The following is a 57671-nucleotide window of genomic DNA, read 5'->3' on the forward strand; positions in this document are numbered from 1 at the left end:
ATTGCTACATTTGTTTATGAAATTATTGATACTAAAAATGCCAAGATTAGCGATATTCAAGGGGCAAGCCATAAATCACCATATGTCGATTTAACAGTAAATGATGTGGCGGGAATTGTAACATTCGTTTTAAATTCAACTAGCTTTATTATGCAAGAAAACGAGTCGTCATTTGATGGCGTAAAATCAACTGCTATCAAAGTAAATAAGACAGGACATAATGTAGCAGTAGGGGACGTTATTAACGTTTCAGGAAATGTAGTTGAGGCGGGTGGCAACTCTCGATTGACAGATACACAAATTGCAGCAACAAATATTACAAAAACAGGTATAGCAGGAACTCCAGAAGCCCTTGTGATAGGGGAGGATCTGTTGCCACCAAATAAAATTATCGATAATGATAGTTTTGCAATTTTTGACCCACAAGAAGATGGCATCGATTTTTGGGAATCTATCGAGTATATGCTGGTATCATTCCCGGATGCGAGAGTAATAGGACCGATTTATAATAATGATTCTCCAATTGTTGTACCGAGCACAACTAATAATACATTCAATGTGAATGGTGGTTTAAATATAGCGGCCGATGATTATAACCCAGAAAAAATTATGCTTGAAGGGGTAGCTGGTAAAAATTATGATTCAGGTGATCGTTTTAATGATGCCCTTATCGGATTTGTAGAGAATTTTACAGATGGCTATCGACTGAACACAAATAAAGTCTTCCCAGAAGTGACAAAAGCGAATCTTCAGCAAGAAGTGACGCATCTTGAACCAGTAGCGGACAAGTTAAATATCGCTTCCTATAATATCGAAAACTTTTCAAATAATCCTGCCAATACAACAAACGAAAAAGTAGCCAGAATTGCAGGGACATTTGTGAATAATATGAAATCACCAGATATTATTACATTAGTCGAAGTTCAAGATAATGATGGACAAACTGATTCAGGAAATGCGGATGCATCGGAAAGCTATATGCGATTAATTCATGCAATTAAAGCTGCGGGTGGTCCTGCGTATGATTGGATTGATGTCATGCCAATTAACAATACAGTAGGTGGTGCACCTGGCGGTAATATTCGTGTAGGTTACCTATATAATCCAGAACGTGTTTCATTAGTGTCAGGTATAAAAGGGATGGGTGACCAAACCAATACGTGGACAGCAGATGGAAGTCTCGCTTTAAATCCTGGCTTTGTTGATCCATCAAAATTTGTAGATACACGAAAACCAATTGCAGCCGAATTTGAATTCCAGAAAGAACGTGTAGTGATTATCGGAGCTCACCTAAACTCTAAAGGTGGAGATGGTTCACTTTGGGGACCAACTCAGCCACCAGTGCTAGAATCAGTAAAGAAACGTATTCAGCTTGCTCAAGCCATCAATGATTTTATCGATGAAGGACTTGCCATTAATCCAGATTTAAATATCATTGTAGCAGGGGACATGAATGACTTTGAATTCACACCAGCTCTTCAAACGTTAAAGGGTGATGTTTTAACGAATATGATAGATAAAGCCCCGGAGCAAGATCGTTTTACGTACTTCTTCCAAGGAAACAATCAAGTGTTGGATCATATTTTAGTTTCGAATAAGCTTGCTGACGTTACAGAAATTGACTTGATTCATATAAATGCGAACTTTACAGAAGCACAAGGCCGTGCATCAGATCATGACCCAGTATTAGTTCAAATTGATTTGAAAGCAGACAATGAGGAAATACCAACACCAATAACACCTGAAAATGTATACAATTTTGATAACTACAAAACAGGTAAACTGATCATGAATCGCCCAAGCATTTCGCTATCGTTAGGGAAAAATACGAATATTAAAAATGGAATTGCGGTATTTAGTGAATATGCTGAATTCCATGGGGAAGGATTTGCGGATAAAACAGTAACGATTAGTCCAAAAAAGGAAATGCGATTATTGACTTTAAAGGTACGAAAATTGGTGAAATTATTATCGAAGGAAAAAATGTAAAAGAAATACGAAATTTACCTGATGGAGCGACCATTACGTATACTAAAGGGGCTTCGGCAGAGGAAATTGAATTTAAGTAGTATCTAAAAAACAATCCAGCACTAGTCTATATTGATTTGGTGCTGGGTTGTTTGCTAATTAACCTATAACACTGAAAAGTTGTTCATTAATCAAAAAATAACCAAGTGTCCATATGATTACTTGGTTATTTTTTACTTTTTATAAAGCCCATATTAGGAAAAATAAATTTTAAACCGATAATTAAAGCAAAGAACCCTGAAATCCTTAATGTTACATTTGTAAATGTCTCTCCATTTTCAGTGATATTCATTAGTAAACTGCCAAAGGAAATAAAAATAAATCCAATCAAAGCAGAAATATATTTCAATCTATCATCCCCTTATTTAAATAAGCACTAATTTTTACTCCACTCCCAAAGCAGTTTCTTTTTATCAAAGATTAGCATCCAACCTTTCTTTCAATACAATTATTTCAGTTGGAGGTAAATGAGGGACGCATTGTATCTATAAGAGTAACTACTCATGCTTAATGCATAAAACTATTTATAAGTATACCCCACTTAAAAGGATTTATAGAAGTTTAGATGGTAGTGAATATATTAGAAAAATCACTATTTATCTTAACCATCAAGAAAAGGATCCCTCTTTTTTTCAACGTTCCAATTTCCTTAGATCAAAACTCGACCAAATCAATATTTTGTGCAGATGAAAGAATGAATGACTATGGGAAACGAAAAAAGCATTGCAACGAAGCAATGCTAAGTACGTGGAGTTTTTGACAACCTTACTACATTAAAAACAAAGCCTATAACTCCACAAATAAAGAAAATATAGGCTACTAGTATGGACATAACTTCTAAGTTGTTAGTGAATATCCTGTATCCTCCTAAAGTAAATAAAGCCAAACTGCCAACCGAACTAAGTAATATTTTATTTTTGTCAGTCAACACACACACCTCCAAATAATGGTATGTATAAAGGTTAACACAAATTTTGTTTTTAGTTAACCTATTCTATGTTTATTGGTGAGTGTCATAAAAACAAAGGAACTTTACTGTACACTTTGAGGAAAGTAACTAGTGTCACTGGGTTGGTAATGACCCTCCTAAAATGAGAGAGGCCGTGACGGTCAACTAGCGCCACTAAGTGTGTGCGATACACTCAATTATTAATTTGCAAATAAAAATACATAAAAAAAGCCGTAGTGTTTGCAGACGCTACAGCTCGAATTGGTTGATGCCTTTAAAGACAATCTAGTAAACGTAGTATATCGTAACTTAGGAGGAAGAAACTATGTAACAGGGCAAACAACAGTTACTAAAGATGGCTGAAACAATCGAATAAGCAAGGCAGCCAGTAACGAAAGCTGATAACAATAGCTAAATTGGAGTGATTGAATCAACATTACCAAAGGCATATGATGGTACAACCGTTGTATACAGGAAATTATCGAATTAAGGAAAAGGTGCAAAAGCAAATTTCGATAGTGCATGGGGATCGAGAGGTTGAAGTACTTCAGAGATTGCTTGATGGGATAGCATACGCGCTATTCGAAGCTCATGAAATTATCCAGTACGACAACAAAAGATGAAGTAGCCGAGAGACTACTTCTTATAAGTTATTTCTAAAAGTATTTTTAAGCGGAATTATTTTAGTATGAGATCTGGATAAACGATGTGCTTTCAAATAAGGTCATTCAGTCTAAAGCTCTTTATTTTTATGCCATTTCATTGTTTTTTTCAATATCCTCTACATTGATAAACTTTAAGACTACAAACAGGAGAATAAATCCTAATACACCTGCCGTAATATAGCTGGCATTGAGATAATTTTTCATGACGAGAGACATAATAGGAGGGCCTGCTGCAACGCCTATAAATCGTGCTGAGCTGTAAAAAGAGGATACGGTTCCTCTTAACTCTTTTCTAATATTGTCAGTAATAATTGTGTCAAGTGCGGGCAATAGTGCACCAATAGCAATCCCCACTATACTCGTAACGACTAATAAAAGAATCAGTTTTTTGCTTGTAAACCCAACGAAGACAATACTAACGGACATTGCAATCAAAGAGATAATGATTATTTTTTTTATCCTTCCCAGGTTTCCTTTAATTTTTCGACCAGATATAAATGAAGCTATACAAAGTAATAAAAGTGGGATGGCCAGGACAAACCCTTTTTTAATCCCTTTTATATCATGAACTTTTTCGAGGTTTTCTGATAAGAAAAATAGCATACTAAATATATGAGCATCACAAGGACCCCGTTAAGGAATACGGTATATAACCATTTTCCTTCCTCCTTGAAAACTTTTTTGTATTCCGTAAAAACTCTTTGAGCTTCAATGGTTCATCATCATCTTTAGGAGCTTTAACGAAAAAAAAAATAAGTAATCGAAATCAGACTAAGCGCTGAAATAGAAAAGAAGGGCAGGAACCATAAAAATGCAGCAAATATTGATCCTAAAATGGGACTTAACACTTTCCCAAACGTGTTAGACGTTTCAATTATCCCTAATGTAGAACTTATTTTTTCATCATCATCCTGGTATAGGTCACCTACAAGAGGCAATACGATCGGCATTGCACCAGCGGCCCCAATCCCCTGAATAATTCTTCCAGCGATAATCATTGCGTATGGGTCATCCATTTTCCAGGAAGCAAATCCAGCAATCAGACCACCGATTAAAGCTAAAATTAAGCTTGGTAATATGACCATTCTTCTGCCGAAGCGGTCCGATAAATAGCCAGCTACGGGGATCAGAAAAATAGCTGCGACTGAATAGCTTGTTATGATCATGCTCGATTGAAATGATGTGATCCCGACCTTATCCTCCAGTATAGGGAGCACGGGAATAAGCATTGAATTTCCAAGTGTCATGATGAGCGGAATAGAAGTCAAACTTACAATACACCAGACACTTACATTAACCTTCTCTTGGTCCATTACCACACCTCGACTAATATTCTTTTAAAGGTATGGTTTCCTTTCATGTTCATTTTATGCGCTGTCGGTGAGTTTATTGGAATAACACTTGGTAAGCCTGCATCCCAAAGTAGATCCCGAAACCAATCATTAATAAGGCTGAGATAAAAGAGACCGTTTTCAAAAGCTGTATAGATAATAATTTTCGAGCGACACTGGATAAAAGGCATAAATAAAATCTACAAAAATAATGCCCATCAAAATGGCGATACTCACCAAAATAATTTCATACCCTGTTGAGATACCAGCCGTTTTTGCGAGTATGGAGCCGTATATTCCCAGCCAGAAAAGGATGGTTAGCGGATTCAAAAAAGACATGAAAAATCCAGTCATGAGGGATTGTCTCAGTCGTGTCCTTTCCCTGTTTTCGAATCCATCTCAATTTTATGTAGCGACAGTAAATTTTCGATTCCGGTGTACAAAGAACAAAACAGCCGAAGGACCAAAGGATTGTTTTTAACCAGATGGAATTGATAAATTGGCCAATTCCAAAATATACGATAAACATATAGATAATGTCAGTCGCTATGGCACCAAGACTAAAAAACCATGCATGAAAAAAACCATTTTTTAAACCTGTATTCAATAGGACAGTCTTAACAGGTCCAATTGTTGCAGCCATTGATATGCCTAAAAAGATAAAAGTAAATATAGAATCCATAAAATAGCCTCCAATAATCAAATGTAATTGCATTTTATTCGAAGGCAATAACTTTTAGGACAATCTAAAAGGGCATAAAAAACATGCGGATTTAATATGTCCTTATCGCACGCTAAACTAATTATATATAGCATATTTATCAAAGAATATAGTTTCGTTTTTGTCTTTAAATTTATCCTTTAAAACAAATAATTCAATCAAATTCGTTCATAATAATGAAAAGGACGTGATGACTATTCTAAATGAGAAGAAGATATCAAAGCTAAAAAATATGTTAATTGAGCAAAAACACTCGCTCCAACGAAGAATGGATACAGATGATGAATATTTAGAACGAGGTAGTTTACGGGATTCTGTTGATGAGTTGTCCACAATCGATAATCATCCAGCAGATCTGGGTACCGAATTATACGAGCGTGAAAAAGATATGGCGTTAAAAGTCCATGACAATGATGAGTTAGCAAAAGTAAATACGGCCTTACAAAAGATTGAGGATGGTACCTATGGCGTATGTGAAGTTTGTCAACAAGATATCCCATATGATCGATTGGTGGCACTGCCTTATACCTCTTTTGTATTGAACATACTGCAAAAGACGTTCCAACAGATCGACCGGTTGAAGAGCAAGTGATGCTTCCTCCAGTTGACAATTCTTTTGCTGGCCGTGATGACAAGGATGATATTCATGATTATGAAGATATGTTTCAAGTTGTGGCAAAATATGGAACTTCTGAAACGCCTTCCGATTTTGAAGGAGATTTTGAAGATTATGATGAATTATATGAAGATCCTGAAGAAATTGCCGTTAATGACGAATGGGATTCATACCATATCTCTGAAACAGATGAATTAACACGCCAAGTTTCCATTCAGGAAGTAGAACACGCGAGAAAATTTGATTATTTAGAGGATTAAATGTGGGATTAAAAAGATAGGCGCAATTGTTATAAATGAATGCTTTAATAAAATGTTTTGAACAAATGCAAAACTTGCAGCATGTTTTGTAATAAGAAAAATAGGATGTAAACTCGGAGGTAGGTCATGTGGTATTTTCAATAACCTCAATATTAGGGAAAGACAGACCAACGATCGACCTGCACTCCATAAAATTCTGTTTGGAGCATGACATATAACGTGGTGTCGCTCTATCACGAGTTACAAGTGAGCTCTTGCCAAGAGGATTACTATAATATTTAAGCTTTCATCTTAGGATGGAGGCTTTTTCTTTTGCTTTGAAAACTGCGTCATACAGCCAAAACACTTCGAGTCGAGAGGTCAGAGTTTGGTGTGGTTTTGAGAGCAAATAATTACCAATGCTTAAAGTTGAAGCTAGTGCTCAGGGAACTTTACTTTCTTATTTGGAAATTCGACCAAATTTTTCTCCCCTTTGGTTCGTCGGTGTTCTATGAGCATAGATTATTATTATTGATTCACAACACTACGTCTAAATGTTATTAGATGAAAAGATTTACAAGATATTAATATCTAATTAAAAAACAAATGTTATTTTGTTTAAGTAAAAAAATTAATTACCTATAATGAGAGGAGAAGAAATAATGGAAAAAACATTGAAGTTTTAAGAACAGAAGGGGACATTAATTTAACAAAACTCGTACTTTATGGCAAGGAAAACACTTGAGCAAAGAATCATTTGAGCTTTTAAACGATGATTCCAAGTATTATTTACATCAATCTCTTTCTACTCCTTGTTTAAATATTATTGAAAAAAGCTATGGAATTTACATAGAGGATATAGATGGAAGAAAGTATATGGATTTTCATGGAAATAATGTTCATCAAATAGGTTATGGTAATGAATATGTTATTCAAGCAGTAAAAGAGCAGTTAGATATCCTTCCATTCTCACCAAGACGTTATACAAATAAAGTTGCGATCCAGCTGGCAAAAAATTAGTTGATATTGCACCAGAAAGTTTAAATAAAGTACTGTTGACTCCTGGGGGAACTTCAGCTGTTGGAATGGCTTTAAAACTTGTTAGAAAGGTAACAGGCAAATTTAAAACTATTTCTATGTGGGATTCATTTCACGGTGCTTCTTTAGACGCTATTTCAGTTGGAGGAGAAGCACTTTTCCGTAACGGTATGGGTCCTTTAATGCCAGGGAGTCTGCATATAGCTCCTTACAATTCATATCGTGGTTTGTTTGATGATGACAATGGTAGATTTAAATCTCTTGACTATCTTGAGTATATACTTGAAAGAGAAAATGAAATCGGTGCAATTATTTTAGAGCCTGTTCGTTGTACAGACGTGCATATCCCACCAAAAGAGTACTATCAACGTTTACGTAATATTTGTGATAGGAACAATATATTATTGATTTTTGATGAAATTCCAACAGCTTTAGGGCGAACAGGTAAAATGTTCACTTTTGAAAACTTTGGAGTTATTCCAGATATTGTATTATTGGGAAAAGGATTGGGTGGAGGCGTTTTTCCAATGGCAGCGATGCTGGTAAAAGGAGAACTTGATGTTGCCCAAGATATTGCACTTGGTCATTACACTCATGAAAAAAGTTCATTAGGTTGTGCAGCAGCATTGGCTACTCTTAATTATATCGAGGAGTTTAAATTAATTGATAAGGCTAATCAATTAGGAAATTATATGAGGATACGTCTTGAAAAGATGCAAGAACAGTATGAAATTATAGGTGATGTTCGAGGAATCGGTCTTTTATACGGAGTAGAATTAGTATTAAACCGAAATTCGAAAGAAAAAGCTATATCTGAAGCAGAGCAAGTAATGTATAAATGTATGGAAAAGGGATTAAGCTTTAAAGTATCCCAAGGAAATGTGCTTACTCTCACTCCACCACTTATCATTAAGGAACATGAATTAGAACTGGCTATGGATATTTTAGAACAATCTATCCAGGAGATTTTAGGACAGTAATATAGATTTATGAAGAATTTATACAATTTACTAGACTGAAGCAACTAAACATCTCATATGAGGTGTTTTTATATATAAAGAAACTTGATGTAAACATTCCAAAACAAACAAATGACGATGGAGGTGGGGTGTTCAAGGCTGTTCTTGCAGTTATAAGTGAAAATAGTGTATTATAGCTTTCATGTTGTAAACAAAAAGGACGGATGTAATGAAATATAATAAGACAGTTATGCTAAAGCTTATAAATGAACATCGAACATTGCATGATGAATTAAAAAAGCTAAAATCTGAAATGGGTTTAGAGAAAAATTTCGCAGTAAAGGCATTGTATCATTCATTTGTTGCAGAAGATGGTCCTTATATGAAAGAATATCAGGATTTAGAGCGATTACAATAATGTAGTGCCACTAACAAAATTGTTGGCAAGATAAGTAATAATTTTTAGTCCGAGAATTTAATACTAAGTTTGTGATTGAGCCATTCATTTTGAGTGGCTTTTTATTCTGTTTTTTTACTGGCAGACGCTATAAAGAACGATAGGAAATACACGTTTGAACAGTTTAGGGATTCTTACAGATCACTAAATTGGGCAAGCAGGAAAATACAAAAGAATAAATACTTGAAATGTATGAAAATGAAAAGGGTAACCGCCTGAAAGTTGAAAGGGAATTGGAAACCTTAAAACAATGATTGGCTATGCGAAAACGCAGATGCAAGGAGCATTGAACTCAATTGGTTAATCGATTACTAGAAAGATATTGTTCAGTAACTTGAGTGGATATAGAAGGAAAGCAGAAAGACAATAATCAGATACAAGGAACACAAAATAAAGCACATAATACTACCCTGTTTTCCTACAGGTTAGTAAAAACACCAACTAAAAGAGATTAGTCAGTGTTTCGTGTTTTCTTTATATAAGAAACTCTAGTTTATTTTCTACAAGAGTCTGAAATCTATCCATAAATAGAGCTGCATGGTAACCATCGCAGACAGAATGATGAACCTGCAAGGATAAAGGTAAATAAATATTACTAGTTTTATTGATAAACCTACCTGCAGTGATTATCGGCAAACAATAATTTGGGCTATTATTCACGTTTAAGTTAAAACCAGTAAAAGAAGTCCATGGAATCATAGAAATATTGACGACATTTTCAGGTATCGGTGTTTTAGGAAACAGTTTTCCTGTACCATTGTACTTCTCTGTATCGGAAATATAGTTCTCATAAAACTTTTTAAAACCTTCATCTGTATTTGTATAAATGGCTGAAAATAACTCTGATGTCTTATCAAAGATAGTATACATTGGGACTACCTTATCCCAGTAGCCAAACTCTCCAGCAGAATTAAAGTTCATTCTAAAATGTTTATTTGAATTTGCCACGTGAGTAATTAAAAAGATGAATACAGGATAGAATTTATATCCCTTATCTTTTGTAATTTATAAAGTTCAGTAATATCAATATTTCTGGTGATGCTAAAGCTCGTTTGTTGATTTAAGAAATGATTGAAAATTTCTTTTCGTTCCCAATTATTAATATCAATTTTATTGAATTTCATCTTATAAAGCCTCCTAAAATTTAAAATCTAGATAATTTTAGGAAGCTAATTTGACTGCTTTTTTCATAAGATCATTCCTTTAATTTTATATAAGTTAATCTTAACATATTATTACGGTTTCGATTATTAATTTAGATTAGCATAGCGAGCTTAAACTGCTAATCAAAAACTACTGCACAATATGAGAAATCGTCTTCAGGAAGGGCATCTTTGAAAAATTCTAATATTTCTTCGCCGAAAAATACAATAAATAGTAGTATTAGTACAATTAAAACGGCTCACTAAAGTCTGGATGTCATCACTTGATACAAGGGTTAGTAAGTCACATAGAAAGCTAGATGGTCAGAAAGCTGATAATGAAGGCTACTAACATTATGGTATGGGGCATTGCATCGATGGATAGTCAGTGTCGCTGGCACAAAATATATATGGAATGGCAAGTTACCAGAGTATCGATGAGGCAGAGACTACATGGACGATACCTACCAAAAGCAATCGGCTGTTCGTATTGATGCTTATATGTCTGATTTAGGGTTAAATTACAAACAAGCTTTTAATAAGGCGTACAAAGAGGTGAAGCCTTCAAGTGTTGTAGTACCATTCGTAAGTTACGAGGAATGGAGTCAACAATTTAGCAGTAGAGGGTGAGTGTAGTTGGATAGGAAGTAGTTATTCCTAGGAATAAGTTTTTAGATATTTATGTTAAAAACGATATTGAAAATTAACGCTTAAAATCGTAAAGACATGTTGGAAATGGTAAGCTTGACATAACAGAAATATAGTAACTATTTCGTACTGTATTGTTAAAAAACAAAATGTAACTTCGTAGCTTAGGAAAGGATGTGTGATATATGGACAAAAGAAATTCAATAATGGAAACATATTTTAATACAAAGGATATTGCTAAACGTAATGTATTATTAAAACAATTAGTATTTGACTTGCCTGAGAACGGAAAGGACTTTTTTCTCAAAGTATATAAAAAAGAGAGATATTTGGATATGCGGCTAACTGCGATTAGAGGATATGCTGCCTATGCAAGCGAAGAAGAAGTTGCGATTTTAATGAAAAAGATGTTGGAAATCTTAAAAAGGCGACCAGAAAGTACACCATATAATTATCAGGAATACGAAATCTTGCGTTCATCTTTTCTAATACCTTATTTATTGGAAAAATATCAATATGACTGTTTCAAAAAATTTAATGAACAGTTAAAAAAACAGTACGACGCTATGCCTGAAGTTTTCAAAGGAATTTTTACATGTGACGATAAAGGGGAACATATTCAACTAATTTCCCCAGCAGTAGTACGGAAAAAGATTGAAGATTTCATGCAAAGTGAAGGATGTATCTAATGGATTTTGCACCCAAATGATATATTGGAGATTTATGGATTTTTTCCTGTATTAGTCTATTAGCTATTGTAATTTATATCATCTCGCATTGCACATTCAACCTTTGCAAAGAAGGAAGATTGGGTAGGAAAGCTGTTAACAAGTGTGTTTGCTAATATAGGTATGTTTACTTTTGTCATGGGTCTATTTAGAAGGATGAAAGAGCGAGTGAATTGCTGTCATTTGTAAATGTATTAATTGCTATAGGTTCATTCGCAATGATGTTTTTTATTGCCTTTTTTATAATTTTTGGATAGTCAATAAAATAATAATGAATAAAAGACAACTGTGTGTGTGAACTGCCCCGTAAAGTTAGATTGATGTTTAACTTTTACGGGGCAGTTCTAATAAAGTGATGAGTGGTTTTTCTCAATCATATTTATTGAAAACTTATAAACTAAAACCTTTTTTTGCTTTGAATTCATTTGTTAAAAAATTACATTTTTGATTTCCAGTACCTGACCAGGATCTTTTATTTTTAAATTTTTGTACCCCAATTAAGTGGGGTACAACGGGTAAAAACAGAAAAAACATTTTTTACCAAATATTTTTTCTGAATCTAATTTCAAATTTTTTTAAATTACAATTTATTAACTTTTTCTAATCAGTAGAGCAAAAACCCCACCAAATCAACACTTTTGCGCTATAATGTAGGACGAGGTGAAGAAAATGTTTGTGAGTGAGAAACAGATTGAAATACGGTATGCAGAGACCGACCAAATGGGCGTGGTGTACCATGCGAACTATATTATTTGGATGGAAAAAAGAATAAAACGTTGATATATAAGGGAGGGGAGGGGTCACAGTAAAAGCGAACCCCAAAAAGTACCCCAATTTGATGAAATATTGCTATTAACTTATATTTCATCCATTTGCAAACTGATTCATTAAATCAATGGATTTAATTTCATCTTTCTCAAATGAATGTACGTATACTTTTAATATAGTATTTGGGTTATCTCCAAGTATTTTTGCTACTGTAACAAGTGTTTCACCGCGCGCCAGTAAAATAGAAGCAACTGTATGTCTTAATCCATGTGGAGATATTCTTCTTAAGTTATATTTAGTACAAATCATGTCTAATGCATCTTCAACATAAGTTAAACCGATTGGGTTGCAACCTTGTCTTGAAATAAAAACAAAATCCTCGTCTTTATGCTGCATACTGTTTTCCCATTTCTTCTTTATACACCAGGCTTTATAAATTTTTAACTGCGAATATAATTCATTATTCATACTAACTTTACGGTAACCGTTATCGCTTTTTGGCGGTCCAAGCCCTGTTCTTGTTCGAGCTTTATTAATCGTAATAGACTTTGTTTTAAAATCAAGGTCATGCCATGTTAATCCCATCATTTCGCCTTTTCGCATTCCGGTCATTGCTAAAGTAAGAATAGCAGTATATCTAGTAGTAGGATCGTTATCTTTCACGCATGATAGAAAAGTTTTTAATTCTTCCTCAGTATAAAAATTTTCTTTATCTCCAGTGGGTGCAGCGCTAAAATCCATCTTCTTAAAACGATCTTTCGGTAGGATTTCTTCCTCTACAGCGTAAGATACAGCAGACTTGAAAACTCTAAATATCCCTTGAATGGTTGCACGTTTTAACTTATAAGAGACTAACTTATCAATTAATTCCCTTTGAAGAGTCATTTTTGTGAGTTTCTGTAACTTGTGATGGCCGATAAGTGGTTTTATATGATTCTTATATGACTCTTGATAATGTATATACGTACCAGGACGCCATACACTTTTCTTCATATCAAACCAAATGTCCATCCATTGAGCGACAGTTAAATTTGCATTTTCTACATATCTATCATTTCCGTCTAATACATTTGCTTTAACTTCAATCAAAGCACGCTCAGCTGCTTGTTCAGTATCAAAACCTTGTTGAGATTTTTCTTTTCGCTTTCCAAATCTATCGTAGTATTTGTAGCGAAAGGCGAACTTCTTTTCATTTTCCGAATCCTTGTACCAGTAAATGCAGTCTTTCTTTGTGTTATAAAATTTTTTTCTAACCATAGTTGATTTCCTCCGATTAGCACGAGCAGGTACAAAAATGAGGAAAATCTTTGGCATCACTCCTTTCGATATCCTGTCTATCTGAACATTTCAATTCTTATATTTCATAGGGAATATGATTACAGTTTTGCACAATTTGTTTATTGTAATATTGCTTTAAACGCTTTAAAGCAAACTCGTACTCAACGTTGAACAACTCCTGAAGTTTAATCACCGTTTTTGTTCGGATGTCACGTAGTTGAAGTTCATCTAACATAAAGGTTGGCATACAGGCGTGATACATAAAATTGTTGGCTTTATATTCTTGATATTCACGAAAGAGGGGAGACATATAGAACTGATCTCCAGTATGTAGTAATACATGAGCTAACTCGTGACAAAATTCTTGCCATTGCTGTTGCTTGGTTAAACGTTTATTAATAAAAATATATGAACGACCATTTATAAATAACGCTTGGCTTTTATCATACCAATAAAACACTTTTAAACCTAAATGAATAGAAATGTTTTCTAAGTTTAAAAATGAAGGGTTCCTAATATTTAGACTAGTATAGAATTGGTGTATGTAATCTTCAAGATGTGAGTAATAATACATGTGAACAGCCCCTATAAAGAACATACGTTCCTATTTTGAGTGTAATAAAACCCTAACTATTAAAGTAGGGTTCATTAAATATCTATAAAAGTAACTTTATTAGAAGAATTAAACAAAGTATTCAAAATCAATATAAAAACAATAATAAAAAGACTTTTTTTGGTGTTAAGTAAATTGGAAATAAGTGACTTTATATCTTCGATTCTGAGTTCTTCTTTATTTTGTAAACTATTAAAATATTCCACTAGATTTTTAGTTTATCAATAATAATTCTTTATTTGTAACTTCTGAAACGTCGTTATTTAATAAATCTAAAAAAATTTTTAGTGATTTGTAATTTTTAACTTTCTCAGAAATAAGTAGATAATCATTTTTATTTAATTGAACTAAAAATTGTCTATTATTTCGTTAGATAGATTTGAACATAAAATTTTAAACCTTTCAGAAGTATCAACATTTTCATTTATTGTACTTGCTAGGTTTTTGGAAGTAGTTGATTCTATTACTTTAAAAATCATTTCAATTGATTTTATATTCTCTGTGATTTCTTTATCTATAATATCTAAAAACATTTTAGACTGCGACTTTTTTGTAAGATCCTCTTTCATTTTGGTTAAATAAAAAACTAAAAGTGCCACAATCCCTGAGAAAAAAGCCCCTAATAGCGGTGGAGCAATTCTACTAAATACTTCTGTAGTATTTAATTTAGGGAAATTTAATGTGAAAAAGTCAATAAACTTGAATGTTGAGACAATGAATATTATAAGTAGGGTCAGAATGATTAAATTTAAAATTTTATAGGAATAATTTTTCATGAAATTGTCTTAATACCTTTTGCAAGAAAATCATCTATTTGTTGTTTAATAATACATTGTTCGGAAGTTATACTACTCATACTTACATCTGTATGTTTCAAAACATCTGAAACACTAAAATTACTTTGAATTGTAGTTATATCTCCCCCCTTATCATCACTCTGTTTATTAGATGATAAGGAGGGTGGAACTTTTAAATCATGATATAGTTCATCCTGTAATTCATCACAAAATTCGAATGCATAAGAAATATTATTAAAAAGTTTATCAAAACTTGGTTCAGAAAGGTTTAATAATGGATGTTTACAGACAAAACATTCATAGAAATTTTCGATGCTGTCTTCAAATGCAATTTCGTTACATTCATCACATTCTAATTGATATAATTTTTTTAACAATCCATAATTTGACAGAGTCAGAAATAAATTTATTGTTTTTAATGTATCTATCTTATATCTAAAAGAAAAATCTAAAGGATCGATTACAGGTGCTTTTTTCTTTAAATTATTTAAGAAAAAATCTCTTAAATATAAGTGTAAAGACTCAAATGGCATAATTAATTTAAGGCTATCTTCAGATTCATAGATACTGTTCAAGTTCGTGTAAAAGAAATTCACTTTTCATCCTCCTTTCAGAATCTCTTCGTATGTTATTATAATAGTCTACCATATAACTTCCTTGAAATTCTCTAATTGTAACTTCTAACCCTACAAAGTTATTTGATAATGGTTTAAGTTTAAAATTTTGTTTATTTATTCTAAAATACAATGAGATTTCATCTACTTTTGTATCTTCTGTTACTAAACTTTTAAGATTCCAATATATTTTTTTCCGTATATATGTTGTCTTTTTGCGTCTCTAGTAACGATCTTGTTGTATTACCGTCATGGAACGAAAAGGCAAAAAATATCTATCTGTGAATGTCCTTGAGTTTAGATTTTGAGCAACATTTTGGAAATACATATACTTCACAATTTTTAGATTAGATTCCAAGTCGTCGTCGGATGTTAAATTTAATTTATCTAAAATAAAGGCTTGTATGTCTATGTCTAACGTTGTTTCTGGGATTGGTAAAGAAGCATGAATAATTTCTTCAGCTTTCTTAGTCTCTGTTAAAAATAGTTGATATATTTGATTTTTAATTCCTTCTTTGCTTTTCTAATATATGTAATTGTAGGAGTAAGATCTTTAACATAAGCAAAAATTTCAGATATTAATTTACGATTTTTTCCTGCGTTGTTTCTTAATGTATCTCTCATCTTTATTATAAATGTTTTCTGGAGAAGTTATATTCGCAAGCAATAAAGAAAATTTTTTTTAGTTAGTCATCGCTTGTATAACCATATCTAAAAAGTAACATTAATGAATCATCTTCTTGTCTAATTGAAACGAGTTGTAATTCTTCATATTCAGTTGACGAGTAATGTATTGGTCTATCAAGAGCATTGTTTTATCATTAATAACATTTTTAATTCTGTTAATACTCTCTTCGGTTTCAAAAAAGTAAATAAAATGATTATCTGGTAGTACCCAAGTCAATTCATTAAAAAGTGTTTTATCTAATTTTTCTTTATCAACAACTTTTCCATCTTTACTTTCTAATATTTTTGTTATTGTGAGAAAACTGTTATCTTCAAACATTACTTTTAATTTAGTGTATTCTTTTTCAGTTTTCCAATAACTACTTAAAGTTTTATGCAAATACTCAGCAGTAAAATTTCTTAATAGATTTCCGCTAAAAGGATTAGTTATCATTGGCAATGCCCCAATTTTTTTTTGTATTTTCCTTGTGATGGAAATTATAAGTGATATATGACTTGTGTAAATATGACTACTCAATGGTTAAAAAATAAACAACCTATTTGTTTTCAATTTACAAAGATGGTTGTTTAGAAGGACATGTCATTCATTCCTGTCCTTTGTTTAGATATTATTGTGTTACTTTAGAACAATTTTCAAAATTGCTAAATGGTTATTGATTTAATCCTTATCATTCTTAATAATCTCCCACATCTTACGCAGCTTCTGCAAATCCTCTTCACGACTCTTAGGTAATTCCTTGTACCACTTTTGCAGGGAAGGGTCATTAGCGAATGCTTGAAATTTCTTCGTCTTTATCGAGTTGGGTTTGTTTAGAGGTCTCTGATTCTAAGTATCCGGCAATTTCCATTAATCGTTATAATCTACCTTCAGAGCACGAGCTATTTTTTCTATCGTTGGAGGTTTGGGTGTACCACGCTTACCGGTTTCTATACGTGATAGTTGTGCAGCACTTATTTCGGCATACAAAGCAACTTGATTTAATGTCATATTTTTTGACTCTCTAAACTTCTTTATGTATGAGCCGAATTCATTCATGATAATCCCTCCTACTTTGATTTTAAGCAACTCTATTACCAAAAGGAAATTTTTTTAAATGAATTTTATAAAAGTGTTGCCAAAAGGTAAAATTGAGGGTATATTATTGCCATAAGGTAATTACCAAAAGGTAAAGGTGGTGAGTTAAAATGCAATCTATTCATTTAAGCAAAGATGTTCTTAGAAAGTACTTAAAGGAAAACAACATAAGTGAAGCAAATTTTGCAAAAAATATTGGTGTAGCACATAGTACAGTTAATCGAGTTTTGAACGGCAGAAGAAACCCAGGAGGTAAATTTATTTCAGGTGTGTTAACTAAATATCCTGATTTAACCTTTGATAAGGTTTTTATTTTTAATAAAAATTTACCAAAAGGTAATTCTAAGACGGCATAAACACTCATACTCGAAAGGAAGTGTAGAAGTGCAACATAAATCAAAAAAGAAGTCACCTGAAACAATACTAAGAGGTGAAACATGAATTTGATTCATTTAATTGAATCAGCACAAGGAGAAACGTCAGATTGTGACTTTGCCGAGAAAATAGGTCTTTCGCTAAATCATTTAACTTGTTTGAAGAGAGGAGATTTAAATGAAACACCATCCTCACATGTGCTTAGAAAAATTAGTGAACACAATGAGGAAGTAAGCTATATTAACTTACTTATCGCTGCTGGCTACTTAAATGAAAAAGATATTGGAGGGTTGGTTAAAAAGTACCTCGTTATAGTTTCGATGGGTTTGATTATGACGTAGTGTCACTTGAAAATGGTTTCTTTATTAATGGAACAGAAGTAGAAAAGTTGATAGATGTTTCCATTAAATCAGATGTTAATAACATTTCCGAAGTGACAGTAAAATTCTACGCCAAAGTTAAAGGGTTAGATTTTAAAACAATTCTTTGACAGAACCAAACACAATTGAACCAATTTCTCTAATAGTGGCCGCACCCACTTTAGAAGCAGTTTCTTTCGTTTTATTCCAAACTGTATCTTGCCGGATAGCATCTATAAATTGATGACCTTCTAAACTGATTGAATGAATAAGTAACTGTGTACCGGTTTTCGATTTTCCGACTTGACCGTTCAAAAGATTAGATTCAATTAATTTTTCAATAGCGTAACCAAGTTCATTTTTATCAAATCGTTCAAGCCGAGCATCGAATACAACTTGATTAACATCTATGCTGTTAGGTTGCTCTTCTATCACAAACATCAATTCACGCATAGCGTCAAAATTATTTTCATATATTTTCACCTCCAATCTACCAATAGTTTAGCAGATTGGAAAATTTTTAAACATAGGAGGTCCATTATGAATCAATTACAAGTTATTCACGAACAAGTTGTTTTAATGAAAAAATTTAAAGTCTATGGAACATTAGATAATCCTTTATTTCTAGCGAAAGAAGTAGCTGAATGGATCGATTATTCAAAAACTAGTCAAGGTTATTATGATGTTTCTACCATGTTAAATACTGTAGATGAAGATGAAAAAGGTAAATATTCTTCTACGAACAATCTTCGTAGTAATTGGTTCTTAACAGAAGATGGTTTATATGAAGTGTTAATGCAATCACGTAAACCTATCGCTAAACAATTTAAAAAACAGGTCAAAAACATTTTAAAAGAAATTCGTCTAAACGGTGGTTTTATCGCTACCAATGAAGATGACGATGAAATGACAATTTTAGCGAAAGGTTTTCTTATCGCTCAAAAAACTATCGAAAGTAACAAGAAAAAAATAGTTGAGCAACAACTTATTATCGAAGCGCAAAAACCAAAAGTGCTATTTGCTGAAGCGATACAAGCAAGTCATACATCAATTTTAATTGGTGATTTCGCCAAAATTCTAAAACAAAACGGTGTAGATGTTGGGCAAAAACGTCTATTCGAATGGCTTAGAGAAAATGGCTATTTAATCAAGCGTAAAGGTTCAGATTTCAATTCACCAACTCAAAAGTCAATGGAACTAGGTTTGTTCGAAATTAAAGAAACACCTATCCATCACACTAGTGGGGAAATCAGCATTAGTAGGACAACAAAAATCACAGGTAAAGGACAAGCCTACTTTATTAATAAGTTTCTCAAAAAGGTGGTTGCTATATGATACGAGATCAAACCAAAGATGAAGTAACACTTTTTTGGGATATAGATGATATCGTTCGAGAAACACGATACAAAAAAACTTTTCTAGAAGCTAATCTACTCTGTGATCCAAGAGTTAAACGTTACGAAAGAAAGCCTAAACCACGCAGTAAAAGAGTTTGGTTAGCAGAACCAACAAAAGAAACAATTAAAAATATCATTATGAATGAATGGAATTAAAAATAAAAAAGCACGAGCAGGTGCAATTAAATAGGAGAGGCCAGGGCAAATGGCCTCAATGTAAATCAAACTACCAATCTAGTAGAAATCTAAGAGGTAGGGGCAAATCTACCTCTTAACCATTATTATACACAAATTACTGAAACTTGATGGTTGCAACCAAGTTAACTTTTGACTGAAATGTGACCTTAATTAAATAGAAAGGGTGGTAAATGTGAATGTCACTGAAAATACAGTTGGGGGAGTAATAAAAGAATTAAGGGGTGGTGAGACACAGCTAAGTCTTGGCTTAGACATTGGTGTTGGAAGGGAACGGCTTTCTCGATATGAAAATGGCCGTGCTAAAGTGCCATCGGATATTAGTAGAACACTGGTTAATCGGTTTGATAATCCGAAGCTTGCTTTAGCAGTGCAGCATGAGTACACAGGAACAGGACCTATTTACTTGAACGGCCCAAACGTAGACCTCCATCGCTGTAGTGTACGTGAGAAAACAATTGAAGAACTCCAAGAAGCCTTGGATGCCATAACTAGTACAAGCTTAGCCAAACCAAGCGATGCAATCGAGCATTATGAGCGAAAAAACATCATGGACATGATCGAAGAGGCGGTTGAGGCGGCTACAGCACTAGCAAACTTTATCGCAGTAACCACGGAGCACCTTGGTATCAGTTACACAGGTGTATGGATGGACCATTACAAATATCTTCAAAAGGTAGGATTTATCAAATGAATATAGATGAACAAATTGAGCGTGAACTTATTTGCATAGATGATCTAACAGATGTAATCAAACTACACGTAAAAGCAGGTCGTATCAACATAGCAAAACAACTAGAACGAGACCTACATAATTCGTTGAAACAACTAGAGCAACTACATGAACGAAAACGGTTATGGGCAACTGTTGAACAGCTTAATAAGAATGGAGTACTAGCGAAGGTGGTGGATAAGGTTGTGGAAATGGCTTGATAACTATTTTTACTTACCAGAGGACGATGTACCAGAATCACACAGGAAGTTTTGCATTAGTGCAGTTATCACAATGGTTATTATCGGAGTGCCAATCATCATCACATGTTGGCAATAAAAAAAGCTGCTTAATCGAGCGAAGATTAAACAGCCATGACAACTTATATACAAATCTATTATACCACAAGTTACGACGTTTGCGAGAGTTATCTCGCTCTCGTCAAGCAGCTTACAGCACCGTCTCCCTACGGTTATGCTTTGCCACTGTAAGTTGCTTGATGGGATTAGCAATCTATTTATAAAACCTAGCACAGTACGCCATGACCATTTGCGAGCGACAGCCGATAGGCCCCAGTTGCGACGACAGTTTTGTAAGTAGATTGGTGGTTATCCATCAAAATAAAAAACCACTGCGCGAACAGTGGTCTGCAAAAACAATATTTATATCATTCTACCACAGGAGGGCAAAGGATATGAAGAAAATTGAGTTAGTTGTATTAAAACTACGTGATTTCAAGGGCATTAAATCGCTAGACATTCAATTAGATGGTGGTAACGCACAGATTTTTGGCGATAACGAGGTAGGTAAAACAACAACGTTTGATGCATTCTTATGGCTGTTATTCGATAAGGACAGCAATAACAAAAAGGATTTTGCTATCAAGACATTAAACGGTGATGGATCTGAACGACATAACCTGGAGCACACGGTTGAAGGTACGTTCTTAGTAGATGGCACAGCGATCACACTAAAGAAAATTTACAAAGAGAAGTGGACTAAAAAACGTGGACAAGCTATAGCAGAGTTTACAGGGCATGAAGTAGAGCACTTTGTGGACGATGTACCTTTGTCTAAAAAAGCTTACACTGCCAAGGTTAATGAAATCGTGGAAGAAGAAACATTCAAACTTCTAACATCACCTACTTACTTTAATGAACAAATGAAGTGGCAAGAAAAACGCCAACTGTTATTAGAAATCTGTGGTGATATTTCAGACGAGGAAGTAATTGCGTCTAACACTTCACTAGCAAAGCTGAACGACTTATTGAATGGCAAGTCACTAGAGGATATGAAAAAGATCATTGCCAGTAAGAAAAAGCACATCAATGACGAACTAGAGAAGATTCCGGTACGTATCGACGAAATCAATAAAATGATGCCTGAAACAGCTGTAGATGTTGAAAAAATGCGTACTCAAGTCGCTCAGATTGAAAAGGATATTGAGGAGCTGCAGGAGCAAAAAATACGTGTTAAAAATGGTGCATCGGTACTTGATAAACAGCGCCAGTTACAAGAGCTAGAAATGAAACGTAGTGACTTGAAACGTACATTTGAAGCCGACAGCATACAAGAAGTTTATAAGGCTCAAACTAAATTACAAGAAGTACAAGGTAATATTCAAATCATTAATAGTAAGTTGCAACAGGCTGATAACAATCGAAAATTTAAGGTAGATGAGGCTAATCAAATTCAAAACAATATTGGATGTTTAACGAAAGAGATGGATGAACTACGTGAGAAGTTTTATGTAGTCGATAAAGAACAGTTCCATTTTGAAGATAACTGTAATGAATGTCCAACTTGTAAGCAATCCTTACCTGATGAACAAGTAAAGGCTGCACGTGATGAAGCTCAAGCTCAATTTAACGAACGAAGAACAATGCGTTTGGCAGATATTCAACGCGAAGGTGGAACTCGTAAAGAACAAGTGGAGCAATTAAATGATCGCCTAACTACATTACGCAATGAGCACGATGCAGCTGTAGAAGAAATGAACAAGTATCAAGATGATTTATCAGTACAAGACAAAGAGTTGATGAAAGCTCAAAAGGCTCTTGAAACAGCTAACTCAACAGTTAAGGACGTTACAACAACTAACGAATATAAATCTATCAATTTACAAATAGAAGCATTGCAGGCTGAAATTAAACAGTTAAACGAGCATGCTTACGAGGCAGTTGCTGGTATCGATGAAGAAATAGTTAAGCTCAATTATGAGCGTAAAGAGTGCAATAACGCCATTGCTCAACACGCAAATATTGAAGCGAGTAAGGAACGTATTATCGAGCTGGAAGATCAACAAATAAAGCTTGCTCAAGAGTACGAAAAGCTAGAGCAAACAACCTTCTTAATAGAAGAATTTATTCGCACAAAGGTAAACATGCTTACAGATCGCATTAATAGCAAGTTCAAATATGCACGATTCAAGCTCTTTGATACTCAAGTAAATGGTGGCCTTAACGAAGTATGTGAAACAACATATAAAGGCGTACCATACGGCACAGGCCTTAACAATGCAGCAAAAATAAATGTTGGCTTAGACATCATTAATACTCTATCTGCTCATTTTGGTATTCAAGCACCAATTTTCGTGGACAATGCCGAAGCTGTAACCAAGTTTATTGATGTGGATACTCAACTTATTAGTTTAGTAGTTTCAGAGAAGGACAAGCAGTTACGAGTTGAAGTCGAAGGTCAACAACCAATACTTAAGGAGGCAATTTAAAAATGACAAATGCAGTAATGACGTCGCCTATCAAATTTGAAGTAAATGGTGAAGAAGTAAAACTATCAGGCAATACAGTAATGCAGTATCTAGTACGTGGTAACGGAAGTGTAAGTGAACAAGAAGTAGTTATGTTCATGAATCTTTGTAAATTCCAAAAGCTAAATCCATTTTTAAATGAAGCATATTTAATCAAATTTGGTTCAAGTCCAGCACAAATTATTGTATCAAAAGAAGCGTTCATGAAACGTGCGGAGGGTCACGATAAATACGAAGGATTTGAGGCAGGAATCATTGTTGAGCGAGATGGTCAATTAGTCGAAGTTGAGGGTGCTGTGAAGTTAGATAAGGACAAGCTTATTGGTGGATGGTGCAAGGTGTACCGAAAGGACCGAAAAGTGCCTGTTATTACAAAAATAGATTTCAAAGAGTTTAGTAAAAATCAAGCTACGTGGAAAGATATGCCGATGAATATGATTCGTAAATCGGCAATTGTAAATGGTCTACGTGAAGCATTCCCAGAAAGTTTGGGAGCAATGTACACAGAAGAGGATAAGGGTGCACAATCTGTTGAAATGAATGTAGAACAAGAAATAAAGCAAAATGCTAACACTGAGGACCTTGATATTAAATCAGAAGATCCAAGTTTGACGCCTGAACACAAAGAGATTATCGATGCCACTTTTGAAGAAGTGTTTCCAGAAGAACAAAGCGATGGACCAGGGTTCTAATGATTCAAATCAAAACTCTAGCAACTGGCAGTAAGGGAAATTGCTATCACATTACAGATGGTAGCACCCCTCTACTCCTAGAGTGTGGTATCAGCTTCAAACAGATACAGCAAGGCGTTAATTTCGAGACTTCTAACCTTGGTGGCGTATTAGTTACCCATGAACACAAAGATCACTGTAAAGGCGTGGAATCGGTGTTAAATCGGGGGCTTGATGTTTATATGTCACAAGGTACTAGAGAGGCATTATCGCTTGATCATCATCGGATTAAAACGGTTAAAAGCAAAGAACAATTTAGAGTAGGTTCATGGACCATATTGCCGTTTGATGTGCAGCACGATGTAAATGAGCCGTTAGGTTTTTTACTACAGTCAGACAACGGTGGCAAGCTGTTATTTGCTACTGATACCTACTATGTGAAATACCGGTTCAAAGGCTTAACTCACATCATGATTGAGTGTAATTATGATCAACAAACATTAGATGAAAATGTCGAGAGTGGCCGTATTCATCCAGCTATGAAAAAGCGTGTTATGAAGTCTCATTTCAGTTTAGAAAACTTATTAGAGTTTTTTAAAGCTAGTGACTTATCAAAGGTCGAAGAAATACACCTACTGCATTTATCTGATGGCAACAGCAACATAGAGCGCATCTTTAAAGCAGTAGCAAGGGCAACAGGCAAGATGATTTTTATACCGTAGGAGGTTGTGATTTTGAGTAATGTGATTAAAGAAGCAGTTCAGGTAGCTCGAAAGGAATACATTTGTGACGATTGCCAAAAGCCTATCGAGAAGCGTTCTAAATATACTTACCTTTTCGGTTCGGCTTTCAAAGGAGAAAGACCATATAGTATTAGGCTTTGTCAAAAGTGCAAACCGATCACTGAATAAGTCTGTGATTAAAAATTTGAATATTGAAAATATGGAGGGCGAACCATGCAAGTATTTCAACAAAACATCTTTGGTGGAGAGGATGAAATTATCTCTACTGTTCCTGTCATTGTGTTAAAGCACAAAGAAAAAGAAGGACGTTATCTTGCGGCAGATATTGAAGTAGCAGATTTCAGCGATCCAGATGGTGATATCACGATGGACGATATCCAAGATGCTTTTATCATTGTTCGGAATGATCATCAAAAGCCAGGTCCAGAAGATGTCGAAGAGGTGCGTTTGTTATCAGAGGCGCATAAGCGAGGGATGATAAAAAAGTTTGGTGACAAAGCTGTGGTCAGTTATGACGTGACTGAATGGTTAAAAACTTACGAACCAGTGAACATCGACATGCCAGTAGACAAATTCAATCTAGCATGTGAAGTAAATGGCTGGGAGCCAGTCAAAACATACTAGGAGGGGCGAGGGCAAATGGCTAAATACAGAAATGTACACACAACGTTTTGGGATGACGGCTTTGTATTGGATCTTACACCAGAGGAGAAATACTTCTATCTGTATTTGATGACGAATGGCAATACAACGCAATGTGGCATCTACGAATTGCCATATAGAGTCATTGAAATGCACACGGGATATAACCGAGAAACGGTTCAGAAACTACTACAAAGGTTCGTAGAGTATGGAAAGATCACATACAACGAATCAACGAAAGAAATCATGTTAAATAACTGGGCAAAATACAACTTTATCAACTCACCGAAAGTGAAAAAATGTATCGAAAAAGAGCTGCTTGCTGTGAAGCATTTACCGTTTGTAAGGAACTATGTAACATCTTTGGAACAGTTAGGATACCGTATCGATACCGTATCAATACTGTTAGAAGAAAAAAGTGAGCCGAAAGTACCTAACACTAGTAATGGTGGGGGTTCGATACCGTATCCATACCCTATCAATACCCCTTCCATAGACTATGGGGAAGAAGAAGAACAAGAAAGAGAAGAAGAAAAAGAACAAGAACAAAAGAGTGGTCAGTCGGTTTCTTCTCAATCTGATTTTGCTAGATTAGTTGAATTTACAAATCAAAACATTACACCTGTTCTTCCGACAATAGCTGAACACCTTGGTTATATCTTAGATGACTTCAAAGACGTGGATTTAATCTTAGCAGCATTACAAAACGCGGTATTAAACAACGCTCGTAACAAAATTAAATATGCAGAAGGTACGTTAATCAATTGGCGCAAAGACATGATCACTACTTACCAGCAATTGCGGTTGAAAATGAAGGAGGTTCAACGAGATGCAAGGAATAGCCAAAACTATGAACGACATAGTAACGAAGAATATGACGGCCTCTCACTCTAGTGAATTATGCAGCCATTGCGGAAGTGAAATCAAGGCAATTCAAGTTGAGGTCCTTGGTAGAACTCGCTGGGTGCAACCGGTATGCCAATGTGAACAGGATATTAAAAAGGCAGAGGTTGAACGTTTGATACGTGCCAAAGAAGAAAATGAGGTACGCACTTTATTCTCTATCAGCAATATCGGTGATAAATACTTGAATGCTAGTTTTGATAATTTCTTAATGCGGCAGGGTTCTGAAAAAGCTTTCAAGGCTGCTAAATACTATGCAGAACATTTCGAAGAATTTGGTGCTGAATCTCTCTTGTTGTGGGGCGATGTAGGGAATGGTAAAACCCATTTAGCTGCAGCAGTACACAATTATTTAACTGCTCGAGGTAAGGTAATAGTTTTCATATCAATGCCAGAGTTATTAAGCAAAATCAAAGCTACTTTCAATCGCAACAATAACGAGAGTGAACAGCAGATTATGAAAGCGTTAATGATATGTGACTTGTTGATTATCGACGACTTAGGGGCAGAAAAAATAAGTGATTGGGTGCTAGAAACTATGTTCCAAATATTTGATGGCCGTAGTCGTAGAAAAAAACCTATACTAGCAACATCAAATCTCAATCCAAAAGATTTACCAGAGCAAATTGGTAAGAGGATACCCGATAGATTAATCGAAATGTCGCAACCAGTTAAAAACGAGGCTACTAGTTTTCGTAGAGAAATTGCTAAAGGTCGCTTGAGTAAATTCAATGCAATTTTAAATCAGGGAGGGGCAACAGCCCCTTGATGGAGGGTGAAGAGATGCACATTATTGAAACAAAGGTTAAAGAAACAATCAGAGTAATCCATAACAATTTAGATGCAATGCACGAAAACATTGAATCTTTAAAACGAACTGGTTGGTCAAGCAACACCCGTCATAGCATGGTCGGTATTCCATTAGTAACAGAAGATATAGGCAACGTATGGGACGTGGAAGAGTTCGTATCAAGGCATCCAGAAGTTGAGGTGCAGTAAATGAAAATGATTATTTTCATACAAGACCATACATCTATGTAACGCAACATGAACGCGAGATATACAAGGAGGAAGAATAATGAATCCAACATATTTAGGTTTTGGCGTTACACCGTATGCAGTCATTATTTGGCGTGATGGAGATGAAGCTAAGTCCAAAACAATTTGTTATGACGAGCTGGAGGTACAAATTGCACTTGCTATGCATGCTGATCCGAAAGGATTTTATCATCAGTATGAACCTAAAGTTTACTACACGGCACAAGAACAGGAGTTGATTGCATGAGACGACGTAACGGCATTCCAATTGACATTCCTAGTGAACGTATACGTGCTCCGAAGGTTAAAACTCAAAAACCTGCAGAGTATCATCACTATAACGTATACGTAACGATGTTTAAACGAGTGGATGGTCACAATGTCTGGACCATGGTTCCGTTCATGCATCCTGATTACAAAAAACTTAGAAAAGAAGGCTATCGAATCACTGAGAAGTGGGATAAGAGGGAGGTTTCGGCGTGAACCTTAAGGATAAATTGCTAAAAGAATCACGTAACACTATTGAAGATTACGCTCTTAGATTTGCATGTAATATCGAGCCAAAACTAGCAGAAGAAGCTCGCGATGGTAGAACAGAATGTTTGATAGGGATTAATAATGAACACAAACATATTTTAACTTCTTCACTTTTCATAAGTACTGTAAATGAATTGCTAGAAGGTGTGAAGGTAGAAGTAATACAGATTTCAACTAGTACTCTATTTCCAAGCATCAAAAAAGATGTACTTCAAGCTAGTTGGGGTGATTTGAGTGATTAACCGTGTAATTCTAGTTGGCCGACTTACAAAAGATATTGACCTTTCTTACACACCACAAGGGATTGCAAAGGCTCAATTTACATTAGCAGTTAACAGATCGTTTGCTAATCAGAGTGGTGAAAGAGAGGCAGATTTTATCCAGATACAAGCTTGGCGCAAACAGGCTGAGAATGCGGCTAACTATCTAAAGAAAGGGTCCATGGTTGGAATAGATGGAAAGATACAAACAGGTTCGTATGAAAGAGAAGGGCAAAGAATCTATTTTACGAACGTTGTAGCAGACAGTATTCAATTCTTAGAGCCGAGAAACAGCACAGGAGGCTCACAAGGGCCATCAAACTACGAATCTAGTACAAATACAGGTGGACCAAATCAAGGGGCTCCACAGGGGCAATATGGCGGTCAAAACAACCAGCCGAGTTATATGCAGGGTAATGAAGATCCGTTTGCGAATTCAAAGGCACCAATTGAGGTCGATAGTGATGATTTACCATTCTAAGAGTGCTAATAAGGATGTGAAAAGATGAAAGATATAAATGTAATTTCTATCAGTGGTGGAAAAGACAGTACAGCAATGTGGCTTCTGGCACTCGAAAGAGATACACCGAACTTAAAAGTTGTTTTTAGCGATGTTGGACACGAACATCCTGAAACCTATAAATATATTGATTATCTAGAAAAAGAGTTGGGACCAATCACAAGAATTAAACCTGATTTCACACAGCAGATCATGCGTAAACGTGAAGTAGTAGACACTAAATGGCGAAAAGAAGGAATATCAGAAAAGATTATCAAGCAAGCGTTAGAGGTACTTCATCCAACTGGTAATCCTTATCTAGATTTATGTATCTGGAAGGGGCGTTTCCCTTCGAAAATGGCGCAATTTTGCACAGTTGAACTTAAGGTTAGACCGATGTTTGACCAAATTTATATGAAAATCTTTGAGGCAGGGGATCATGCGATTAGTTGGCAAGGCATTAGAGCGCAAGAAAGTAAGAAGAGGTCAACAATGCCTGAAATTGAAGATACACCAGAAGGGTACACAATATATCGTCCAATTTTATCTTGGGATGTTTACGACGTGTTTAAACAACATGATAATCATGGGATCAAGCCAAACCCACTATACAAGTTAGGGATGGGCCGCGTGGGTTGTATGCCATGTATAAATAGCACCAAAGAGGAATTATACGAGATTGCTAGACGATTCCCAGAAGAAATTGAACGAGTAGCACGTTGGGAAGAAATAGTTTCAAAAGCGTCAAAACAAGGGGCCGCAACAATATTTACAAGCGATCACCGAGGACATGGAATATGCGACGTAGTTGAATGGTCAAAAACAACTTATGGCGGAGTACAATACGATCTTTTGAAGTTAATGGAAGAAGTACCTTTGTGTTCAAGTCAATATGGTTTGTGCGAGTAAGGAGGTAAACATGAGCAAAGCAAAATACGGCAACAAGAAAGTTGTACATGACGGAATTACATTCGATTCAGCAATGGAAGCAAAGTATTACGATCACTTGAAGCACCTACAAGCACAGGGCATTGTGACCTCCTTCGATTTACAGCCAAGGTTCGTACTACTGCCAAAATTCGAAAAGAACGGCAAGAAATATCGTGAGATTGGTTACAATGCTGATTTTACAGTTCATTATGCAGATGGACATTCAGAAGTGGTTGACATCAAGGGAATGGTTACACAGCAATTTGAATTAAGGAAGAAGTTATTCGACTACCGTTTTCCACACGAATTAAAGCTTCTGACGTATTCAAAGATTGATGGTGGTTGGATAACTCATGATGAGCTTAAAAAGGCTAGGAAAGCACGTAAAGTAGCTAAAGTTGGGTGATGGAAATGAACACAGTACGTAAGGAAGTTAAACAACGCAGAGCCAAGCTAGTCAATCAGCAGGACCACATAGCTTTTCTAAAGTGTAAAGGGTGCCCGAAAAAGAGAGCCTATGATCCTACCAAGAAATGCAGAGGATGCAAGGTTTATAGGGAACTACGAAGCATCGGCAAAGAGCTGGAGCAGATTAGTAATTTGCGTAGGTGGGCTAAGTGAAGTTTGTATTGGTGAGGTAATTAAGTTTGTGTATATAAATAAAAAAAGCTTTACCTAAAAGTAAAACTTTTTATAAAAATTTGTTTTCTATTCATATTTAAAAACCTCAAATACTGTGTCTTCTAATTTCGAAGTCCATCTAGCTCCTGAAACTTCTGGTAAGAGAGATCTATGATCTCCCCAGTTTAAAATATGTATATTTGTAAGTCTGTATCTGGGAATGAAGAAATGCTCTTCTGATTATTTGAAGGTTTATGAACATAAATAAGTAAACTTTCTGCTAAAGATATATGTTTGACCAAATATCATCACTTGGGTTTATAGGACCGTGTAATCTACCAACATAGATTTTAAGGTTGTTTGAATCATTTGTATTAGCCCATCCTTCTGGGAAATTCTTTCCCAGAGTTTGTCTATCAGCCTTGCCTATATACAATAATACGTCTTTACCATAAACCATATGTGTTCCGTATATAGAATAAATTCCATAATCGGTTATCTCATTTGTAATAGTTTAAGTTCATTTAAACTATATGGACCTTCCCAAAGGATTTGTATTAGTTCTATATTGTTAATAATCATGTAGTTTTCTCCTTTATTATTTATTAACACTAATTATATAGAATTTTACCAAAGAGAAATATAGGACAAACTTTTATTTGCAGGAAAGAGCATAAAATAAGAGCCTTAACAATAGATGCTAAGGCTATATCAGATTACTCATTTAATTAAAAAATAGATTCAAATATTCAATAACTTTAGTTAACCGTCTATTATTCTCGATAGTTTGTAATGATCTTGCGATATCTTACTAGCTGATTATTGATTGCTGGCATTAATTTATACAATAATAAACGCAATTTAAGTAGATAGTTTTTCATATAATCCCCTTTCCGCACTCCTGTTTCATGAGGAGAACAAGTACTCGGGGCCTAGATTTGGGCAAAAAAAAGCCACTCTAAAAAGAGTGACTTAAAAAAACGCCAAATTGGCCCCTAATATATTGTTCATTCCACTCATAGTTGAAAAAGTGATAAGGAAATACAGTGGAGCTGAAAAAAACCGATAAGGGAATTCAGGAGAAATTAAAACAGGTAAGGAAACTCAGGAGAAATAAAAAAGCTGCAGCGTTTGCAGACGCTACAGCCCGAATTGGTTTATGCCCTTTGATGGTGTTCACAACTCTAGTATATCACACCGTAGGAGGGCAAACCTATGAAACAAGGGCAAATTAATGTTACGAAAGAGAATTTACTTCAGTGGATTGAAAATTATCGATGGATGGTTGAAACTACTTGAGGAAGCACGACAGCCAGTAGCGAAAGCTGATATCAATAGCTACATTGGGGCAAAAACGGCTATGTATGGGATTGAGGCGACATTGCCAAAGGCTAGTGGAGGTACAAGTGATCCAGTGTATACAGAAGTACAACGTCGTGTATATTCTCTAAATTATCGAATTAAGGAATATGAGCAAAAGATAGCAGAGGTGCAGAACCGAATTCCGTTAGTGCATGGGGATAGAGAGATTGAAGTTCTTCATAGACTGCTAGATGGTGATAGTATGAGAGCAATAGGTAAGCACATGAAATATCCAGTACGACGATATTTAGGGTCAGAAACAATATATTAATTCAGATGATGAAGTAGCCGAAAGGCTGCTTCTTTTTAAAACATTTATTCCACAATCGAGCCATATTTTTGAGGGACGTTTTCATACACTTCCAGGAAACATTTACCACGAAGTTTCGTTCTCTATATTGAGATTATGAATAATTGTATTTAAAGCAAAAAGGAAGTTAAGGGTTATAGAAAAACACTACGAGGTGAGTAAATGAGTGGAGATTATGGTGAAGTTCAATAAAGTGTACAGGTGTCGCAATTGTTCTTTTAAAAAAGATCGAAAACGAGTATAAAGTACTGTTATTGAAAAGGTCTACATCTGTATTAAATAATGTTTGGTGTTATATTGGCGGAGGTATCGAGGAAGGAGAAATGGCTTGGGAGTCTGCTGTAAGAGAGGTCAAAGAAGAAACAGGTATACAAAGATTTTATTATATACTACTAATAAATTTGATCAAATATATTCACCAAAAGAAAATTATATTTATGTTGCACCTGTATTTGTTGGATATGTGAAGAACAACAAGAAGTCACATTAAATTACGAACACAGCGTATAAATGGTTATCGTTTAAAAGGCAATTGCCACGGTTTCATTACCTGGAAATGATGAAGTCCTAATGTCTATTGAAAAACATTTTGTCATGAGAAATCCTTCCGAATATTTGCGTATTGAAAACTAATATTGGAGGTTTATGAACTTGAAAAGAATAATATCCATCATTTTTCTTTTTGCAACAATGTTTTTAGTTGCCTGTTATAGTGAAGAAGAAAGGGAATTAACAAGAGTAGATTTTCAAAAGTTAAGTGAAGAAGGAAATTACGAAGAAGTTTTAATGATAACAGATAATGAATCAATTGATTTATTAAAGAAAACAATCGAAAACATTAAATGGGAAGATACAGGGGTTAACATGGCTAGAAATCCAGATGTAAAAGCTACATTTTTTTACACTGATGGTAATAAGCCTGAAAGATTGAGGGAATTAGGAATTTGGTACAATGAAAATACTGGTACAGGAACAATTGGTAGCATTGATGAATACAACAGTCACGGAGAACTAAATAAAGATAATGCAAATACCTTAAAAAATATATTCTTATTTGAATAAGCTTCACTTTTCTTGTTCAACTAACGGGTGCGATTGTGGAACAAATGAAACAGATGTAACAAAAGGAACAAATGTAAAACATGTAGCATGTTTTGTGATAGAAAAAATATGATGTAAACTGGGAGGCAGGACGGTGCGGTAAGGTTTTCCTCTCTTGGTATTTATAAAAACCTAAATATTAGGGAAAGACAGACCGACGACCGACCTGCGCTGAGCAAATTCGTTCGGAGTAAGACATACATGGCCGGCCCATATTTTTTAAGAGATTAGGTATCTTAATTAATATAAAAGGCTAATAAAACTGAAGGAGTGGTTTATATGTGAACTTCGTCCACTTTCCATAGAATTCAGTCAAACTTACTACATCAACAAAGTGCACGGAAATGCACTATAAAACTAGAACACAATTACGAAATAACGTGGTACGCTCTGCCACGATGTCAAAAGTGAGCTCTCGATATTAGGATTACCACAATATTTAAGCTTTCATCTTCGGATGGAGGCTTTTTCTTTTGCTTTGAAAACTGCATCAAACAGCCAAAACGCTATGAGTTGAGAGGGCAGAGTTTGGTGTGGTTTTGAAGGTGGAATAAGTAGAAAATTGTTCCATTATGACTCTTTTAATCGTATCATTATCAATGGGTGATATTTATGAAAAAAAGCATTTTGAATGGGCGATATTGATATGGACTGGTTTATTGGTATTGCTTATTTCTGGTTGGATAATGATTGAATTCTATCAATGGAAAGATACCATAGTTGCTGCAATTATTGCTTTTTTAGGTGCAATTATTGGAGGTCTTTTAACTTTATTCGGTGTCAAAATTACAATTAATCATAATAACGAAAAAGAGCTACACAAAACTTTAATAAAACAACATCAAACTTTGTTAAAAATAATTTTATCGTTTGAAGAACTCAAAACACAAGGAGGGATATTATGGAACTACCATGCACCCTATAGAGATTGTAATCAACTGTTTAGAGATAGTTTGATTAATTCGCTTCTTTCATTATCTTTGGATACAACAGAGTTGGTATACGAAAAAGTTTATGAATTTTTTGAGTATATTGATTACGAACATGGTTTTTATGTACTGGATTTAGAACTTTCAAACGATATTGAAGAGCTATATCTATTGAATGAAAAAAAATGCAATGCACTTATTGGAGCTTTAAAGATAGAAAGCAATAGAATACGAGATGTTATATACAAAAGCTACTAAGACAAGTAGCTTTTTATTTTGCCCTGAAAAATGAGTATCAAGCAGTTTCCTCCCCTTTGGCTGCTAGGGTAACGGTACTTACTTTTGAGAGCAAAAAGTTATTGAGGTTTTGTACACGCCTTTTGCTCTATGATAGAGTGGGAGGGGAACAAAGTGCATTCAAATAATAGAGAAAACGCTATTTTGCAAATTAGGAATTTTTTAGATTCTGATTCTGAAAAAGTAGTTTTAATTAAAGGGACTCATCAATACGCTAAGCATTCATTAGTACTACGAACAATTTACAGTGAAAAGGGATTTAAAAATGGTCTCTATAGAACAAATTCTTTGCAACATGTATCGGATCATCTAGAACAAGCAGGTTTTAAACTTAATAAAAAATCTAAGATTACGTCTGGAAAAACTTATAATTTTGGTAATATTAATTTATATTTTGATTCGTTAAATACTAAATCTACTTGGCGAAATACACCAAACAATCTTGACTTCGCATTAGTATATCCGATTGATTCGTTTAGTAAAAGTAATACTCACAATATCGTTGAATTTATAAATGATATACTTTCTCAAAAGAATATAAATAAAATTTTTATTGTTACATGGACTGATATAAAGCAGGACTACAGTTGGCTTGAACAGTATGTTGATAGAACTATAACATTTGACGTAGAGGAAGAAGATCCTGAATATCATCAGAGAATGTTGGATTTAGAATAATTGGGGCAAATTGGCATCTCGCATAGAGGTGCTTTTTCATTTCCGTAATTAAGGTGATTACAAAACAAACAAATGACGATGGAGGTGGTGGTGTATGAGATATGGCTAGAGCGAGAGATCCGAATCGAGATAAAGCATTTGAAATTTACAGAGAACATAATGGTGATATCCCACTTAAAGATATTGCTAAACAACTTGGTAAAGGTGAAGGTACCGTCCGAGGATGGAAAAATAAAGATGAGTGGGATAAAGCAATGAATGGAACGCTCCAATCGAATGAACGGAACGTTCCAAATAAAGTTGGAGCCCCAAAAGGCAATGATAATGCTAAGGGGAACAGAGGTAATCCCAATCCGACACCTAAGTTTCCGAAACGCAACTCAATCGCAGAGAAGCACGGCTTCTTTACAAAGTTTTTACCAGAAGAAACACTCGAAATCATGGAGGCAATGAACGAACGTTCTCCAGCTGATTTAATCTGGGATCAGATACAAATACAGTATGCTGCAATCATTCGGGCTCAACGGATTATGCATGTTGAATCTAAAGATGAAATGATTAAAGAGCTCAAAAAGGCAAAATACGAATACTACCCGCGTTCTAAAGAAGATGGCGGAGGCGTAGAAAAGGCTGTAACAGAAGAAGAATATGAATTCCAATTCGCATGGGAACGTCAAGCGCAACTACTCACTGCTCAATCAAGAGCAATCGGGGAATTGCGTTCTTCTATTCGTCAGTTTGTTGAAATGGCTGATCAGGATGATGAGCGCAGACTTAAACTTAAGCAGATGCAGCTTGCAATTGATAAAACAAAAGTGGAGATCCATAAGCTTGGTTCTGATGAACAAAGTGGGCCAATTGAAATCAAAATTGTCAGCAAAAAACGCGAATGATTTTATGCAATTGTAAAATTTAATTTTTAATAAAATACATTTTGGACTCTGATATAAAAATTCAAAGACCTCTTATTCTGTGAAGAATTTCTATAGATCAGCTTCTCTTTATTAAAGATATACTGAATGTTAATATATCAATAGAGAGGAAGGGGAACTATTTAATGGAAAAATTGTTATTATTAATATTTTTAGTGCTACTATTATCAGGATGTGGAGAACCCAATGTTGAGCATTTAAGTACTCCTGAGGAAGATTATTTGGAAGATTATGAATTAGGAGAGTATGTAGAAGATGTTTCATATGAAATTGATGAGAAGCTAGAAGATGGCCTTCGTGGTGACTATACAATCAATTTGAGATTAAAAGTCAAAGACTCATTTGACGAGCTGGAGAATAGAGAAAAATTATTATTATTTAGATCGTTTTATCAAGACCACTTAAAACTAGAGAATACTGCTTGTGGTAATAATCTATGTGCTTGGAAATTTATAATTGCAGAAACAAGTAGTAATGTTTATGTAACAGATGATGAAACCATGTCAGCTAATGGTACAGAAGAATATAAATGGAAAGAATTAGTGGCTGAAGATCAAAGGAAAGCTGATGAAGAAGAATTAAGACAAAATGCTGCTGAGGGTATTAATGCATCTAATTTTGCTATACATTTATTTATGAAACTAGAATACGACAAGTTAACTAAAAACGGACAAAATTACATACCCGAAGTTCATGATCCAATAGTTGCTAAGATGGCTGCTGAAGAATTCGAAATTACAGAAGAACAAGCCCTAGAAATTTATACTGAACAAGAAGTTAAAGGTTACTAATGTATTTAAAATAAAGCTTTAAAGTTTCGATTGTTAAAGGATTAATATCAGCGTTTTTAATGATTTAGTTTAGACATTATTGTCCTTGTACAGAAAGAACGTCAATACTTCAAGTACTTTTGGAATATTCAACTTTCTAAAAAGTGCAATTATGTAAATTAAAATTGAATTTAGATACAGTAAAATATAAAGGAGTTGAGTAAATGTCGCTTGCAGTTGAAAAAGAAGTAAATCCTCATTTTGAAGACTTCCTTTTCGACTGGAGTTGCAAAACTCAACTTTTAGTCGGTGGGTATGGATCTTCAAAATCCTATCATGTAGCACTTAAATTACTTTTAAAATTACTTGAAGAAAAACGTACAGCTCTTGTCGTTCGTGAAGTTTACGATACACACAGAGATAGTACGTTTTCTTTGTTTACTGAAATCATTGAGGATTTAGGGTTATCTGGCAAGGTTAAGACAAGCTCTTCTCCAATGACTGTGAAATTCCCTAACGGTTCAAAGATAATCTTTCGAGGGATGGATAAACCTGAAAAGCTAAAATCCATCAACAACATTTCTCTCATTTGGTTGGAGGAATGTAGTGAAATTAAATATGCAGGTTTTAAGGAATTACTAGGCCGTTTACGACATCCGACACTGGACCTGTTTATTATCCTCTCTACCAATCCAGTATCAAAAGGGAATTGGGTGTATAAACATTTCTTTAAGAACGAGTTGGAAGACTATTTTGTCTTAGATGATGAGGAACTTTACAAGCAAAGAACCATCATAGTGAACAACACATATTATCACCACTCAACAGCAGATGATAATTTGTTTTTGCCAGCAAGCTATATCGAACAACTTGATGAAATGGAGCTATACGATCCTGATCTTTATAGAATTGCGCGTAAAGGGCGTTTCGGAGTCAACGGGGTATTAGTGTTGCCACAGTTTGAGACAAAGCCTCATGATGAGGTAATGGCTGAAATAGCCAATATTAGAAAACCAATACGAAAGAACGGCATGGACTTTGGATTTGTTGATTCCTACAATGCTCTATTACGCATGGTTGTAGATCATGAGAATAAGTGGCTATACATCTACTGGGAGTATTACAAACGAGGAATGACCGATGATAAAACTGCCGATGAACTTGAGGAAGAAGGGCTCAAGAAATCAATTATTAAAGCTGATAATGCGGAGCCGAAAACAATTGCTTACTACAAGCAACGAGGATTTCGTATGTTTGCTTGTAAGAAGCTAACGCGTATTGAGAACACAAAGAAGATGAAACGTTTCAAGCGTATCATTTGTTCAGATGCTTGTGTAAACACAATTCGTGAATTGAAAGAACTAACCTTCAAGAAAGATCCTAAAACAGATGAAATCTATGAAGACGAATTTAATATTGATCCACATACATTTTCAGCAATGTGGTATGGGCTGGATGATTACGATGTTGCCAGTGTGAAAGGGGTCAATGCAAAATAATGGGGTGGTACAGTGAACGAATATATTGCTTATATCGATGCGAAAGGTGTTACACCTTTATTACTTAATAAGCTAGTAAATGAAACAAAGGCTGAACGTAACAAACGATTGCTCAATTACAATCGTTACAAAGCAGAATTATCGGCAGTACCGATTTTAACACGTAAACCAACCGATTACGCCCAAGGAAATGATCATGTGGTCCGTGTTGATGACAAGGTAAACAATACACTAAACAACGCATTCGATGCTGATATTGTGGATACCAAAACTGGCTACATGTTCGGTAATCCAATTTCATACGTAGTAGACAAACAAGCTCAAGGCCTTGATAAATTATCCGAGGCGATTGAGCTTTTTAATTTGCGTAATTCGATTGATGATCTCGATAGTGAGTCAGGCAAGAAAACAGCTATTTGTGGCTATTCCGCACGACTGCTTTACATTGATATGGATGGAAATGAACGAGTTACAACAATTGAGCCTTGGGAAACTATTATCCTCTCAGAAACAGCAGATGTCAGTGAACCCAAATATGCTATACGATATTTTAAAATTGCTGAACTTGATGCTGAGGGAGAGAAAAAAGAGACAGAACAGTTGGTGTTTTATGATGCAGCAACTGAAAGACTCTATACTCGTGCTGATGCCGATTCACCTTTTGTTTTAAAAGATGAACGGAAGCACTTATTCGACTATTGCCCTTTGTTTGGTGTTCCTAATAACGAAGAGCTTCAAAGTGATGCTGACAAGGTATACAACCTAATCGATGCGTATGACCGTACCTTCTCAGATGCTTCAAACGAAATTGAACAATGGCGATTAGCATATCTGGTGCTTAAAGGAATGGGTATGGATGACGAGGATGCGAAGAAAGTCGCTCGAACTGGCATTTTTGAGTTGATGGGTGAAGATGATGACATTAAATATCTAACTAAAGATGTGAATGATCAAATGATTGAGAATCACTTGAATCGTTTAGAAGAGAACATCATGCGCCTAGCTAAAAGTGTGAATTTTAGTGATGAATCGTTTGCAGGAAATGCAAGTGGGGTGGCTTTGAAATATAAGCTAACTGCACTCGAGAACAAATGTAAAACAATGGAGAGAAAGTTTACGAAAGCCTTGCGTTATCAATTTAAGGTTCTTTGTAGTGCCTGGGCCAAAAAAGGTATTTGCTCCAAGGACGATTATTTGAAAGTTTGGTATGAGTACAAACGAAACATTCCTATTGATTTGCTACCAGAGGCTCAAGCTTCCCAAGCGTTGCAAGGACAAGTATCGGAACGCACACGCCTATCTAAGATGTCTATTGTTGATGATGTGGACTTTGAGATAGAGGAGATGCAAAAGGATGCTAGAATCTTTGGACGGTATTTACCTCCGCTAGACGAAGATGATCCAGAGGGTGTTGAAACATGAATCAACTGGAAATCAATCGAGTCTTAGATGATTTAGAAGCTAAAGCTGAGAGGGATATTGAGATTGTTTTTGCACGACGATTAAAGACGATACTATTTCAAATTCTTGAGATGCATAAGAAGTTCGGTAAGAACGGTCAAGCTACTTGGACAGACGTTAACAAATACAATCGCTTTAATCAAGAGATGAAGTTAATTGCTCAACAGTTGAACGCTGATTACAAAGAGATTATTAAGCTTATACAAGCTTCGCAGGAGCGTCTTTACATCGAGAGATACTTATTGATGGCTTATCTCTTACAACAGTCTACAGGCGAGGAAATGGGCTTTAAAATACCATCTGCTGAGGTGATTCAAACAGCGTTAACTAATCCTGTTGAGTTTTTGACGTTACCTAAAGTATTCGAATCCCACAGAAACGATATTATCAGGCGTTTGAACATTGAGATAGCACAGAGTTTACAAGCTGGTGAAAGCTACACAGATATGGCTATACGAATTGAACAAGCTATGGGATGGACGAGAAAAAAAGCCATTCTAGTAGCTCGTACTGAAGGTGGCCGTGTGAGATCACAGGTTGATTTAGCTATTGAGGAACAGGCGAGCAAGACAGCGCGGCTAACTAAGGTTTGGATGTCCTCACTTGATACGAGGGTTCGTAAGTCTCATAGAAAGTTAGATGGTCAGAAAGCTGATAAAGATGGTTATTTCCATTACGGATCATGGAAATCCAAAGCTCCTAGGTTGTGGGGTATTGCATCGATGGATATACAGTGTCGTTGCCATACTATTTATATGGTGAATGGCAAGTTACCTGAATATAGACGAGGCAGAGACTACATGGATGAAACCTACCAAAAGAAATTGGCTGCTCGTATTGATGCTTATATGTCTGATCAAGGACTAACTTATAGACAAGCTTTTAACAAAGCGTATAAACAGGTTAAACCGCCAAGTGTCAATGTGCCATTTATGAGTTATGAAGAGTGGAAGAAAAAATTTAGCGCAAATTGAAGTTTGAAAGTTTCTCAAGGGTAATCAAAATCATTTTGTAATTAAGTAAGGAAAGTTATATAAGAATTTTAATCGTGTGGTAAAATAAACCATAATAACGTATTGAAATAACAAAAAAACATTTAATTAGGAGGTGGATTTTATGAATGATAAGAAGAATAATAAATTACAAATTTTAGCGATATTGCTGATGATATCATTATTGGTTGGGGCATTTGTTATTTTTTACTTAGGTCATTACATGGTGGGTTCAGCTTTATTTGTAATTTTTATGCTTATTTTGAACGGTATTAGTAGTTGGAAGAAAATGAAAAATGATGAGTACATTCATTTGAAAAATTATAAAAATAATGAGAAATGGTAATTAAACTACTTATTCTGCTTTTTCAAAACTTGGTTTTTTCTCATGATATTAATCAAAATTGTTATAAACCTACACAAGTCATTCACTTAGAATGGCTTTTTATTTTTGTCTTTCCTCTCGAAGACGTTATAAAGAACGAGAACAAATACACTATTGAACAGTTTAGGGATTCATTCGAGTAACTAAATTGGGCAAGGAGGAAATCATGAATCAAAATCCATTCAATCTTAAAACGTTAATACCTTTAGATATTCAAATGCTTGCGGGAGAAGGAAATCCTAATCCAGAGCCAACGCCTGAACCTACACCGGAGCCAGCATTAGGAGGAAACGGTCAAGGGGCTGCGTTGACACTTGAATCAGTTCAATCATTTCTAAATGTCAATGATGAGGGTAAGAAATGGCTTCAATCATTTGCTGATACTCGAGTAACTGATGCAATTAAAACATATGAAACTAAAACTCTTCCTAAGAAATTAGAGGATGAAATTTCCAAGCGTTACCCACCAGAATCGGAGGAAGCAAAACAGTTACGTGACTTAAAAGCACAATTTGAGCAGTCTCAAAAAGAAGCCGCACGAGAAAAGCTAGTTAATCAAGCGTTGTCTACTGCTACTGAGAAGAATCTGCCAAGTAAACTAGTAGAGTTCTTTGTAGGTGATGATGCAGAAAAGACAACTGCTAATCTAGGAATCCTTGAAGCAGAGTTTAACGCTGCTGTTCAAGCAGAAGTGGATAAACGCTTTAAAGATGGTGGGACGCCACCACCACCGAAAAACGGCAACCCAACTACATTGACGAAAGAGGCAGTACTGAAAATGACTCCTGAAGAAATCAATGCAAACTGGGATGAAATCGTTAAAAACAAATTACTATAAACCGATTATCGGTAAGGAGGAAATCACAATATGGCAATTACAAACTTTATTCCAACAATCTGGTCAGCTCGACTACTACACAACTTACAAAAATCTTTAGTGTTTGGACAAACCGGGGTTATTAATCGTGATTATGAAGGTGAAATCAAGGCTTATGGTGACACTGTGAAAATCAACGGCATTGGTGCTGTAACAATCGGTGACTATACAAAAAACTCTAATATGGGTGATCCAGAAGAGTTAACAGATCATACACGCTCACTACAAATCACTGAATCAAAATTCTTCAATTTCCAAATTGATGATCTTGATAAAATTCAACAAAACCCAAAATTAATGGATGCTGCAATGGCTGAAGCTGCTTATGCACTATCGAATGTTGCTGATCAATTTATTGCATCACATTATGTACATGCTACAAATACGATTGGTACAGATGCAGCACCAATTGAAGTGACAAAAGATAATGCTTATGAATACCTAGTAGACCTTTCAACTAAGCTTGATGAATCAAACGTGCCGACACAAGGTCGTTTTGCTGTTCTACCACCTTGGTTTGAAGGTCTGTTATTAAAAGATGATCGCTTTGTAGGTTCTGGTGCTCTACCAGCTGATGAGCGTTTATTAAATGGTGTAGTAGGACGTGCAGCAGGCTTCTTATTAATGAAATCTAACAACGCTCCTTCCATAGCTGCAGATACTGGAGTGGTTGCAAATTCAAAAATCATCGCAGGCCACAATATGGCGTGGACTTACGCTGAGCAAGCAGCTCAAGTAGAAGGATACCGTCCAGAAAAACGTTTCGCTGATGCAGTGAAAGGACTTCACCTATACGGTGCCAAAGTGACACGTCCGGAAGCTTTAGCGGTATTATCAGCTAAACGTCCAGAATAAATAAAGGGGTGGTAATTCGTGTTAGTTAAAAACTTAAAAACAGGCATTACATGGGCGGTCACTGATGAACACGGTGCCCGTCTTTTACGTACGAATGAATTTGAAGAGGTAGAAGCACCAAAACCTAAACGTGTTCCGACTAAGAAAACTGAATCTGACGATGAAGTAGAAAAGTAGGTGGTCTTATGTGGGAACCAACACAAGAAGAAATAGATCAGCTAAAGCAAATGAATAATGTTACAGGAGCTAAGCATGATGGATTTTATCGTTCAATGGCTCCTATTTTATTTGATGTAGCAAAAGACTACTGTAATGGCAAGTGGGGACCGTCAGAAATGCCACGGGGAGTTAGACTGTTTATTGCTAAAGCTATTCAGTTTAATACTCAAACTACGGGTCTAGCAGGACGTACTATGGGGACTGTCTCGTATAGTTACGACACTGAGTTTCCTAAAGCCATTTGGACATATCTAAGGCCATATAAGAGGGTGAGATTCCATGCATTACGGTGAATTTCCTCATGAGGTTGAAGTAGTTCAGAAACGTAAGGTAACCGATGGTGCTGGTGGCTTTAAAACAGAATGGTTTCCAGTAGATACTATGGAGGTATTTGTGGATACACCAACATCTAAAGAGAGATTATTGGCGCATCAAGTACAAAATCCTCTAGATCGCTTTATGTATTACCCTTATCGCACTGACTTAAAGTCGGATATGCGATTAAGCTTTGAAGGTGAAATTTATGCCTTTGCTGGACATCCTGAAGATCAAGGTGGTCAACATGAAATCATGTGTGTGGCATTAAAGTTGGTGACTGAATAATGGCTAGGATTACATTCGGAGGACGCGAGTTGTTGAGAGCAGCACGTAGATTTGAAGAAGGTTTATTGGATAAGATATCAGATATTGTTTATGAGACAGCGCGGCTTATACAAACGCAGGCTAAGGCTCTAGCTCCTGTCGATGATGGTAGCTTGCGAGACTCAATTGAGATGAAGATGCTTGGCAAATACAATGCTGTTGTTACGGTTGGTGTTCATTATGCAGTATACGTTGAGTATGGTACTGGTATCTATGCTCAAAACGGAAATGGCCGAAGAACACCATGGACTTATTTCAGTACAAAGCTAGGGCGTTATGTAACCACTGAAGGTATGAGAGCTCAACCATTTTGGGGTCCTGCTGTTGATGCTGGTAAAGATTACTTCGAGACAGAAATGCGGAGGTTAGGACTATGAGTTATTTTATACTTCCGTTTTATGAAATACAGACAGCAATTTATCAGAAGTTAAAAGCAAGCCCTCATTTACAAACTCTAGGTGTAGAGGTATATGATACACCCGATGAAAACACACCTTATCCATACGTAACAATTGGGGAACCTTATAGCAATCCACTTGATACAAAGACAAATAATAGGGAACAAGTAACCTTCACAATTCATGCATGGCGTAAAGACAATGATGAATCAACAGGGAAACGAATTCTTTATGAGATCCTAAGTGCTTGCCAACAGGCTTTAATTACACGTAGGTACTCTATTAACGGTCTTACAGTATTAGATGTTACTAGGAACGGTGCACAAGTGTTTGATGATGTAGAAGTAGGGCTTAAACATGGCGTGTTAACAGTGCGCTACAAAGTACAAATTAATTAGGAGTGATATAATGGCACGTTTAAACGGTAAAGACAGTCTATTGTTAGTACAACCCACTGACAACGCATTAGGTGCAGAGGGTTTTTTAATTGGAGATCAAACCGAACATACTCATTCTTATGAGCGTGAGTTAACAGATGAACAAACGAAATTCGGACGTATCTTAGGTCCTGGACAGTTATCAGAATCGCTTGATGTAACTTTTTATGGTAGCACTGATGATCCTGGACAAGCAGCAGTATTAGAGGCCATTCAAAAAGGTACTCAATTAAAGGTATGGGAAGTTGAAAAAAACTTAAATAAAAACGGTAAACATAATTCATTGTTTGCTTACACATACGTTGAATCGCTTGAAAAATCAGCGCCAACAGATGGATTTTTAGAAATTTCAGCAACTCTACAGGTTCTGAATACATCTAAACAAGGTGAATTAAATCCATTACCAGATGATGTACTTAACTTCGGTGATTATGATTTCGAGGCTCCTGGTGAAAAGACTGGAGAGTTCAATGGTGAAGAAACAACTCCTGTTGCAGTTACTGGTTTATCAGTGAATCCGACAACACTGACAGTTGCTGTCGGTAATACAGGTAGCATTGTAGCGAACGTAGTCCCGGTGAACGCGACAAATAGATTAGTGACGTTTACATCGAACGATGAAGCCATCGCAACAGTGAATGCGCAGGGAGTTGTAACAGGCGTTGCAGATGGTTCAACTATAATTACAGCAACAACAGTCGATGGTGGCTTTACGGCAACAACAGCAGTGACAGTAACTGTATAAACGGACGAGAGGGCTAATCAGCTCTCTTTTTTTATTGAAAACAAACAGAAAAGGATGATCATAAATGGCTCAATTATTAATTGGTGAAAACACTCTTACAGCGAAGTTTACTTTTGCATTTAAAAATAAGGCGGATAAAGAATTCAATGATTTAGATGCACACGGTAACCGTCCAGGTGGCTTTAACCAAATCTATCAAGGCTTATTGCAATTTGATTTAGATGCTTTACGCGCATTTTGGATGTGTGGACTTGCTCATTTATCAAAACAGCCTAGCAAAGCAGAAATTGAGGCAGCATTAGAGAAACGAATCGAAGAAGATGGCGATGTAGAACCATTATTTCAAGAAGCTTTCCGAGAAATTGATGAATCGGGTTTTTTCAAAAAAGCTGTCAAGACATTCTGGGAGAACTTAGAGCTATTCGAATCAGTAGCATCCGAGGAAGAAAAAGAACAAGCAGCAGCTGGAATCGAAATGATGAAATCGGCGAGAGCAGAATTATTAGGGGACAAACAGATCGCGTTAGTGAAATCCGACAAATCTACCGAGACGCAGCAAGATATTTAAAGGTCTATGATCCAGAGTTAATTCTATCTTGGCGTCCAAGTGAGTTTAGGGCTTTCTTGGAAGGGGCTCAAGATGCTCGTATTGATCATTATCAAACATTAGCAGACGCAGCAATGTTCAATCGAGTAGCAACTAATAAGCCACGCATTAATCCTAAGAGCGACTTGTTTGATGCGGATAAAGTAAGAAAATCCGTGAATCAAAAAGAAGTAGATCCAGAAGTTAAGAAACGGAAACATGCAAAAGCAATGGCAGCGTTAAAAAACTGGAATCCATAGAAGGGAGAATGCTATGAACGGAAACTTCACTGCTCAAATAGGGGCTCGTATAACGCAGTTTATGGCACGTATGAGGCAAGTTCGCGAGGCCATTCGCACTTCGGCAAATGATGTACGTGTAGAAATTGGTGCAGATATATCCGAATTTAACCGTCGAATGGCTGAAATTCGAGCTCGTATAGCAGCGCTTGTACGAGATAAAGTAGTCGTCAAAATTGAGGCGAGAATAGAAAATTTCCAAAGGAAAATACAACGTATTGCAACAGATATTCGTGCCTTTGGCGAGCTCATGCAACACACGTTACAAGGTTCAATAATTGCCGTTCTACCGATGATTGCACCACTACTAGCTAACGTAGGTGTAGCTATTGCTAATCTTGGTCCAATGATCGGTACATTAGCTGGTTCCACTTTTGCTCTAGCAGGGGCGTTCACAAGTGCTGGTGTAGCCGCTGGAGCCTTTGCGGCAGTTGCGATTCCGACTATCAAAAAATTATTTGATGAAAACGCACAATTAAATTCAGCTCAAAAGAATGCTAAAGCCTCTTTTGACAACATGAAATCAACTTACCAGGGACTTGTAAAAGAAACTGAAAAGCCAGTGTTAAATGCTTTTACAAGTGCAATGCAGGCTACAAATACGTTACTTACAAAGTTAAGACCATTGTTTATATCCAGTGCTCAAGCAGTATCTAGCTTGATGAAACAGCTTAACGAAGCTATTGGCACTCCACCAATTCAAAAATTCTTGGATTACTTAAATACAACAGGCGCACCGATGTTGAAAACAGTGACTCGTTCAATGGGGAATCTCCTTCAAGGTGTATTCTCAATGTTAACTGCTTTTGCACCATTAACAGCATCAACGGCTAAGGGCTTCGAAGAAATGACAGCACGTTTTGCTGAATGGTCAAATGGCCTTTCAGGAAGTTCGAAGTTCCAATCCTTCATGGACTATGTAAATACAAACATGCCAAAGATTCGAGCGATTTTCCGAGATGCTACAGCTGGTATTGTTTATTTCTTCAGTGCATTCGGTGGTTCATCAAGCGACATGATGACAGGCCTTGCTAATATGATGGCTCGATTTAAAGAATGGTCGGCGAGTCTATCTCAAAATCAAGGATTCCAAACATTCTTATCCTATGTGCAACAGACAGCGCCTAGTGTCCTAAAGTTAATTGGTAACTTGACTAAATTTCTAGTGAACTTAGGGATCGGTATGGCTCCTGTTGGTGCTGGATTAATGAACATAGTCAATAACATCTTAGAGTTCATGAATAGTGGAATGGAAAGTAATCGAGTTATTGGTGTACTTTTAGCTAGCTTCATTTCAATTGGCGGAGTATTACTTGCTGTAGTTCCGAATGTAATTGCTTTTAGAGAGCTTTTCAAAGGTTTAGGTCCTGCTATAACGGGCGGTGTTGGTAAAGCATTAAAGGCTGTTAGTGGGTTGTTTACTAATTTTAGTGGAACCATGGCAGCGCTGGGACCTAAAGTTTTGGCGTTTGCTAAAAGCTTTGGAAAATCCTTGTTAGGTCCTATCATTAGTCCAGTAGGTTTAGTAATTTTAGCTATTACAGGATTCATCGCTATACTAGTACGTTTATATAAAACGAATGAAAAGTTTCGAGCGCAAGTTCAAACAGTCTGGGCAGCTATTAAAACAGGCATTTCTATTGCTGTAACAGCGATCAAAGATTTAGTAATGTCAGTATGGTCACAGATAACTACATTCTGGAATGAAAACCAAGAAAGCATAAAGTCAACTGCATCAACAATTTGGAATGCTATCGGTACCGTAGTTACAAACGTTATGTCAGCCATTGGAGCTATCATGCAGTTTATTTGGCCTGTCGTTAAAGCTTTAATTGTTTCAACTTGGGAGGCTATAAAAAACGTTATCCAAGGTGCCATTAATATTATTTTAGGTATCATTAAAACGTTTAGTGCTTTATTTAAAGGTGATTGGCAGGGTGTTTGGGATGGCATTAAGCAAATTTTAGGCGGGGCATTACAAGCAGTTTGGGGTATTGTTAACCTTTACTTTATAGGTAAATTACTTGGCCCATTAAAGGCATTTGGTTCTACTGCAAAGACGTTTTTACAAGGTATTTGGACTGCGATAAAAGGAATCTTCACTAATACATTAAATGCTATAAAAAGCATTGTCACATCCACGTTTAATGGAATTAAAACTACCATTACTTCGATTTGGAATGGAATTAAGTCTTTCTTTACAACGGTTTTAAACGGTATCAAGACTGTGTTTACAAGTATTTGGCGAGGTATTGCCTCCTTCTTAGATAATTTGTTTTCAAGTATTTCGGGTCTTGTACGTGCAGTGTGGAACGGTATTAAGAGTGTTATTTCAAGTGTTTTAAATGCCATAGCTAATGTTGTTAAAAGCATTTGGAATGGTATTAAGAATGCAATTACAACTATTCTTAATGGTATTAAATCAACAATAGAAACCATTTGGAATGGCTTTAAAAATATTGTTACAACAGCAATGAATAATGTTAAAACTGCTGTCGTTAACGGTTGGAATACAGCTAAATCGTTTTTAGAAAATATCAGTCTAGTAAGTATTGGTCAAAATATCGTAGCTGGATTGGTTACTGGGATAAACAACTGGTTCGGAAAAGTAAAAGCGAAAATTGCAGAACTTGCAGAACTATTGCCAGCATGGTTACGTAAAAAGCTTGGCATTCATTCTCCATCACGAGTTATGGCAAGTGTGGCTAAATGGATTCCTGCAGGTGTTGCCACTGGTATTTATAATAATATGGACTATATTAAGAAATCGGCTGAAGCTATGTCAAAGGCTGCAATACCTAACTTCCAACAAACAGTAAAAGCCACAACAAATATGATGGATAGTGCTAAGAAGGTCATTGCATCCAAAACTAGTGAAATCGAAAAGGAAATCAAAACAGTTGAAGCAGAGTATGCGAAGAAAAAAGCAGAAGCTACTAAGAAGTCGAACAACAAAATAGCTGAGATTAATGCCAAAGCTAGTGACAAAAAGAAAAAGCTAACAGCTGCTCAACAACGCCAAATCTTAAAATTGCATGATGATGAAAAATCGGCTCTTGAAAAGATTGAAAAAGAAAAGGCTAAAAAGATTGACGCTATTCGCGCTAAGTCAGCAAAAGAACAGTACGACAAATTAAAAGAGTATGCAGAACATCAGGTAGGGTTAGAGAAGTGGTCTACAAAAGAACAAGCTGCTTATTGGCAGTATGCGACTAGCTTGTTTAAAGAAGGTACAGAGGAACGTATCAAAGCACAGATCGAGTACAACAAATCGATGGCTGAGTTAACTACAGAGCAATTCAACAAAGAAAAAGACTACGTTGACCGTCGCAAAAAGTACAACTTGATGTCGTTGACTCAAGAGCTCGCAGCATACGAAAAGTATGTTAAAGCTTACAAAGTTGGTAGCGAGGAACGTATCTATTATGAGGATAAGATCGCTGAGACAAAACAAGCGATTCACGACCGACTGATTGCATTAAACGAAGAATACATTGGCAAGATTAAAGATGTCCAACAGGCTGAAATAGATGGCGTAAAAGAACTTCAAAAAGCTTACCAAGATGCTGAAGATGCACGTACTAAAGAGATTACTAGTGCGATAAGCATCTTTGATGAATTTGAGCGTAAAACAGATGTGTTTGGATCCAAACTTATTGAAAATTTACGTGGTCAAGTAGATGCAATGCGTGATTGGGCAACTGATCTTCAAATGTTAGCCTCTAAAGGTATTGATAAAGGCTTACTCGCTGAGTTACAAGCTCTTGGTCCTAATGCACAAGCAGAGATTTCTGCATTAAATAAACTTTCCACAGGTGAACTAAATGAGTACGAAAATCTTTGGAAAGAAAAAACGCAGATTGCTAGACAACAAGCTCAGTTTGAATTAACTGGTCAACGAAAAGACATGACAGATCAAATCGAAAAGTTACAAACAGAAACGAAATCTAAGCTAACGCAATACCAAAACGAATGGGTTGAACAAGTCAAACAAATTCGTGAAGGTACAAAAAACGAGTTTAATCCTATGATTAGTAGCATGAAAGAGATTGGTATCAATGCTATTGAAGGCTTACGTAATGGACTAGCTAGTCAAGTGCCAGCTTTACAAGCTCAAGCTAATGAGATAGCAAATACCATTGATAAAACGATTCGTAAAGCTTTACAAATCAAATCGCCATCAAGGGTCCTTGAAAAATCAGGAGTATTTTCCGGACAAGGCATTATTCAAGGCCTAGCAAGCACAAAAGGCATGTTAGAAAACACTGTAAGAAGCCTAACGGATATAATGCAGACTGATGTTTCAGCAGCTTCAATTGGACTGTCAACAGCTCTAAATGGTGGAATGGATTCACATTTGTTAAACAGCTATGAATTAACATCAAGCCAAGATCAAATTGGATTATTAAAACAGATTGCTGCATTAATTAGCAAACTGGATTTTGTTGTGGAATTAGATGGTGACGTGATTAGTGAATATGTTGATAGGAACCAAAGTAACAGGGTTTCATCTAGACGAACAACTATAGGTAAAGGAGTGTAGTCAATGGATACATTAATCGAATACAGCACAGGGGCTACACTCTCCCTTGTTAAAGAAGGGTATATCACACAGGATTTATTAATCAGACCTATCGAACAAAAAGCATCAAGTTTAGCTGTGGATGGGCGACCAGGGGTAGTACGAGAATCAGTCAATCATGGTTCAAGGGTAATCATATTGTCTGTTATGTATATAGCTTCAGATGAATTAGATTTTGCTCTAAGACGCGATAAATTGTTTTCAATTTTTAGTGACTTGGAGCCTTTTTATATCTACGAAGGACGGCCAACCTATAAGACTAGTACTTATGAGTTCGAATTGCCAGGGCAAACATGGGGTGAGAATCCTCAACTACCAACCAATATCGAAGTACTTAAAGGCAAACGTTACAAAGTGATTCGTACCAATATGAATGAGGTTGAACAGAATGGATTGATAGGAAAAGTTGATATAGAGTTTGAGACCTATCAATTACCTTTTGCTGAGTCCTCGGGTACCACCTTTGATGCGCGAACCTTTGATAAAGAGATATGGCAAACAGGCCAAGGATTAGTTGCTGCGGATCCAACAACATTAAAATATGTATTCCAAAACGAAACGTCTTTTCAGGTTTACAATGCTGGTGATGTGCCACTAAAAACTAACTTGCGAGACATGCTCTTTGAAATAGAGTTCCGGGGTGCTAGTACTAACCTAATTATCAGGAATGTCACGAACAGTACGCAATGGCAATACAATGGTTCAAGTGGCACCAACGATGTGATAAAGCTTGAAACGCCCACTAGATTTACTAAAAACGGTAGTAGTATTTTCAAAGATACAAATCGCAAAGTGTTGGTATTGAGTCCTGGCTGGAACACAATTCAAATTACTGGTGCAACTCAATTTCTAATATCGTTTAAATTCAAATTTTATTACAAGTGAGGAGGGCTACAATGGCACGTATGCGTGTTATCGGTTCATCTTTGGATAAAGGATACCGAGACGATTTGAACTATAATTTCGGGCTGTTAGAAGCCTTAATCGGTGAAGCTAATGGTTTGACTGATAACTTGAGAGAGGAAATGCTCGGAAAGATAAATAACCTTCAGCAACAAATTGATATGCTGACTGGTGAAAATATCGGGGAATTACTAGAGCGCCTAAATGATTCCATTCAACAAGCGTTAACAGCAGCACAAGAGGCTAGAACTGCTAAAACAGCAACGGAAGAAGCGACAGCATTAGCTACAGCAGCCACAGAAATAGCGAATGCTAGTGCTTTACTTGCAGAAGAAAAAGCTAATTATGCCAACGAAAAAGCTGTACTTGCTCAAGAGGCAGCAGATAATGCCAACCAAGAGGCTTCTAACTTGTCGCAGTTGAAGATCGATGTTGTACAAGCTACACAAAATGCAGATACAGCAGCAGGTAATGCAAATCAAGCGACACAAGCAGCTCAAACAGCTACAAATGCAATAAACGTAGTCTTACCAAACGTAGAAGGGTTAGTTAATTTAAAAGAATGGAACACCGAAACCCAGTATAAAAAGAACAACTTTGTCACATTAGAAGGTAACGGCTATATGGCTTTACGTGACAATAAAGGCGTTAGACCACCTTCATCACCTGTGCTATCAAACGCTGATTGGGCGATGTTTGTTCAAAAGGGCGAGAAAGGTGAACAAGGTACAGGGGTAAGGATTTTAGGGACATTGCCAGATGAAACCTCGTTGCCTCCAATCGGAGAACCAGGGGATGCTTATTTAATTAATGGCGACCTATATGTGTGGTCAGATACTACAAATGACTGGACCAATGTAGGTACCATTAAAGGTCCAAAAGGTGATACAGGACCTCAAGGCCCGCAAGGTGAACAAGGCCCTCCTGGACAGGATGCTGATCTCACAGGAGTTAATCAAGAAATAGCAAATTTACAGCAAAATGTCACTGACAATCAACAAGTAGTTACTGAACATTTGGGACAAATGGTTTTAACAGAAAACGGTGCACACGGTATACGCTACTTTAATAACGAGTTAGCTATAAAAGACGACCAAGATCAATGGGTTGCCGTTGAAACAGGTGGTTCAGGTGAGGTCTATCAGGAGAATATAATTAGAACAGAGAAAACGAACGCTTTTGGTTTATCAACTGTAGCACGTAATACCATATTTTTAGATAGAGTTAGAACTAGAAATGATACAAATAAAACAATTACTGTAGATAGAGCTAGTGAACTAAAGGTTAATGATGTTTTGAATATGCATCATATTTTAGAAGGTATGGTAGGACCTGCGGAAATAATTGCTATTAGTGGTAATACATTGACTTTAGATACTCAAATTGAACTAACTAATCAAATTCAAATAGTTTCTATTTTTAGAGAAAATACACCTACTTTCTCTAACTTTTCTAACGCATTTGGTTTATCTTCATTTGCTACTGGATTATCTTCGTTTTCTGTTGGGTTAAGGTCACTGGCTCAAGGCGATTATTCTACTGCTATTGGGCTAGATACAACAGCAAGAATGCAGTCAACTTCTATAGGTGTATCTTGTGAAGCATTAGGACTAACTTCGGTTTCAATTGGTTCAAGTTCCAAAGCACTTGGTTCTTATTCACATGCACATGGTGATAATGTTACAGCATCTGGTGAATATTCCAGAGCTACAGGCTATCTTACAAGTGCAAACGGTAAGCATTCAAACTCTCAAAATGCACAGACTGTTGCGGATTCTTTTGCTGGTACGGCTATTGGGTATCATAATAAAACTATGGCTGGTAATCCTTCATCTTTTGTCAATACAGCAGATGCTTTTGTAATAGGTAATGGTGCAGATTTGGTATTGCAAGGTACTAATGCTTTTCGTGTAACCTTCGATGGTAAAGTTTATGGTAAGGCGGCTTACAACTCTACTGGTGCTGACTATGCAGAGTTTTTCGAGTGGTTAGATGGTAACTTGAATAATGAGGATAGAGTGGGCTTCGTTGTAACTCTAGACGGAGATAAAATCCGTAAGGCTACAGAATATGACAATTATATTTTAGGTATTATTTCGGCTAATCCTTCAGTTATTGGTGACTCGCATCAAGATGAATGGTTTGGGATGTACCTCACTGATGAGTGGGGACGTATCCAGTACCATTGGGTTAAAGTAGAGTATGAAGAAACTGTTCCAGTAACTAACGAGTTAGATGGTGGTGGATACATTCATACTACTGAAACTGTCATTAAAACTCGTCAAGATTATGTACCAATCTTAAATCCTGATTGGAATAGTACAGAAGCATATATCCCACGGGAAGAACGCAAAGAGTGGGACGCTGTAGGTCTGATGGGTAAACTGCTAGTACGTGACGATGGCACTTGTAAGGTTAACAGCTATGCGAAAGTAGGTGTTGAAGAAGGAGCAGTAACTGCATCTAATGAGCGTACTGACATGCGAGTGATTGAGCGTGTAGCTCCTAATATTGTTCGAGTGTTTATAAAGTAAATCTATTTCTTTTAATTTTCTATCTTGGTACAATAATCCAAAACGAGGTGATTATTGTGACTAAAGTAAAATATCATGGCTTTTCAAGTAAACATGGTCGAAATCTTTGTTCTATTACATTTAATGATGAAGCAGAAAAGGTAACATTTCATTTTGCATTTAATGGTGGATACAGTAATTCTATGGTTGAAGCACAACCAGAACCCACTGATAAGTTAACTTTGAACATAGTTTACACAGATGAGATTGATGAAAATAAATTAAAAACCGTTGTTAATCAATTAATAAGTTAATAAATTTGTTCCATATTGTTCAGTAAGCGCTACTCACACCAAGTAGCGTATTTTTATTGTGAAAGAAGGTGATACGATGCTATCAATCACTAACTATGAAGGCACTTTAACAGAAGCTTTAGTATGTAGAGGAAAGCCGATGGTGAGGAAAAACATCGATGGTGTCTTTGAACTGACCTTGGATGCAAGTGAACGTGATAACCCTCATTCATTTCAACTGATTGCAGAGGAAGGGATTATTGAGGCAGGTGGTTTTCAATTCAGAATAAAGCAACTACAACGGAAATCTCGAGGAAATGTGAAGTCAGTCCTTGCGCAACATATCTTTTTCGACAACATCTGGCGCAGACAAGAGGGGACCAATGGCGGGCATAAAACCCTAAGTGAGTTTGCCACTTTTGCATTACGTGATACAGGTTGGACCTTCACAAGTGACTTTGACGAAGATGGCTATATAGAAGCTTTTGGGAATGACAATATCGTTAAATTAGTGAATCAAATCTGTGAAGCATTTGAATGCGAGTATGAAATCACATCAAACAGCAACATCCATTTCAGTAAGATGCTTGGTCCTGACAATGATTTTGTATACCAATATGGAGACAATATCGTTGAGCTATCTAAATCGGTCAATACGGACAATCTAAGGACGCGCATTAGTGCCAAGGGTAAAGACAATCTTATCATCAGATACACGTCACCACAGGCTGCTAAATGGGGTATTCGAGACGCTGATGATATGAGCGATGAACGGTTTTCGGATTCAGAGAATTTGATGGATAAAGCGCGAAAGTCGTTAAAAGATCAGCCAGAAATATCAATCGAGTTGGATTCAATAGAGTTGTTAGATAAACAGCTCGGGGAGCGTATCTGGCTAATTTACGAGCCCTGGAATTATGAAATGCAGACCCGTATTTTGGAGGTCACTCAAGTTATTGATGAAGAAACAGATGAATTCAAGACAGTGGCCGTAGTTATCGGGAATGCACTACCTCAAACATTATCAGATGAATTAACTGAAACACAAGAGATCTTGAAAGAGTCCATTAAGGAATATCGGTCATCCTTTACGCAAACAGACTCGAATATCCGTTTAGAAGTAGAGCGTATAAATCACAGTATTGCAGCTATTGATATTAAAGCTGACAACATTAATTTAAGCGTGAACAATCGTATTACTAACGAGGTGGCTCAACTCAATATCCGAGCTGACAGCATAACGGCAGAGGTCACAAGGGTAGAACGTAAGGCTGATAGCACTCAAACACAAGTGTCGTCTTTATCTATTGAAGTTGGTCAGATATCAACAAGGGTGTCTAATGTCGATTCGAGGTTAGGGACAGCTGAGAGTTCTATTGTTCAACAAGCTGGTCAAATCAGTAGTAAGGTTTCTCAAACAGATTACAACGGTAATACAATAGCATCATTGATTAATCAAACATCAACTTCAGTCACTATTCAGGCTTCAAAAATCAATTTAGTTGGTGCTGTCAGTGTTCTTTCTGATATCAGTGGTAACTTAGGGACGATTTATGCTGGAAGGATTGAAGGTGCCACAATTGATATTAGCACTGATGCTACAGTAGGAAACAATTTGTATTTAGGTAAAAGTGGTGGTTTTAAGTCATTAGTATTTAATAACTCAAATCGTATCAACAGTTCAGGTTACGGTATGGAATTAAATGCTCAAGAAATTAATTTGAACTCTGCGGATATAACAATCGGAACAGGTAGTGGCATTACTGATTTTAATGGGACGGTTGATTTTTCATACGCAACTGTTCGAGGAGTCGCAAGAGCTAATTCGTCAGGTATAGGTATTTCTTACTCAAACGGAAGATTATATGTGCAAGTTGACGGTTCAACAAAAGGTTCCGTAGCACTAACATAAAAGGAGAACGATATTATGAATTATCAAGTACAATTAAACAATGGACAGGCTATTAATCTAACAAATGCGGAGTTTGATGCAACAGCATTCACGGCAACACTCAATGATCAAAAGATTAATTTCGTGAATATCGGTGGAGCTATCATTAATAAACACATCATAGTTAGTGTGTTGCCAGTAGAAGCTACACAAACAGAAACGCAAGCATAGCTTAGCGTTATTTTTATTGTCTAGTTATTTATTTGTAGAAAATTACCTAAAACTAGGATAAAGTATTTTTATACTAGTTCAGGAGTGATTTTTATGCCATTTAGAAAACCAGTGCCTACTTTAGGAGGTTTGAGTTTTTGGAAAAATGTCAAACAAGATACTTATTTCATTATGCAAAAACACAAAACAGGGGTATGGCCATATAAATACAGAATTTTACTTAGGGAAAATACTAAAGAAATTGCCAATGCGAAAGATCTAGAAACTATAAATTTCGATTGGGAATACTTACAGAATCATGCTGTTCCTAGATTGAATGAAAAAGGCTTTTTAGATATTGAGGATTTACTAAAAGACTTATTAAAAGTTGTGCCTAGTATTATTTTAAAAAAATAATTAAAATAAAAACTTGGTGATTTTGCATTTCTGATTTGTGGAAGGTATATATTATGTATATTTTGATAGGAAAATCATTTCTTTTTGTCGAAAGATAAATAAAGGAGTGACGTAGATGAATGATGAAAAAGTGCATTTAAAGTGTGGTTACACTTACTTAAGAAAAGGTGTAGAAAAATCAGCAACTTAATTTCACCTAAGGTCAGTCAGAATTTTACGCATCCAAATGTTATCGCAAATAAACTTGCAAATGAAATTTTAAATACAACAGGAAGAACTGTGCAAAAGTTTTTGTTTGTAGGAAAAGAACAGGTTAAGGATGATTGAGTACTCTCTGTGAAGGATTTTTATATTGTTGTCTAATTAACAGGGATTCTTTTCTTTTTGTCGAAATTAATAATAGCCGAAAGGAGGGATATCATGACAACAGCACCCACAAATACATCACGTAATGGTTTAAAGTATACAGATGAAGAAATAGCATTTCTGGATAATCTAGCTGAAAAAATATCAGATAGAGAGGAAATGGAGAGAATATCTCCGTATATTGCAGCTGGTTTCCAAAGAACTATTGGTGGAATCCAAAGTCAAATTGAAAGAAGAAAAGGTTGGTTTTTTAAATAACCTAACGAGGTACCCTCAATTGAGGGTGTTTTTTATGCTATGAGAGCAATCGAGATGGGCAGCAGTACATGTTACTGAATCTCGATGCTCCTCATAGCTTTTTATTTTAAGGGACAAAGGAGAGGGTATAGGGCATGAGTCAAGAAACAACCTTTCAACAAGCTGTTACTGTAGCTGACCATGAAAGACGGTTACAGGAACTAGAAAAAGACGTATCAACAATTAAACCAATCGTGTACAATACAGCTTCAAGTGTTAAACAAATCGAAAAATCTGTTGAAAAAATGGAACAGAACAGTGATAAAATCAAAGGTTATTTTTTAGCTGCTGCAATTAGTGGTGTGGTAGGAGTTTTATTTATAGCATTACAAAATTCAATTTTTGGAGGATAATTTAATGAAAATCAATTGGAAAGTACGTTTAAAACACAAACCATTCTTAGTGGGAGCATTTGCATTGTTG

Annotated in this window: 66 protein-coding genes and 4 pseudogenes (2 of these 70 cut by a window edge); 58 read left to right on the forward strand and 12 right to left on the reverse strand. The window is 35.9% G+C overall.

Annotated elements, in window-relative coordinates:
• Nucleotides 1-2069, forward strand: a pseudogene (locus HXV90_RS02840) (chitobiase/beta-hexosaminidase C-terminal domain-containing protein) (it extends 2058 nt beyond the left edge of the window).
• A 125-nt stretch (nucleotides 2070-2194) separates the two neighbouring features.
• On the opposite strand, the gene HXV90_RS02845 reads toward HXV90_RS02840, so the two are convergent.
• The 4 genes and pseudogenes from HXV90_RS02845 to HXV90_RS02855 all read right to left on the reverse strand — a co-directional run bounded on the left by HXV90_RS02845 (nucleotide 2195) and on the right by HXV90_RS02855 (nucleotide 5655).
• The gene (locus tag HXV90_RS02845; RefSeq protein ID WP_269898312.1) at nucleotides 2195-2377 is read right to left on the reverse strand and encodes a hypothetical protein; all 183 of its coding nucleotides are present in this window, start codon (nucleotides 2375-2377) and stop codon (nucleotides 2195-2197) included.
• A gap of 1349 nt (nucleotides 2378-3726) precedes the next feature.
• A pseudogene (locus tag HXV90_RS02850) lies at nucleotides 3727-4955 on the reverse strand (MFS transporter).
• Between the two features lie 159 nt (nucleotides 4956-5114).
• On the reverse strand, nucleotides 5115-5312 hold the full coding sequence (locus HXV90_RS23420; protein ID WP_333474115.1) for a LysE family transporter: 198 nt from the start codon (nucleotides 5310-5312) through the stop codon (nucleotides 5115-5117).
• Nucleotides 5221-5655, reverse strand: a complete 435-nt coding sequence (locus tag HXV90_RS02855; protein WP_333474116.1) for a LysE family translocator — start codon at nucleotides 5653-5655, stop codon at nucleotides 5221-5223. Before HXV90_RS02855 ends, HXV90_RS23420 begins: the two co-directional genes overlap by 92 nt.
• A gap of 229 nt (nucleotides 5656-5884) precedes the next feature.
• Here HXV90_RS02855 and HXV90_RS02860 point away from each other — a divergent pair, with 229 nt between their 5' ends.
• The 4 genes and pseudogenes from HXV90_RS02860 (at nucleotide 5885) to HXV90_RS02875 (ending at nucleotide 8964) form a co-directional block, all read left to right on the forward strand.
• Nucleotides 5885-6286, forward strand: a complete 402-nt coding sequence (locus tag HXV90_RS02860; RefSeq protein ID WP_269898313.1) for a TraR/DksA C4-type zinc finger protein — start codon at nucleotides 5885-5887, stop codon at nucleotides 6284-6286.
• Entirely contained in the window at nucleotides 6286-6570 is a 285-nt protein-coding gene (locus tag HXV90_RS02865; protein ID WP_269898314.1) for a hypothetical protein, read from the forward strand. Before HXV90_RS02860 ends, HXV90_RS02865 begins: the two co-directional genes overlap by 1 nt.
• A gap of 720 nt (nucleotides 6571-7290) precedes the next feature.
• Nucleotides 7291-8567 (forward strand): annotated as a pseudogene (gene pbfA / locus HXV90_RS02870) ((R)-1-hydroxy-2-aminoethylphosphonate ammonia-lyase).
• 208 nt (nucleotides 8568-8775) lie between these two features.
• Nucleotides 8776-8964: a hypothetical protein gene (locus HXV90_RS02875; RefSeq protein WP_054550360.1), complete on the forward strand. Its 189-nt coding sequence runs from the start codon at nucleotides 8776-8778 to the stop codon at nucleotides 8962-8964.
• 513 nt (nucleotides 8965-9477) lie between these two features.
• On the opposite strand, the pseudogene catA reads toward HXV90_RS02875, so the two are convergent.
• Nucleotides 9478-10127, reverse strand: a pseudogene (gene catA, locus HXV90_RS02880) (type A chloramphenicol O-acetyltransferase).
• 471 nt (nucleotides 10128-10598) lie between these two features.
• Between catA and HXV90_RS02885 the strand changes: the two are divergent.
• Both HXV90_RS02885 and HXV90_RS02890 read left to right on the forward strand, forming a co-directional pair.
• Nucleotides 10599-10775, forward strand: a complete 177-nt coding sequence (locus tag HXV90_RS02885) for a hypothetical protein (RefSeq protein ID WP_269898315.1) — start codon at nucleotides 10599-10601, stop codon at nucleotides 10773-10775.
• Between the two features lie 203 nt (nucleotides 10776-10978).
• The gene (locus HXV90_RS02890; protein WP_115673270.1) at nucleotides 10979-11482 is read left to right on the forward strand and encodes a hypothetical protein; all 504 of its coding nucleotides are present in this window, start codon (nucleotides 10979-10981) and stop codon (nucleotides 11480-11482) included.
• A 903-nt stretch (nucleotides 11483-12385) separates the two neighbouring features.
• On the opposite strand, the gene HXV90_RS02895 is transcribed toward HXV90_RS02890, so the two are convergent.
• From HXV90_RS02895 to HXV90_RS02920, 6 genes are all read right to left on the reverse strand, one after another.
• Nucleotides 12386-13546: a site-specific integrase gene (locus HXV90_RS02895; protein ID WP_269898316.1), complete on the reverse strand. Its 1161-nt coding sequence runs from the start codon at nucleotides 13544-13546 to the stop codon at nucleotides 12386-12388.
• A 97-nt stretch (nucleotides 13547-13643) separates the two neighbouring features.
• Nucleotides 13644-14141 (reverse strand): ImmA/IrrE family metallo-endopeptidase, encoded by a 498-nt coding sequence (locus HXV90_RS02900; RefSeq protein WP_269898317.1) that lies wholly within the window; start codon nucleotides 14139-14141, stop codon nucleotides 13644-13646.
• A 386-nt stretch (nucleotides 14142-14527) separates the two neighbouring features.
• Nucleotides 14528-14956, reverse strand: a complete 429-nt coding sequence (locus tag HXV90_RS02905; protein ID WP_269898318.1) for a hypothetical protein — start codon at nucleotides 14954-14956, stop codon at nucleotides 14528-14530.
• Nucleotides 14953-15573: a hypothetical protein gene (locus tag HXV90_RS02910; RefSeq protein ID WP_269898319.1), complete on the reverse strand. Its 621-nt coding sequence runs from the start codon at nucleotides 15571-15573 to the stop codon at nucleotides 14953-14955. The genes HXV90_RS02905 and HXV90_RS02910 overlap by 4 nt, the downstream gene beginning before the upstream one ends.
• Before the next feature lie 742 nt (nucleotides 15574-16315).
• Nucleotides 16316-16711, reverse strand: a complete 396-nt coding sequence (locus HXV90_RS02915) for a hypothetical protein (RefSeq protein ID WP_269898320.1) — start codon at nucleotides 16709-16711, stop codon at nucleotides 16316-16318.
• Nucleotides 16712-17125: 414 nt separating this feature from the next.
• The gene (locus HXV90_RS02920) at nucleotides 17126-17314 is read right to left on the reverse strand and encodes a helix-turn-helix domain-containing protein (RefSeq protein ID WP_269898321.1); all 189 of its coding nucleotides are present in this window, start codon (nucleotides 17312-17314) and stop codon (nucleotides 17126-17128) included.
• Nucleotides 17315-17463: 149 nt separating this feature from the next.
• Between HXV90_RS02920 and HXV90_RS02925 the strand changes: the two genes are divergently transcribed.
• Together HXV90_RS02925 and HXV90_RS02930 are read left to right on the forward strand one after the other, a co-directional pair.
• Entirely contained in the window at nucleotides 17464-17709 is a 246-nt protein-coding gene (locus tag HXV90_RS02925) for a helix-turn-helix domain-containing protein (protein ID WP_054550351.1), read from the forward strand.
• 81 nt (nucleotides 17710-17790) lie between these two features.
• Nucleotides 17791-18069, forward strand: a complete 279-nt coding sequence (locus HXV90_RS02930; RefSeq protein ID WP_269898322.1) for a hypothetical protein — start codon at nucleotides 17791-17793, stop codon at nucleotides 18067-18069.
• A 132-nt stretch (nucleotides 18070-18201) separates the two neighbouring features.
• On the opposite strand, the gene HXV90_RS02935 is transcribed toward HXV90_RS02930, so the two are convergent.
• Nucleotides 18202-18570 (reverse strand): DUF2513 domain-containing protein, encoded by a 369-nt coding sequence (locus HXV90_RS02935; RefSeq protein ID WP_269898323.1) that lies wholly within the window; start codon nucleotides 18568-18570, stop codon nucleotides 18202-18204.
• A gap of 57 nt (nucleotides 18571-18627) precedes the next feature.
• Here HXV90_RS02935 and HXV90_RS02940 point away from each other — a divergent pair, with 57 nt between their 5' ends.
• The 49 genes from HXV90_RS02940 to HXV90_RS03180 all read left to right on the forward strand — a co-directional run.
• The gene (locus HXV90_RS02940) at nucleotides 18628-19422 is read left to right on the forward strand and encodes a phage antirepressor (protein WP_269898324.1); all 795 of its coding nucleotides are present in this window, start codon (nucleotides 18628-18630) and stop codon (nucleotides 19420-19422) included.
• A complete protein-coding gene (locus tag HXV90_RS02945) occupies nucleotides 19419-19640 on the forward strand; it encodes a hypothetical protein (protein ID WP_269898325.1) in 222 nt (73 codons plus the stop codon). The genes HXV90_RS02940 and HXV90_RS02945 overlap by 4 nt, the downstream gene beginning before the upstream one ends.
• A gap of 214 nt (nucleotides 19641-19854) precedes the next feature.
• Nucleotides 19855-20373, forward strand: a complete 519-nt coding sequence (locus tag HXV90_RS02950) for a helix-turn-helix domain-containing protein (protein WP_103118608.1) — start codon at nucleotides 19855-19857, stop codon at nucleotides 20371-20373.
• The gene (locus HXV90_RS02955) at nucleotides 20370-20612 is read left to right on the forward strand and encodes a hypothetical protein (RefSeq protein ID WP_269898326.1); all 243 of its coding nucleotides are present in this window, start codon (nucleotides 20370-20372) and stop codon (nucleotides 20610-20612) included. Before HXV90_RS02950 ends, HXV90_RS02955 begins: the two co-directional genes overlap by 4 nt.
• Complete coding sequence (locus HXV90_RS02960) at nucleotides 20596-20730, forward strand: hypothetical protein (RefSeq protein WP_269898327.1); 135 nt, start codon at nucleotides 20596-20598, stop codon at nucleotides 20728-20730. Before HXV90_RS02955 ends, HXV90_RS02960 begins: the two co-directional genes overlap by 17 nt.
• 355 nt (nucleotides 20731-21085) lie before the next feature.
• Nucleotides 21086-23119, forward strand: a complete 2034-nt coding sequence (locus HXV90_RS02965; protein ID WP_269898328.1) for a hypothetical protein — start codon at nucleotides 21086-21088, stop codon at nucleotides 23117-23119.
• Nucleotides 23120-23121: 2 nt separating this feature from the next.
• Nucleotides 23122-23850, forward strand: a complete 729-nt coding sequence (gene bet, locus HXV90_RS02970; protein WP_103118605.1) for a phage recombination protein Bet — start codon at nucleotides 23122-23124, stop codon at nucleotides 23848-23850.
• Nucleotides 23850-24551, forward strand: a complete 702-nt coding sequence (locus tag HXV90_RS02975) for an MBL fold metallo-hydrolase (protein ID WP_103118604.1) — start codon at nucleotides 23850-23852, stop codon at nucleotides 24549-24551. The genes bet and HXV90_RS02975 overlap by 1 nt, the downstream gene beginning before the upstream one ends.
• 234 nt (nucleotides 24552-24785) lie before the next feature.
• Complete coding sequence (locus tag HXV90_RS02980; RefSeq protein ID WP_269898329.1) at nucleotides 24786-25196, forward strand: hypothetical protein; 411 nt, start codon at nucleotides 24786-24788, stop codon at nucleotides 25194-25196.
• Nucleotides 25197-25211: 15 nt separating this feature from the next.
• The gene (locus HXV90_RS02985; protein WP_269898330.1) at nucleotides 25212-26108 is read left to right on the forward strand and encodes a DnaD domain-containing protein; all 897 of its coding nucleotides are present in this window, start codon (nucleotides 25212-25214) and stop codon (nucleotides 26106-26108) included.
• Complete coding sequence (zapE, locus tag HXV90_RS02990) at nucleotides 26044-26886, forward strand: AFG1/ZapE family ATPase (RefSeq protein ID WP_269898331.1); 843 nt, start codon at nucleotides 26044-26046, stop codon at nucleotides 26884-26886. The genes HXV90_RS02985 and zapE overlap by 65 nt, the downstream gene beginning before the upstream one ends.
• 14 nt (nucleotides 26887-26900) lie before the next feature.
• Nucleotides 26901-27116 carry a hypothetical protein gene (locus tag HXV90_RS02995; RefSeq protein WP_269898332.1) on the forward strand — a complete coding sequence of 72 codons (216 nt, stop codon included), beginning with the start codon at nucleotides 26901-26903 and terminating at the stop codon, nucleotides 27114-27116.
• Nucleotides 27117-27195: 79 nt separating this feature from the next.
• Nucleotides 27196-27402 (forward strand): hypothetical protein, encoded by a 207-nt coding sequence (locus HXV90_RS03000; RefSeq protein ID WP_269898333.1) that lies wholly within the window; start codon nucleotides 27196-27198, stop codon nucleotides 27400-27402.
• Entirely contained in the window at nucleotides 27399-27638 is a 240-nt protein-coding gene (locus tag HXV90_RS03005) for a hypothetical protein (protein WP_269898334.1), read from the forward strand. Before HXV90_RS03000 ends, HXV90_RS03005 begins: the two co-directional genes overlap by 4 nt.
• Nucleotides 27635-27934 (forward strand): hypothetical protein, encoded by a 300-nt coding sequence (locus HXV90_RS03010; protein ID WP_269898335.1) that lies wholly within the window; start codon nucleotides 27635-27637, stop codon nucleotides 27932-27934. The genes HXV90_RS03005 and HXV90_RS03010 overlap by 4 nt, the downstream gene beginning before the upstream one ends.
• The gene (gene ssb, locus HXV90_RS03015) at nucleotides 27927-28433 is read left to right on the forward strand and encodes a single-stranded DNA-binding protein (RefSeq protein WP_269898336.1); all 507 of its coding nucleotides are present in this window, start codon (nucleotides 27927-27929) and stop codon (nucleotides 28431-28433) included. Before HXV90_RS03010 ends, ssb begins: the two co-directional genes overlap by 8 nt.
• Before the next feature lie 24 nt (nucleotides 28434-28457).
• Nucleotides 28458-29360, forward strand: a complete 903-nt coding sequence (locus HXV90_RS03020) for a phosphoadenosine phosphosulfate reductase family protein (RefSeq protein ID WP_269898337.1) — start codon at nucleotides 28458-28460, stop codon at nucleotides 29358-29360.
• 10 nt (nucleotides 29361-29370) lie between these two features.
• On the forward strand, nucleotides 29371-29787 hold the full coding sequence (locus HXV90_RS03025; protein ID WP_269898338.1) for a DUF1064 domain-containing protein: 417 nt from the start codon (nucleotides 29371-29373) through the stop codon (nucleotides 29785-29787).
• Between the two features lie 1449 nt (nucleotides 29788-31236).
• Nucleotides 31237-31635 (forward strand): hypothetical protein, encoded by a 399-nt coding sequence (locus HXV90_RS03030; protein ID WP_269898339.1) that lies wholly within the window; start codon nucleotides 31237-31239, stop codon nucleotides 31633-31635.
• A gap of 293 nt (nucleotides 31636-31928) precedes the next feature.
• Nucleotides 31929-32141, forward strand: coding sequence for an NUDIX domain-containing protein (locus HXV90_RS03035; protein WP_269898340.1), 213 nt, complete (start codon nucleotides 31929-31931; stop codon nucleotides 32139-32141).
• Nucleotides 32142-32325: 184 nt separating this feature from the next.
• On the forward strand, nucleotides 32326-32736 hold the full coding sequence (locus HXV90_RS03040) for a hypothetical protein (RefSeq protein ID WP_269898341.1): 411 nt from the start codon (nucleotides 32326-32328) through the stop codon (nucleotides 32734-32736).
• A gap of 611 nt (nucleotides 32737-33347) precedes the next feature.
• The gene (locus tag HXV90_RS03045; protein ID WP_269898342.1) at nucleotides 33348-33962 is read left to right on the forward strand and encodes a hypothetical protein; all 615 of its coding nucleotides are present in this window, start codon (nucleotides 33348-33350) and stop codon (nucleotides 33960-33962) included.
• 153 nt (nucleotides 33963-34115) lie between these two features.
• Nucleotides 34116-34679 carry a hypothetical protein gene (locus HXV90_RS03050; protein ID WP_269898343.1) on the forward strand — a complete coding sequence of 188 codons (564 nt, stop codon included), beginning with the start codon at nucleotides 34116-34118 and terminating at the stop codon, nucleotides 34677-34679.
• A 101-nt stretch (nucleotides 34680-34780) separates the two neighbouring features.
• On the forward strand, nucleotides 34781-35572 hold the full coding sequence (terS, locus tag HXV90_RS03055; protein ID WP_269898344.1) for a phage terminase small subunit: 792 nt from the start codon (nucleotides 34781-34783) through the stop codon (nucleotides 35570-35572).
• Nucleotides 35573-35736: 164 nt separating this feature from the next.
• Nucleotides 35737-36402, forward strand: a complete 666-nt coding sequence (locus HXV90_RS03060; protein ID WP_269898345.1) for a hypothetical protein — start codon at nucleotides 35737-35739, stop codon at nucleotides 36400-36402.
• A 203-nt stretch (nucleotides 36403-36605) separates the two neighbouring features.
• Nucleotides 36606-37880, forward strand: coding sequence for a PBSX family phage terminase large subunit (locus tag HXV90_RS03065; RefSeq protein WP_269898346.1), 1275 nt, complete (start codon nucleotides 36606-36608; stop codon nucleotides 37878-37880).
• A 12-nt stretch (nucleotides 37881-37892) separates the two neighbouring features.
• On the forward strand, nucleotides 37893-39302 hold the full coding sequence (locus HXV90_RS03070) for a phage portal protein (RefSeq protein ID WP_269898347.1): 1410 nt from the start codon (nucleotides 37893-37895) through the stop codon (nucleotides 39300-39302).
• Nucleotides 39299-40315, forward strand: a complete 1017-nt coding sequence (locus tag HXV90_RS03075; RefSeq protein WP_269898348.1) for a phage head morphogenesis protein — start codon at nucleotides 39299-39301, stop codon at nucleotides 40313-40315. Before HXV90_RS03070 ends, HXV90_RS03075 begins: the two co-directional genes overlap by 4 nt.
• A gap of 142 nt (nucleotides 40316-40457) precedes the next feature.
• On the forward strand, nucleotides 40458-40679 hold the full coding sequence (locus HXV90_RS03080; protein WP_066036394.1) for a hypothetical protein: 222 nt from the start codon (nucleotides 40458-40460) through the stop codon (nucleotides 40677-40679).
• Nucleotides 40680-40884: 205 nt separating this feature from the next.
• Complete coding sequence (locus tag HXV90_RS03085; RefSeq protein ID WP_269898349.1) at nucleotides 40885-41556, forward strand: DUF4355 domain-containing protein; 672 nt, start codon at nucleotides 40885-40887, stop codon at nucleotides 41554-41556.
• 30 nt (nucleotides 41557-41586) lie between these two features.
• Nucleotides 41587-42450 (forward strand): phage major capsid protein, encoded by an 864-nt coding sequence (locus HXV90_RS03090; RefSeq protein WP_269898350.1) that lies wholly within the window; start codon nucleotides 41587-41589, stop codon nucleotides 42448-42450.
• Between the two features lie 18 nt (nucleotides 42451-42468).
• Nucleotides 42469-42627, forward strand: a complete 159-nt coding sequence (locus HXV90_RS03095) for a DUF7302 family protein (protein WP_269898351.1) — start codon at nucleotides 42469-42471, stop codon at nucleotides 42625-42627.
• Between the two features lie 8 nt (nucleotides 42628-42635).
• A complete protein-coding gene (locus tag HXV90_RS03100) occupies nucleotides 42636-42962 on the forward strand; it encodes a head-tail connector protein (RefSeq protein ID WP_269898352.1) in 327 nt (108 codons plus the stop codon).
• Entirely contained in the window at nucleotides 42949-43272 is a 324-nt protein-coding gene (locus HXV90_RS03105; RefSeq protein WP_269898353.1) for a phage head closure protein, read from the forward strand. The genes HXV90_RS03100 and HXV90_RS03105 overlap by 14 nt, the downstream gene beginning before the upstream one ends.
• Nucleotides 43272-43688, forward strand: a complete 417-nt coding sequence (locus HXV90_RS03110) for an HK97-gp10 family putative phage morphogenesis protein (RefSeq protein WP_269898354.1) — start codon at nucleotides 43272-43274, stop codon at nucleotides 43686-43688. The genes HXV90_RS03105 and HXV90_RS03110 overlap by 1 nt, the downstream gene beginning before the upstream one ends.
• Nucleotides 43685-44107 (forward strand): DUF3168 domain-containing protein, encoded by a 423-nt coding sequence (locus HXV90_RS03115; protein ID WP_269898355.1) that lies wholly within the window; start codon nucleotides 43685-43687, stop codon nucleotides 44105-44107. Before HXV90_RS03110 ends, HXV90_RS03115 begins: the two co-directional genes overlap by 4 nt.
• Before the next feature lie 10 nt (nucleotides 44108-44117).
• Nucleotides 44118-44891, forward strand: coding sequence for a phage major tail protein, TP901-1 family (locus tag HXV90_RS03120; protein ID WP_269898356.1), 774 nt, complete (start codon nucleotides 44118-44120; stop codon nucleotides 44889-44891).
• A 64-nt stretch (nucleotides 44892-44955) separates the two neighbouring features.
• The gene (locus HXV90_RS03125) at nucleotides 44956-45459 is read left to right on the forward strand and encodes a tail assembly chaperone (protein ID WP_269898357.1); all 504 of its coding nucleotides are present in this window, start codon (nucleotides 44956-44958) and stop codon (nucleotides 45457-45459) included.
• A gap of 56 nt (nucleotides 45460-45515) precedes the next feature.
• The gene (locus HXV90_RS03130) at nucleotides 45516-45737 is read left to right on the forward strand and encodes a hypothetical protein (RefSeq protein ID WP_269898358.1); all 222 of its coding nucleotides are present in this window, start codon (nucleotides 45516-45518) and stop codon (nucleotides 45735-45737) included.
• 13 nt (nucleotides 45738-45750) lie between these two features.
• Complete coding sequence (locus HXV90_RS03135) at nucleotides 45751-50319, forward strand: hypothetical protein (RefSeq protein WP_269898359.1); 4569 nt, start codon at nucleotides 45751-45753, stop codon at nucleotides 50317-50319.
• Between the two features lie 3 nt (nucleotides 50320-50322).
• Nucleotides 50323-51243, forward strand: a complete 921-nt coding sequence (locus HXV90_RS03140) for a phage tail domain-containing protein (RefSeq protein WP_269898360.1) — start codon at nucleotides 50323-50325, stop codon at nucleotides 51241-51243.
• A gap of 11 nt (nucleotides 51244-51254) precedes the next feature.
• A complete protein-coding gene (locus HXV90_RS03145; protein ID WP_269898361.1) occupies nucleotides 51255-53795 on the forward strand; it encodes a peptidase G2 autoproteolytic cleavage domain-containing protein in 2541 nt (846 codons plus the stop codon).
• 56 nt (nucleotides 53796-53851) lie between these two features.
• A complete protein-coding gene (locus HXV90_RS03150) occupies nucleotides 53852-54088 on the forward strand; it encodes a hypothetical protein (protein WP_269898362.1) in 237 nt (78 codons plus the stop codon).
• A 76-nt stretch (nucleotides 54089-54164) separates the two neighbouring features.
• Complete coding sequence (locus HXV90_RS03155; RefSeq protein WP_269898363.1) at nucleotides 54165-55979, forward strand: phage tail protein; 1815 nt, start codon at nucleotides 54165-54167, stop codon at nucleotides 55977-55979.
• A gap of 15 nt (nucleotides 55980-55994) precedes the next feature.
• Nucleotides 55995-56189: a hypothetical protein gene (locus HXV90_RS03160; protein ID WP_269898364.1), complete on the forward strand. Its 195-nt coding sequence runs from the start codon at nucleotides 55995-55997 to the stop codon at nucleotides 56187-56189.
• Nucleotides 56190-56282: 93 nt separating this feature from the next.
• Nucleotides 56283-56585, forward strand: a complete 303-nt coding sequence (locus tag HXV90_RS03165) for a hypothetical protein (protein WP_269898365.1) — start codon at nucleotides 56283-56285, stop codon at nucleotides 56583-56585.
• Nucleotides 56586-57005: 420 nt separating this feature from the next.
• A complete protein-coding gene (locus HXV90_RS03170; protein ID WP_112118287.1) occupies nucleotides 57006-57209 on the forward strand; it encodes a hypothetical protein in 204 nt (67 codons plus the stop codon).
• A 134-nt stretch (nucleotides 57210-57343) separates the two neighbouring features.
• Nucleotides 57344-57601 (forward strand): hypothetical protein, encoded by a 258-nt coding sequence (locus tag HXV90_RS03175; protein WP_066037375.1) that lies wholly within the window; start codon nucleotides 57344-57346, stop codon nucleotides 57599-57601.
• A 4-nt stretch (nucleotides 57602-57605) separates the two neighbouring features.
• Nucleotides 57606-57671 carry the beginning of a phage holin gene (locus tag HXV90_RS03180; protein ID WP_269898366.1) on the forward strand. 189 nt of this gene lie beyond the right edge of the window, so only the first 66 of its 255 coding nucleotides appear in the window; its start codon is at nucleotides 57606-57608; its stop codon lies off the right edge, out of view.

The organism is Lysinibacillus sp. JK80 (assembly GCF_027557635.1).
Classification (GTDB): domain Bacteria; phylum Bacillota; class Bacilli; order Bacillales_A; family Planococcaceae; genus Lysinibacillus; species Lysinibacillus capsici.

What these genes read in the sequence shown, in the direction of transcription:
- HXV90_RS23420 (WP_333474115.1), bottom strand. Translation starts at nt 5,312, where the DNA reads ATGTCTTTTTTGAATCCGCTAACCATCCTTTTCTGGCTGGGAATATAC.
- HXV90_RS02855 (WP_333474116.1), bottom strand. Translation starts at nt 5,655, where the DNA reads ATGGATTCTATATTTACTTTTATCTTTTTAGGCATATCAATGGCTGCA.
- HXV90_RS02860 (WP_269898313.1), top strand. Translation starts at nt 5,885, where the DNA reads ATGACTATTCTAAATGAGAAGAAGATATCAAAGCTAAAAAATATGTTA.
- HXV90_RS02865 (WP_269898314.1), top strand. Translation starts at nt 6,286, where the DNA reads ATGCTTCCTCCAGTTGACAATTCTTTTGCTGGCCGTGATGACAAGGAT.
- HXV90_RS02875 (WP_054550360.1), top strand. Translation starts at nt 8,776, where the DNA reads ATGAAATATAATAAGACAGTTATGCTAAAGCTTATAAATGAACATCGA.
- HXV90_RS02885 (WP_269898315.1), top strand. Translation starts at nt 10,599, where the DNA reads ATGGACGATACCTACCAAAAGCAATCGGCTGTTCGTATTGATGCTTAT.
- HXV90_RS02890 (WP_115673270.1), top strand. Translation starts at nt 10,979, where the DNA reads ATGGACAAAAGAAATTCAATAATGGAAACATATTTTAATACAAAGGAT.
- HXV90_RS02895 (WP_269898316.1), bottom strand. Translation starts at nt 13,546, where the DNA reads ATGGTTAGAAAAAAATTTTATAACACAAAGAAAGACTGCATTTACTGG.
- HXV90_RS02900 (WP_269898317.1), bottom strand. Translation starts at nt 14,141, where the DNA reads ATGTATTATTACTCACATCTTGAAGATTACATACACCAATTCTATACT.
- HXV90_RS02905 (WP_269898318.1), bottom strand. Translation starts at nt 14,956, where the DNA reads ATGAAAAATTATTCCTATAAAATTTTAAATTTAATCATTCTGACCCTA.
- HXV90_RS02915 (WP_269898320.1), bottom strand. Translation starts at nt 16,711, where the DNA reads ATGATAACTAATCCTTTTAGCGGAAATCTATTAAGAAATTTTACTGCT.
- HXV90_RS02920 (WP_269898321.1), bottom strand. Translation starts at nt 17,314, where the DNA reads ATGAATGAATTCGGCTCATACATAAAGAAGTTTAGAGAGTCAAAAAAT.
- HXV90_RS02925 (WP_054550351.1), top strand. Translation starts at nt 17,464, where the DNA reads ATGCAATCTATTCATTTAAGCAAAGATGTTCTTAGAAAGTACTTAAAG.
- HXV90_RS02930 (WP_269898322.1), top strand. Translation starts at nt 17,791, where the DNA reads ATGAATTTGATTCATTTAATTGAATCAGCACAAGGAGAAACGTCAGAT.
- HXV90_RS02940 (WP_269898324.1), top strand. Translation starts at nt 18,628, where the DNA reads ATGAATCAATTACAAGTTATTCACGAACAAGTTGTTTTAATGAAAAAA.
- HXV90_RS02945 (WP_269898325.1), top strand. Translation starts at nt 19,419, where the DNA reads ATGATACGAGATCAAACCAAAGATGAAGTAACACTTTTTTGGGATATA.
- HXV90_RS02955 (WP_269898326.1), top strand. Translation starts at nt 20,370, where the DNA reads ATGAATATAGATGAACAAATTGAGCGTGAACTTATTTGCATAGATGAT.
- HXV90_RS02965 (WP_269898328.1), top strand. Translation starts at nt 21,086, where the DNA reads ATGAAGAAAATTGAGTTAGTTGTATTAAAACTACGTGATTTCAAGGGC.
- bet (WP_103118605.1), top strand. Translation starts at nt 23,122, where the DNA reads ATGACAAATGCAGTAATGACGTCGCCTATCAAATTTGAAGTAAATGGT.
- HXV90_RS02975 (WP_103118604.1), top strand. Translation starts at nt 23,850, where the DNA reads ATGATTCAAATCAAAACTCTAGCAACTGGCAGTAAGGGAAATTGCTAT.
- HXV90_RS02980 (WP_269898329.1), top strand. Translation starts at nt 24,786, where the DNA reads ATGCAAGTATTTCAACAAAACATCTTTGGTGGAGAGGATGAAATTATC.
- HXV90_RS02985 (WP_269898330.1), top strand. Translation starts at nt 25,212, where the DNA reads ATGGCTAAATACAGAAATGTACACACAACGTTTTGGGATGACGGCTTT.
- zapE (WP_269898331.1), top strand. Translation starts at nt 26,044, where the DNA reads ATGCAAGGAATAGCCAAAACTATGAACGACATAGTAACGAAGAATATG.
- HXV90_RS02995 (WP_269898332.1), top strand. Translation starts at nt 26,901, where the DNA reads ATGCACATTATTGAAACAAAGGTTAAAGAAACAATCAGAGTAATCCAT.
- HXV90_RS03000 (WP_269898333.1), top strand. Translation starts at nt 27,196, where the DNA reads ATGAATCCAACATATTTAGGTTTTGGCGTTACACCGTATGCAGTCATT.
- HXV90_RS03005 (WP_269898334.1), top strand. Translation starts at nt 27,399, where the DNA reads ATGAGACGACGTAACGGCATTCCAATTGACATTCCTAGTGAACGTATA.
- HXV90_RS03020 (WP_269898337.1), top strand. Translation starts at nt 28,458, where the DNA reads ATGAAAGATATAAATGTAATTTCTATCAGTGGTGGAAAAGACAGTACA.
- HXV90_RS03025 (WP_269898338.1), top strand. Translation starts at nt 29,371, where the DNA reads ATGAGCAAAGCAAAATACGGCAACAAGAAAGTTGTACATGACGGAATT.
- HXV90_RS03030 (WP_269898339.1), top strand. Translation starts at nt 31,237, where the DNA reads ATGTTACGAAAGAGAATTTACTTCAGTGGATTGAAAATTATCGATGGA.
- HXV90_RS03045 (WP_269898342.1), top strand. Translation starts at nt 33,348, where the DNA reads ATGACTCTTTTAATCGTATCATTATCAATGGGTGATATTTATGAAAAA.
- terS (WP_269898344.1), top strand. Translation starts at nt 34,781, where the DNA reads ATGGCTAGAGCGAGAGATCCGAATCGAGATAAAGCATTTGAAATTTAC.
- HXV90_RS03060 (WP_269898345.1), top strand. Translation starts at nt 35,737, where the DNA reads ATGGAAAAATTGTTATTATTAATATTTTTAGTGCTACTATTATCAGGA.
- HXV90_RS03065 (WP_269898346.1), top strand. Translation starts at nt 36,606, where the DNA reads ATGTCGCTTGCAGTTGAAAAAGAAGTAAATCCTCATTTTGAAGACTTC.
- HXV90_RS03075 (WP_269898348.1), top strand. Translation starts at nt 39,299, where the DNA reads ATGAATCAACTGGAAATCAATCGAGTCTTAGATGATTTAGAAGCTAAA.
- HXV90_RS03080 (WP_066036394.1), top strand. Translation starts at nt 40,458, where the DNA reads ATGAATGATAAGAAGAATAATAAATTACAAATTTTAGCGATATTGCTG.
- HXV90_RS03085 (WP_269898349.1), top strand. Translation starts at nt 40,885, where the DNA reads ATGAATCAAAATCCATTCAATCTTAAAACGTTAATACCTTTAGATATT.
- HXV90_RS03090 (WP_269898350.1), top strand. Translation starts at nt 41,587, where the DNA reads ATGGCAATTACAAACTTTATTCCAACAATCTGGTCAGCTCGACTACTA.
- HXV90_RS03100 (WP_269898352.1), top strand. Translation starts at nt 42,636, where the DNA reads ATGTGGGAACCAACACAAGAAGAAATAGATCAGCTAAAGCAAATGAAT.
- HXV90_RS03105 (WP_269898353.1), top strand. Translation starts at nt 42,949, where the DNA reads ATGCATTACGGTGAATTTCCTCATGAGGTTGAAGTAGTTCAGAAACGT.
- HXV90_RS03110 (WP_269898354.1), top strand. Translation starts at nt 43,272, where the DNA reads ATGGCTAGGATTACATTCGGAGGACGCGAGTTGTTGAGAGCAGCACGT.
- HXV90_RS03115 (WP_269898355.1), top strand. Translation starts at nt 43,685, where the DNA reads ATGAGTTATTTTATACTTCCGTTTTATGAAATACAGACAGCAATTTAT.
- HXV90_RS03120 (WP_269898356.1), top strand. Translation starts at nt 44,118, where the DNA reads ATGGCACGTTTAAACGGTAAAGACAGTCTATTGTTAGTACAACCCACT.
- HXV90_RS03125 (WP_269898357.1), top strand. Translation starts at nt 44,956, where the DNA reads ATGGCTCAATTATTAATTGGTGAAAACACTCTTACAGCGAAGTTTACT.
- HXV90_RS03135 (WP_269898359.1), top strand. Translation starts at nt 45,751, where the DNA reads ATGAACGGAAACTTCACTGCTCAAATAGGGGCTCGTATAACGCAGTTT.
- HXV90_RS03140 (WP_269898360.1), top strand. Translation starts at nt 50,323, where the DNA reads ATGGATACATTAATCGAATACAGCACAGGGGCTACACTCTCCCTTGTT.
- HXV90_RS03145 (WP_269898361.1), top strand. Translation starts at nt 51,255, where the DNA reads ATGGCACGTATGCGTGTTATCGGTTCATCTTTGGATAAAGGATACCGA.
- HXV90_RS03155 (WP_269898363.1), top strand. Translation starts at nt 54,165, where the DNA reads ATGCTATCAATCACTAACTATGAAGGCACTTTAACAGAAGCTTTAGTA.
- HXV90_RS03160 (WP_269898364.1), top strand. Translation starts at nt 55,995, where the DNA reads ATGAATTATCAAGTACAATTAAACAATGGACAGGCTATTAATCTAACA.
- HXV90_RS03165 (WP_269898365.1), top strand. Translation starts at nt 56,283, where the DNA reads ATGCCATTTAGAAAACCAGTGCCTACTTTAGGAGGTTTGAGTTTTTGG.
- HXV90_RS03170 (WP_112118287.1), top strand. Translation starts at nt 57,006, where the DNA reads ATGACAACAGCACCCACAAATACATCACGTAATGGTTTAAAGTATACA.
- HXV90_RS03175 (WP_066037375.1), top strand. Translation starts at nt 57,344, where the DNA reads ATGAGTCAAGAAACAACCTTTCAACAAGCTGTTACTGTAGCTGACCAT.